The sequence below is a fragment of the Luteimonas campi genome (assembly GCF_051162505.1).
Taxonomy (GTDB): Bacteria; Pseudomonadota; Gammaproteobacteria; order Xanthomonadales; family Xanthomonadaceae; genus Luteimonas.
Genome location: NZ_JBNWEM010000001.1, coordinates 65,013 through 121,604, shown reverse-complemented (window position 1 = coordinate 121,604; position 56,592 = coordinate 65,013). Strand labels below are relative to the sequence as shown.

The following is a 56,592-nucleotide window of genomic DNA, read 5'->3' as shown; positions in this document are numbered from 1 at the left end:
ACGCCCCTGGGCAGCACGTGACGCACCAGCTCGAGCTGCTCCTGCTTGCCGGCCTTCTCGAGCTTCTGCTCGAGTTCGTAGGCCTTGTCGAAGTAATCGGCCACGGCGTGCTTGTAGCGGTTGGTCACGAACACCAGGGTGTCGCACCCCGCTTCCACCGCTTCGTCTACCGCGTACTGGATCAGCGGCCGGTCGACGATCGGCAGCATTTCCTTGGGGACGGTCTTGGTCGCGGGGAGGAACCGCGTCCCCAGTCCTGCCACCGGGAACACTGCCTTGCGAATGCGTTGACTCATATCCTGCGTGCCTGTCTAGCGGGGAATGCCACGACCGTGCCGGTGCCGTCGCGCTCTTCAGCGGCCCGCGCGGGCTGGAATTCCGGCAGGGCTTCGCGCAGCAGCCGGCCCAGCGCCTCCACGTCGAAGGCGACCGACGCTTCCCGCAGACCGGCCAGCGCCGACTGGATCTTCTCGCGCGAAACCGAGCGCGCCTCGGCCTGCAGGATCTTGGGATGCAGCGTCGGCCGATAACGCTCGTCGGCATGGAACAGCGTCTCGTGCAGTTTCTCGCCAGGCCGCAATCCGGTGTAGACGATGGCGATGTCGCGCCCCGGCTGCTTGCCGGCAAGACGGATCATCTGCTCGGCCAGCAACCGGATCGGCACCGGCTCGCCCATGTCCAGGGTGTAGACCGCTTCGCGGGAACCGATCGCCACCGACTGCATGATCAGCTGGCAGGCCTCCGGGATGGTCATGAAGTAGCGGGTCACTTCCGGATCGGTCACCGTCACCGGGCCGCCGTTGCGGATCTGCTCCCGGAACACCGGGACCACGCTGCCGGCCGAATCCAGCACATTGCCGAAGCGCACCGTCACGAAATGCGTGCCGTCAGGCTCTGCGAGGGCCTGGCAGACCATCTCGGCCAGCCGCTTGGTCGCCCCGAGCACGTTGACCGGATCGACCGCCTTGTCGGTGGAGATCAGCACGAAAGTGCCGACCTTCGCGGCTGCGGATTCCCGGGCGACCACCTCGGTGGCCAGCACGTTGTTGCGCACCGCCTCTCGCAGCTGTCCCTCCAGGACCGGGACCTGCTTGTAGGCGGCCGCATGGAACACCGCGTCCGGGTTGCACAGGCGCAGGGCGTGCCGCATCACCGCGGGGTCGCCGCAGTCGCCCAGCACTGGGATGCACTGGATCTGAGGAAAGTCCCGCCGGAGTTCGGACTCGGCCACGATCAGGGCAAGTTCGTCGATCTCGATCAAGGCGATCCGGCTGGCGCCGTGGCGGGCGCATTGCCGGCACAACTCGCCCCCGATCGAGCCGCCCGCGCCGGTCACCAGCACGCTGCGGCCGCCAAGCCAGCCGCGGATCGCCTTCCAGTCGGGGGTTACCGGCTGCCTGCCAAGCAGGTCTTCGATTGCCACTTCCTTGAGTTCGCCCGGCAGCGAGCGCCCTTCGAGCATGTCGTCCAGGCGCGGAACGGTGCGGAACGGCAGCCCGGTCTGTTCGCAGGCCGCCACCACGCGGCGCATGGTGGGCGCGTCGACCGACGGCATGGCGATGACCAGCAGCCCGGCGGCGGTTTCCGGCGCGATCCGCGCCACGTCCTCCACCTTGCCGAGCACCGGAATGCCCTGCAGGCGGCTGCCGCGCAACTTGGCCGCATCGTCCAGGAAGCCGACCGGATCGTAGGCACCGGCGCGGCGCAGGTCGCGGACCAGGGTCTCACCGGCCTGGCCCGCGCCCAGGATCAGCACCCGGATCGAAGCCTTGTCGGTACGCGCGATGCTGTGGTCCTTCCACGCCCGGTACAGCAGCCTGGGCATGCCCAGCATCGCGGTCAGCAGCAATGGATACAGCAGCAGGACCGAGCGCGGCACCTGGTCCAGCCGGTTGTAGACGAACAGGGCCAGCATGATCGCCATCAGGCCGATCACCGACGCCTTGAGGATGTTCAGCAGGTCGGGGAGGCTGGCGAAGCGCCACACGCCGCGATACAGACCCACCTGCCAGAACACGGCGCCCTGTGCCACGAGCACCAGGAACACCTCGACCGCCGTCAGGCCGGGCGCGGCGTTGAGCGGCTGCAACGCATAGCGGAACTGGTGCAATGCCAGCCAGCACAGCCACACCATGCCCAAGTCATGTGCGACCACAGCCAGTCGCGGCAGGGTGACCGCGACCCGATCCTTCATGCTGAGCATCTTCAGGGCTTCCCGTCTCCGAGGGTGTCTGGATTCCTATCCATGGAACGTACGCGCGACAGCTTCCAAGCCATCCCCCCCAGGACAAGAAACGTTGCGTAGCACACCATGATAAGCGCGACACTCGATGAACGCATGGCAAATGTTGCCAGCGAGGCTCCCGCCGCCGCACATGCATAGGACAAGGTAACGGGCACGTGGCCATGCCGTCTTGCCCAGGCCTGATAGGCGTGCTGGGTATGCGCTTCCCACCAGCGTTCGCCTCTTACAATGCGCGAAAGCAGCGTCAAGGTAGCGTCAAGCAGGAACGGAAGCAGGGGCAACAGCAGCAGCATTCTCGCCGAGGGCTCGGCCCGCAGGGACGACAGGGCCAGCAGTGCCGCCAGCGCGTAACCCAGTGCGCCGCTTCCCACATCGCCCAAGAACACTCTCGCGCGCGGAAAATTGAAGGGCAGGAAGCCGCACGCCCCTGCCGCGAGCGCCAGGCCCAACCACAGCACCGGCCCCTGCGCGGCGAACAGGCCATAGGCGATCGCTACCAGCGCCGCCTGGCTGGCTGCGATGCCGTCGATGCCATCCATGAAGTTCCAGACATTGACCAGCACAACCACGGCCAAGGCCGCGGTCGCCAGGTCGAGCGCGCCTGCGCCGGCATGCCAGAGTCCGGTGCAGAGCAGCCCGGCAGCCAATACGTGCACGGCCAGGCGCCATGTCGCCGGCAGTGGACGGTGGTCGTCGATCCATCCGATGCCCGCCACCAGCAGCAGGCCCGCCCCTGCCCAAGCCAGTTCGTTCGCACGCGCAGGCGCATGCAGCGCCAGGGCCAGCATCGCGGCCAGCAACACCAGCACGATCGAGACCCCACCGCCGCGTGGCGTGGCCTGACGGTGGCTGCGCCGTTCGCCAGGCTGGTCGATCAGCTGGCGGCGCAGCGCATAACCACGAGCGAGCCACGTGCCGAGGCCGCCCAACCCGAGTCCCGCCAGCAGCCAGATCGCAAGCCCGCCCCAGGCCACGTCAGACAACGGCGTAATTCAGCAATGGTTTGATGGTGCCCCACTCCTTGCAGCTCGGACACTGCCAGTGGTGGCTGCGCGCGCCGAAGCCGCAACGGTTGCAGCGATAGCTGGGATTGCGCACCAGCAACTGCTCGGTGATCAGGCGCAGGTCCTGCAGCGTCGCGGCAAAGCCGGTGTCCTCGGCCAGGGTCAGGTCGATCAGCGCCGCTTCGCCGCGAACCGAAGGACGATCCTTGAGCTGCTGGGCCAGGTAACTGCGCGCCGCCGGCACCCCGTCCTGCTCCTCCAGCAACCGCGCCAACGCGAGGACAGGGGCGATGCCGCGATAGTGCTCGCTCATCTCCGCCAGGAACTTGCGTGCGCCGGAGGCGTCCCCTACCCGCCCGTAGGCGGCAAGCAGGGCCGGCAGCACTTCGGGCAGGAAGTCGGTGTCGTGGCGCGCAGCACGTTCATAGGCCCGGATCGCGGCGGCATCGTTGCCTGCGTCGGTCTCCAGGCGGCCTTCGAGGATGCCGGCGCGCACCGACTTGGAATCGGCGGCATAGGCACGCACCACCGCCGCCCGCGCGCCATCGCCATCGCCGGCCAGACGCAGACGGTCGGCGAGTTCGCATTCGAAATGCGCGATCAGCTTGCCCATGGGTTCGCCGGTCGCAGCCTCGTAGCGGGTCGCGTTCTCGATGGCCTTGGCCCAGTCGCGCTCGGCCTGGTAGATCCCGATCAGGTGGCGCAGCGCCTGGGGTGCGCGCTGGTCGATCCTGGCCAGATCGGTGAACACGACCTCGGCACGGTCCAGCAGGCCCGATTTCATGTAGTCCTCGCCCAGCGCCAGCAGCGCCTGCACCTTCTGCTGGTCGCTCAGGTCCGGCCGCTGCGCCAGCCCCTGGTGGAGGCGGATCGCGCGGTCGACCTCGCCGCGACGGCGGAACAGGTGTCCGAGCGCGAGCTGGGTTTCGAAGGTCTCCTTGTCGAGCTCGGCGATATGCAGGAACAGCTCGATCGCCTTGTCCGGCTGCTCGTTGAGCAGATAGTTCAGGCCGCGGAAATACGTAGTGGAGAGCCGGCTCACCTGCGTGTCGCTGTGGCGCTCGCCGCCACGCCGGCCGATCACCCAGCCGCTGAGCGCGGCCAGGGGCAGCAGCAGGAAGAACCAGAACCACTCGGTGACGAATGCCATGGCTCAGACTCCGGTGTCATGGGGGAAAGGCGGCGCGTCGTCGCGCCCGCGCTTGCGTTCGAGGTCGCGGCGCAGCGGCACGATCACGCCCAGCGCCAGCGCCAGTCCGCCGACGATCGCGCCCAGCAGTACCGCCGAGAGCAGTGCCACCCCAAGGCCAGGGTGCAGCACCGCGACGCCGAGATCGAGGGCGACCGATTGTGGATTGAGTGCGCCAAGGACGATGCCCAGCGCGATGAAGACGGTGGCGAAGAGGATCCGGAGCAGTCGCATGCGCTGCAGACGGGCGCGACGCGCCTAGTCCTCGAGCGGCAGCGGAACCACCGCGGTGACGCGCTCGCGCAGCTCCTTGCCGGGCTTGAAATGGGGGACGTGCTTGCCGGGCAGCGCAACCGCCTCGCCCGTCTTGGGATTGCGACCGGTGCGGGGCGGGCGGAAATGCAGCGAGAAGCTGCCGAAGCCGCGGATCTCGATCCGTTCGCCGTTGGCCAGCGAGCCGGCCATCATCTCCAGCAGCGACTTCACCGCCAGGTCGACGTCGTCGGCCTTCAGGTGCGCCTGGCGCTGGGTGAGGATCTCGATCAGTTCCGATTTGGTCATCGTCGACGCACCCGTGGACACTCGGATGGATGGCCCGGCAGCGCCGGGCCATCCTTCTTTCCAGTCGCCCGGCCTCGCGGCCGGGCGACGCGGCTGACGCCGCAAGCCCGATTACTCGGACTTGTTCTCCAGCTGCTCGCGCAGCAGCGCGCCCAGCTTGGTGGTACCGCTGGAAGCCTCGGCCGCCACCTTGTTGTACTCGGCGAGGGTCTCGGCCGCTTCGGCCTCGTCCTTGGCGCGGATCGACAGCTGCAGGGTGCGGCTCTTGCGATCCTGGCCGATGTACTTGGCCTCGATCGAATCGCCCACCTTCAGGTGCTGGCTGGCGTCGTCGACGCGGACGTCGGCGACATCGCGCGCGGCGACGTAACCTTCCACGCCCTCGCCCAGGTCGATGACCGCACCCTTGGCGTCGACTTCCTTCACCGTGCCGGTGACCTTCGAGCCGCGCGGGTGGTTGGCCAGGAACTGGCCGTACGGATCCTGCTCGAGCTGCTTGACGCCCAGCGAGATGCGCTCGCGCTCCGGATCGACCGCCAGCACCACCGCCTCAAGGGTGTCGCCCTTCTTGAAGTTGCGCGCGACTTCCTCGCCGGTGGAGTTCCAGCTGATGTCCGAGAGGTGGATCAGGCCGTCGATGCCGCCGTCCAGACCGATGAAGATGCCGAAGTCGGTGATCGACTTGATCTGGCCCGACACCTTGTCGCCCTTCTTGTGGATGGCCGCGAAGGTCTCCCACGGATTGGACGTGACCTGCTTGATGCCCAGCGAGATGCGGCGACGCTCTTCGTCCACGTCCAGCACCATGACCTCGAGCTCGTCGCCGACCTGCACCACCTTGGACGGGTTGACGTTCTTGTTGGTCCAGTCCATCTCGGACACGTGCACCAGACCCTCGACGCCCGGCTCGATCTCGACGAACGCGCCGTAGTCGGTGACGTTGGAGACCTTGCCGAACACGCGGGTGTTGGACGGGTAGCGGCGGGCGATGTTGTCCCACGGATCCTCGCCCAGCTGCTTGAGGCCCAGGCTGACGCGGTTGCGCTCGCGGTCGTACTTGAGCACCCGCACGTCCAGCTCCTGGCCCACTTCAACGACTTCGGACGGATGGCGCACGCGCTTCCAGGCCATGTCGGTGATGTGCAGCAGGCCGTCGATGCCGCCCAGGTCGACGAACGCGCCGTAGTCGGTGAGGTTCTTGACCACGCCCTTGAGCACGGCGCCCTCGACCAGCTTCTCCATCAGCGCCTCGCGCTCCTCGGAGTGCTCGCTCTCGACGACGGCGCGGCGCGACACGACCACGTTGTTGCGCTTGCGGTCGAGCTTGATGAGCTTGAACTCGAGTTCCTTGCCCTCGAGGTACACCGGGTCGCGGACCGGGCGCACGTCGACCAGCGAACCCGGCAGGAACGCGCGGACGTCCTTGATGTCGACGGTGAAACCGCCCTTCACCTTGCCGCTGATGCGGCCGACGATGGTCTCGTTCTTCTCGAGCGCTTCTTCCAGCTCGTCCCAGACCATGGCGCGCTTGGCCTTCTCGCGCGACAGCACGGTCTCGCCGAAGCCGTTCTCGAGCGAGTCGAGGGCGACCTTGACGACGTCGCCCTCGGCGACGTCGATCTCGCCGGCGTCGTTACGGAACTGTTCGATCGGCACGATGCCTTCGGACTTGAGGCCGGCGTTGATGACGACCACGTCGGTGCGCACCTGCACGACGGTGCCGGTGACGATGGCGCCCGGCTTGAGCTTGGCCAGGTGCGACTGGCTGGCTTCGAACAGTTCTGCGAATGATTCGGTCATTTGAGTTACTCGGTTGATGACACAGACCGCTTGCCCGGTATGGGCATCACGGTCCACCCGTTTGTCGGCCGGCGCGGGATTGCGTGTGGCCGTGAGTGTTGTGGTGGAAGATCCGTCCGGGAACTTCCCGGACGGGCCGTTGTCTGCTGCACTGTCCCGATGCTCGCTGGCGGCGATCCCGGTTCAGGAAAACCTGCGACGGGCGGTGCCCCGGTTACGGCGCCACCACCTTGAGCACGCGTTCGACGACCTCGTCGATCCCCAACCCGGTAGTGTCGATGTGGACGGCATCGCTCGCCGGCCGCAGCGGCGCTACCGGACGGCTGGCGTCTCGGGCGTCGCGCGCGAGGATCTCGCGCAGCAGACCGTCCATTGTCACCGAAACCCCTTTGTCCTTCAACTGTTTATAGCGCCGCTCGGCGCGCTCGGAGGCGCTGGCCGTCAGGAACACCTTGAAAGGCGCCTCCGGGAAGATCACCGTCCCCATGTCGCGACCGTCGGCGACCAGGCCCGGCAGCTGCCGGAACGCGCGCTGGCGATCCTTGAGCGCTGTTCGCACCTCCGGAATCGCTGCGATGGCCGACGCCGCGGCGCCAGCGGTTTCGGTCCGCAGGTCATCGGTCGCATCGTGGCCATTGACCAGCACGCGCAGCTCGCCGTCGGCCGCTTCCTGGAAGTCGACCTGGGTGTCGAAGGTGCATCGGACCAGCGCGCCGTCGTCGTCGAGATCGATCCCGGCCCAGCCGGCCGCCACTCCCACCGCGCGGTACAACGCGCCGGAATCCAGGTAGTGCCAGCCCAGCTGGCGCGCCACCAGGCGGCTGATGGTGCCCTTGCCGGACCCGGAAGGGCCGTCGATGGTGAGGACGGGGACGGCGTCTGGCATGGCGATGGCTGCAGTATGGGGGCTTCAGATTATCCCGCAGGCCCGGCGCAGGCGCCCGGACCGCGCGCGGGCCTAGGCAACCGCTTGAACGCCCAGGGAAACAGCCGCTATAATGCGCGGCTTACTTTTTCAACCCCGCATTCCCCGAGGTTTCCCATGAAGGTCCTGTCCTCCCTGAAGTCGGCGAAGGCCCGTCACCGCGACTGCAAGGTCGTTCGTCGCCGTGGCAAGGTCTTCGTGATCTGCAAGTCCAACCCGCGTTTCAAGGCGCGCCAGCGCTGATCCGCGCGACCCGGCGGCCACGCGTCGCAACCGGGTCGGCAAGGCAGGCAGCAAGGGGCCGCAGCGATGCGGCCTTTTTGCGTGTCCGCGCACCGGGGCCGATCGCCCTGCGGCGTGTCGCCAACGCGGCATGACGCACGGCGCGGCAGGCGCGAATCTGCTAAAACGCCCGGGCCTACCCAACCGGTCCGCGCCAGAGGAAACCCGACCATGCGCACGACGTCCTGCCTTCTCCTGTCCGCCCTGCTGTGCTTCGCTGGCGGCGCATCCGCCGACACCCTGCTGGTCGATCGCGCGCAGCAGAAGGCGCAGGTGGCATTGCCCGAGCGTGGCCTGAGCACCAGCCAGGTGGAAGCGCGTTTCGGCGCGCCAAGCCGGCGGCTGGAGCCGCGCGGCGGGCAGAAGCGCCAGTGGCCGACCATCCACCGCTGGGTGTACCCCCAGTTCACCGTGTATTTCGAGCGCGAGCGCGTGATCGACGCAGTGCTCAACCAGGCGACCGCCAGCGAAACCGGCCCGAAGCCGGCGATCCGCTGAGCATCCGGAACAGACAGCCCGAGCCGAGATGACCCAACCGTCAGTGCGTTTCCCCGCGGAGTGGGAGCCCCAGTCCGCGATCCTGTTGGCATGGCCGAACGCCGACACCGACTGGGCCGACCGGCTCGCTGAGGTCGAGGACACCTACATCGCGCTGGTCGCGGCCATCACCCGCTTCCAGCCCGCGATCGTGTGCGTGGCCGATGCCGACGTGGAGGCCTATGCCCGCGCGCGGCTGTCCTCCGCCCGTGTGGACATGGAGCGGGTGCGCTTCGTCGAGGTGCCCTACGACGACACGTGGCTGCGCGACTCCGGCCCCATCACCCTGCGCGAAGGCGACGGCTTCCGGCTGCTGGATTTCCGCTTCACCGGCTGGGGCGGCAAGTTCGAGGCGCAGCAGGACGACCAGCTGGTGGAACGGCTGCACGACCTTGGAATCTTCTCCAACAGTTCCCGGCAATCGATTGATTTCGCACTGGAAGGTGGCGCCATCGAGACCGATGGCGCAGGCACGCTGCTGAGCACCTGGACCTGTCTGGGCGAGCGCCATCCTGGCGTCACGCCCGATGAACTGGGTGACCGCCTCGCCGGCTGGCTGGCCCAGGACCGGGTGCTGTGGCTGCAGCATGGCCAGCTCGAGGGCGACGACACCGACGCCCATATTGATACCCTGGCGCGCTTCGCGGCGCCCGACGCCATCGTCTACCAGGGCTGCGACGACCCGTCCGATGCCCATTACCCCGGCCTCCAGGCCATGGCTGCCGAGCTGGCCGCGCTGCGTACGACGCAGGGCCAGCCGTATCGGCTGTTCGCCCTGCCCTGGCCGGCACCGGTGCTGGACGCAGGGCGCCGGCTGGCGGCCTCCTACGCCAACTTCCTCATCGTCAACGGCGCGGTGCTGATGCCGGCCTACGGCGACGCCGCCGATGCCGCAGCGGCGGCGGTACTGCGGGAGGCATTTCCGGAGCGCGAGATCGTGCCGGTCCCCTGCCGCCCGCTGATCTGGCAGAACGGCAGCCTGCACTGCGTGACCATGCAACTGCCTGCGGGCCTGGCCGCCTGAGGGAGCGGCGCCTGCGGCGTCCGCCGCGTTCCCGCGGCGGACACGGCGCAAGGCCTACAATGCGCGCATGAACAAGCGCATTCTTCCCGTCGCCCTGGTCCAGGAACGCAATCACGGCGACGCCGACGCCAACCTCGCCGTCATCACCGAGCGCGTGGCCGAGGCCGCCCGCCGGGGCGCGCGGCTGGTCCTGCTGCAGGAACTGCACAACGGCTGCTACTTCTGCCAGCACGAGTCCGTCGACGAGTTCGACCTGGCCGAACCCATCCCCGGACCCAGCACCGAGCGCCTGGGCGCCCTCGCCCGCGAACACGGGGTGGTGCTGGTGTCGTCGCTGTTCGAGCGGCGCGCGGCCGGGCTTTATCACAACACCGCGGTTGTGTTCGAGAAGGACGGCAACATCGCGGGCAAGTACCGCAAGATGCACATCCCGGACGATCCTGGCTTCTACGAGAAGTTCTATTTCACCCCCGGAGACCTCGGCTTCCAGCCGATCGACACCTCGGTGGGGCGCCTGGGCGTGCTGGTGTGCTGGGACCAGTGGTACCCGGAAGGCGCGCGCCTGATGGCATTGGCCGGCGCGGAGCTGCTGCTCTATCCCACCGCCATCGGCTGGGACCCGACCGACACCCAGGCCGAGAAGACCCGCCAGCGCGATGCCTGGATCCTCAGCCATCGCGGCCACGCGGTCGCCAACGGCCTGCCGGTGCTGTCGTGCAACCGTGTCGGCCACGAGCCCTCGCCGCTGGCAGCCGATGGCCCCGTGGGCGCCGGCGGCATCGACTTCTGGGGCAACAGCCACGTGCTGGGGCCGCAGGGCGAGTTCCTGGCCGAGGCGGGGACGGACTCGACCATCCTCATGGCCGAGGTGGACCTGCAGCGCAGCGAGCATGTGCGGCGCATCTGGCCGTTCCTGCGCGACCGCCGGATCGACGCCTACGACGGCCTGCTCAAGCGCTACCTCGACTAACCGGGCGGTTCACATCCCGCGCCAAGGCTGGGGTACTTGCCCGAAACGAACGGTCGTGCTTTTATCGCGGCATGCGCACAGCAGCCGTCTCCAAGGGGGCCAGCACGCGTGAGGCCATCCTCGCGCGTTCGTATTCACTGGCGTGCGTGAACGGCCTCGAGGGGCTGACCATCGGCATCGTCGCCGAGCAGGTGGGCATGTCGAAGAGCGGGGTGTTCGCGCACTTCGGTTCCCGCGAGGAACTGCAGCTGGCCACTCTGGAACGGGCTGGCGAACTGTTCATCCAGTTCGTCCTGCTGCCGTCGCTGAAAGAGAGTCGGGGGCTACCTCGGCTGCGCGCCATCTTCGCCCGCTGGTCCGTGTGGGTCCGGCATGAGCATGATGGCGGCTGCCTGTTCCTGGCCGCGGCGACCGAGTACGACGACCGGCCTGGCGCGATCCGAGAAAGGCTGCTGCGGCTCGAAGCGGCTTGGCGCGAACAGCTGGCCCACGCCGTACAGCTGGCGATCGACACCGGCGAACTCGAACCCGGTACCGACCCCGCGCAGTTCGCATTCGAGATGTACGCGCTGGCCCTGGCGATCCATCACGACGCGGGGCTGACCGGCTACGACGAGGCGGCCGTGCGCGGCGAGCGCGCATTCGAACGCCTGATCCGCGGCTACCAGACTCCTTCCGTTTCCTGACCGCCCGCGAGGCCCGACATGGATTTCGTACCGCCTGAAAATAGCACGATCGTTCGTTCTGAAATCGAGGTGCCCGCACGTCGGGATACCGCCGCGGGGCCACCGGATCGACCTGCTGGCGTTCCCGAGGCCACCTGGCTCGCCCGCGATTGGCGCCTGGTGCTGCTGCGCACCGGCATGCGCGCGCTTTCGCGGCTCGCGCCCGGCCAGGCCCTCGCCCTGTTCGACCGCCTGTGGTTCACGCCGCCACGGACGCAGCCGCGTGGCGAGGGCATGCGTTGGCTCGCGCGCGGCCGCGCGCTCGATGTGCGCGTGCATGGCCACCCGCTGCAAGCCTGGTCCTGGGGCAGCGGGCCGACCGTGTTGCTGGTGCATGGCTGGGGCGGAAACGCCGGCCAGATGCGGGCGGCCGGAGAGGCATTGCTCGCGCGGGGCATGCGCGTGGTCGCCTTCGACGCACCCGCCCATGGCGTCTCGGGCCCCAGCCGGTTCGGCGGTCGCCGGGTGAGCATGATCGAGATCGCCGACGCGCTGCGCGTGGTGGCCGCGGCCGTGGGTCCGGTCGCCGGACTGGTTGCCCACTCGGGCGGCTGCACAGCCACCGCACTGGCCTTGCGCGACGGCTGGGCCGGTCCGGCGCGGATCGCGTTCCTCGCCCCGTTTGCGCTGCCGTCGATGGCGACCGGCCCGTTCGCAGGCGCGATCGGCGCCAGCGCCGCGGTGACCGCCGCCTTCCGTCTCCACGTCGAGCGCCGGCTCGGTCGCCCTTGGACGGATTTCGACATCCCCTCCCTGCCCCGCCTTCGCGCACTGCCGCCGCTGCTGCTCGTGCACGACCGCGAGGACCCGGAGGTGCCCTGGACCCACGGCGAAGCGGTGGCGCGGGCCTGGCCAGGCGCCCGCCTGGCGAGCGTGCGCGGCCTCGGACATCGACGGCTGCTGCGTGACGCGCGGGTGCTGTCGCAGGTCGCGGACTTCATTGGCGGACGGCAGGTCGCGCGGACCACTCCGGCCGCGGCGCGGGGCGAACTGGACGAGGCCTTCGCCACATGCGGACTGGACACGCCGCGCTGATCGAGGCGCGCAGCGCTTTTCCGTCCGCGCGCGAGGCTCTACCCTGTCGCACCCGACACCGTGCCGGCGCCACGAGCCCTCGTCGCGACAACGGCCCGGCCCTCCCCTTCGGACCAGTCCTTGAACGCACCCGACCATCCCGCCGCCGACTGGCGGTCGCAGCCCCACGCCTTCGTCGAACGCGACGGCGTGCGCTATACCCTGCTCGGCACCGCCCACGTGTCCCGCGCCAGCGTGGCCGCCGTGCGCGAGGCGATCGCCAGCGGCGGTTTCGATGCAGTCGCGGTCGAACTGGACGAGCAGCGCCTCGCGGCCGTCACCGATCCCGACGCGCTCGCGCGGCTGGATCTGGTCAAGGTGTTGCGCGAGGGCAAGACGCCGTTGTTCGCCGCCAACCTGGCCCTGGCCAGCTACCAGCGTCGCCTGGCCGAACAGCTCGACATCGAGCCCGGCGCCGAACTGAAGGCCGCGGTGGAGGACGCGCGCGCGCGCGGAACGCCGGTGCACCTGATCGACCGCGATGTCGGCCTGACATTCCGACGCGCCCTGCAGCGGCTGGGCTGGTGGCAGCGGGCCAAGCTGAGCGGTGGCCTGGTCGCAGGCCTGGTGGTGGACGAGGACGTCGCCGAACACGACATCGAGAAACTCAAGCAGGGCGACATGCTGCAGGCGAGCCTCAGCGAGTTCGCCGAGCAGACGCCCGAACTGTACGAGGCGCTGATCGCCGAACGCGACCGCTACATGGCCGCGCGGCTGCGCGAAACCGCGGGCGGGGCGCGCGAGGTGCTGGCCGTGGTCGGCGCCGGACACCTGGACGGCCTGGCCCGACATCTGCGCGACGAGAACGGGGCGCCGACCGACATCACCGCAGCGCTCGAAACGGTGAAGCCGAAGTCGAAGCTGCCGGTCATGGAACTGTGCATCGCCGCGTTCCTGCTCGGCGGCTTCGCCTGGGGCTTCGCCGCGGGCGGCTTCGACGTGGGGACCGACCTGCTGCTGTACTGGGTGCTGTGGACCGGCGGGCTTGGCGCGCTGGGGTGCCTGGTGGCCGGCGGCCATCCGCTCAGCATCCTCGGCGCGTTCCTCTCTTCGCCGTTCACGCCGCTGCATCCCGCACTGGCTTCGGGCACCGTCAGCGCGCTGATCGAGGCCTGGCTGCGCAAACCCACCTACGCCGATTTCATGGCCCTGCGCGAGGACGTGAACACCGTGCGCGGCTGGTGGCGCAACCGGGTGGCGCGCGTGCTGGTCAACTTCTTCCTCACCTCGCTGGGAACGGCCATCGGCGTGTGGACCGGCGGCGCACGGATGCTGGCGCGGCTGTTCGCCTGAGCCGCGCCCTCAGAACAGGGTGAACGCGCCGTTCGCGACGTTGTGCGCCAGCACCGGCAGCAGCAGACTGCCGGTCCGCGCGCGAAACCAGACCAGCAGCACGGCGGGTCCTGCGGTCAGCGCCATCGCCAGCGGATCGAACGACAGCCCGCCGTCGCGCCAGAACAGGGCGTGGCCCAGGCCGAACGCAACGCTGGTCAGCAGCCCGCCCCAGCCGATCCCGGCGAAGCGCGCGCGCGGCCCTTCGCCCAGTGCCTCGTTGAGCGCCAGCAGCAGCACCCCGCGGTAGAACAGTTCCTCTTCGATCCCGGGCATGGTCCACTGGAACGCGATCGTGTCGAGGTCAGCCGGGCCTTCGCCGTAGGCGTAGGCCATCGCGAAGATCGCGACCGCTAGCACGGCAAACACGATCCAGGCCGGCCGGGAACCCGGCGCCTGCGCCAGGCGCAACCCACAGCGTCGCAGCCCCAACCAGGGCAGCGCCGCGACCGCCAGCAGACCGGCCGTGGCGAGCAGCTTGCCGGTCCAGGCCCAGCTGCCCGGCAGCAGGTTGGGCACCAGCCCATAACCGCGCAGCACCAGCGCGTCTCGCAGCAGCATCAGCAGCAGCGCGCCCATGAGCCAGGCGGGGCGCAGCCTCACGCCAGGCGCCAGCGAGACCAGACCAGCCAGGAGCGCGACCACCGCCATGTGCACCGAAATCTCGACCAGCGCTGCCTGCATGTTCTCGTTCCACCAGGTTTTGGGAGGTGCCGTGCGGCACGACGACGCGACGGCCGGCGCTGCCCGTGACCGCCGCGCGTTGTGGGCGGCCTACGGCGCAACAGAGCCATCCGCGAAGGCGCCCGGCCCGGCGTCGCCCAGTCCTGCCCGTTCCGATCCGCGAAGCCGGCACGCAGGCCGGCCTCGCATCCAGTCGCGCCGTCCTACCCGGCGCCGCGTTGCGATTACATGTCCGTCGCCAGCGCCGCCGTCGCGCTGTCCGTCCTGCGCCCGCGCGCACGCCGCACCAGGCGCGATGTGCCATTGCGCAGATCGTCGAGCAGCGCATAGATCGTGGGCAGGAATAGCAGGCTGACCACGGTGGAGAACGCCAGGCCACCCGCGATCGCCCGTGCCATGGGGTGGTAGGGCGGCATGCCCTCGGCGGTGTCGGTGTTGAGCGCGATGGGGATCATCGCCAGGATCGCCGTGCCCATCGTCATCATGATCGGGCGCAGGCGCTCGCGGCTGCCTTCGACCAGCGCATCGGTGCGCGCCACGCCACGCCGGCGCAGATTGTTGATGTGCTCGATCATGACGATGCCGTTGTTCACCACCACGCCCATGAGCACCAGGATGCCGATCACCGCCATGATGTTCATCTCGGTGCCGGTGATCCAGAACAGCCAGTACACCCCGAAGATCGAGAACAGCACGCAGGACATGATCGCGGTCGGGAACAGCAGCGATTCGAACACCGCGGCCATGATCACCAGCATCAGCACCAGGGCGATCACGATCGCCTGCACCATCTGCTGCATGCCGTCGAAGTTGATGTTGAATCCCATGCCGGTGAAGGTGTAGCCGTAGCCAGGCGGGAACTGCATCCCGTCGAGCGTCGTCTCGATCGCCTTGCGCCCATCCTCCATGGACACGTCCTTCGCAAGCCCGGCCTCGATCCGCAGCATGGTCTGGCGGTTCATCCGCTGGATCGCCGTCGAGGCGGGATTGACCGCCACGTCGACCATCGCCAGCAGCGGCACCTCGGTGCCCCCGGGCGCGCGCACCATGAAGGTGGCCAAGTCCTCGAAGCCGTAGTTCTCGGAGCCCGCGAAGCGCACGTTGACCGGAATCTCGACGTCGTCGCGGTGGAAATCGCGCAGCGACGACCCGCGCAGCGCCATGCTGACGAACTGGGCCACCTCCTGCGCACTGAAGCCGTAGGCCGCGGCCCGCTCGCGGTCCACCCGCACCGACAGCTCTGTGTTGGCATCGCCGGTGTCCACCCGCACGTCGCGCAAGGCGGGGTTGCGGTTGAGCATCGGGACGATGTCGTCGGCCAGCTCCTCGAGCGCCTCGGTGGAATCGCCGACCAGGCTGAAGCGGATCCCCTGCCCTTCGCTGCCCATGCCTCCGGGCCAGCCGATACCGATGGTCGCCCGCGCGGACTTGGGCAGGCCTTCGCGCACCTGTTCCTCGATCTGCTTGGTCAGCTCGCGATCGTTGATATCCAGGAACAGCCGCGTGAACGCCCAGCCCTGTTCGCTGTAGCGGCTGTAGACCTTGTCGATCCGGAAGCGTTCGCGGTTGGCGTTGACGAAGTCCTCGACGCGCGCCACTTCCCGCCCCATCTCCTCCTTGGAATAGGCGCCCTTCCACTGGTAGTAGATGTTGATGGAGCTGTCGTCGCCGTCGTCGCCGCCGCCCTTGGTGTTCATCATCGGGTAGGTACTGACCAGCGAAATGGCGAGGATGCCCGCCACGCTCCAGCCCCGGTGATCGAGGGTCCAGCGCAGCAGCCGCGCATAGCGCTGCTGCATGCCGTTAATGAAGGGCGAGCGCAGCGCCGGCGGCGTCTTCATGCGCGCCGACAGCATGGGAATCAGGCTCACCGCCACCAGCCACGAGGCCAGCAGCGAGACCGAGATGGTCACCGCCAGCTGCGACAGGTAGATGGTGATGATGTTGTTCTCGCCGAACAGCATCGGCAGGAACACCACGCAGTGGCACAGCGTGCCGGCCGACAGGGCGATCGCGACATGACGAGTGCCGATGATCGAGGCCAGCGCGGGCTTGTCGGGGTACTTCTCGCGCTCCTGGTAGATGCTTTCCACCACGACCACCGCGTTGTCCACCAGCATGCCCACCGCCAGCAGCAGGCCCATCATCGAGATGATGTTGAGCGTGATCCCGGCGAAGTACATGAAACCCAGGGTCATGATGAAGCAGATCGGGATGGCGGCGGTCACCATCAGGGTCGATGGCCAATGCCGCAGGAACGCGTACAGCACGATCACCGACAGCGCCAGGCCGATGGCGCCCGCCTCGGCCAGGGCCAGCAGCGAACCGGTCACCGCCTCGCCCTGGTCGTCGGTGATCTCGAAGCCGATGCCGCGCATGGCCGGATCCTGCTCGAGGACGGCGACCTCTGCCCGCACCGCGCGCGATAGGTCCACGAGGTTGGCGGCGCGCTCCTTGTACACGTCCACCGCGACGCTGGGCTTGCCTTCCAGCTGGCGCACGTAGTTCATGCGCTGCGGCTGCAGGCTGACTTCGGCCACGTCCGACAGCCGGGTGCCGCGATTGCCGATGGGCAGATCGCGCAGGGCCTGCAGCTCCTGCAGTTCGCCGCGCGGCTGCACGCGCAGTCGCTGTCCGTCCTGGGTGATCTGTCCGGCCGACACCGAGAAGTTGGCCGCCTGCAGACGCTGCACCAGCTCGTTGAGCGCCACGCCGTGCGCGCTGAGCCGGTCCTTGTCGAGTGCGACCAGTACTTCCTGACGGGCCACGCCCTCCACCTCCACCCGCGCCACGCCGGGCAGCCGCTCCAGGCGCTGCTTGACGCTGCGTTCGATCAGGTCCGCGCGCGCGGTGAGGTCGTCGTCGCTGGTCAACCGCACGCTCATCGCCTCGCGGTCGCTGGTCGTCCAGCGCTGCACGAAGTAGCGACGGAAATCGTCGGGCAGCTGGTCGCGCACCGCGTCGATGCGCTCGCGCGCCTCCGAAGCCGCGATGGCGATATCGCGGTTCCAGTCGCTGAACTCGACCTGGATCTGGCCGCCCTCGGCGTTGGCGCGGGAGTTCATCGACTTGATGCCCGGCATCGTCGCCAGCGCCTCCTCCACCGGCCGCAGGATGTTGCGCTCGACCTCCTCGGGCGTGGACCCCGGATACGGCAGCGAGACGAAGAAGAACGGGATCGTCGCCTCCGGCTCCGCTTCCAGCGGCAACCGGAACGAGGCGATCAGGCCGATCGCCACCATCGAGACGAACAGCATGATGGTGGTGACCGGGCGGCGGATGGACAGCTCGGTGATGTTCATCGGCTCAGCTCCGCACGCCCGAGCCGTCGAGCGCGTCCTGCTCGTTGGCCAGCACCTGCGCCACCTGCCTGGCCGTGGCCTGGGCGCGGCGGCCGCGCTCGGCGTAGTACTCGTCGGGCTTGCGGTCGAGCAGGTCGTAGACCACGGGGATCACCACCAGGGTGAGCAAGGTGGAGACCAGCAGGCCGCCGATCACCGTGACCGCCATCGGCGAGCGCACTTCGGCGCCTTCGCCGAAGGCCAGCGCCAGCGGCATGAAGCCGAACACCGCGGTGAGCATGGTCATCATGATCGGTCGCAGGCGCGAGCGCGCGCCTTCCACCAGCGCATCGCGCTTGGCCATGCCGGCCTCGCGCAACTGGTTGACCTTGTCGATCAGGATGATCGCGTTCTTGACCACCAGGCCCACCAGCAGGATCAGGCCGATGAACACCACCACCGAGATCGGCGAACCGGTCAGCAGCAGCGCCGCGATCGCGCCGACCATCGCCAGCGGGATGGTGAACAGGATCACGAACGGGTGCAGCAGCGACTCGAACTGCGAGGCCATCACCAGGTACACCAGGAACACCGCCAGCGCGAAGGCGAACACCAGCGAGCGCACCGACTCGCCCAGTTCCTGTCCCTGGCCGCCAATGCGCATGTCGACATCCGGTCCCAGCGGATTGGCCGCCACCATCTGCTGCACCTCGGTGATCGCCGCACCCAGGTCGATGTCGCGCAGGTTGGCCGAGACCAGGGCCACGCGGCGCTGGTCGGCGCGATGGATCTCGCTGGGTCCGGTGGTCGACACCACGTCGGCGACCGAGCCGAGCTCGACCGGCGCGCCAGTGCCGGGATTGACGATCAGGCGCCGGATGTCGTCCACCGAAGAACGCTCCGATTCGCGCACCCGCACCAGCACGTCGATCTTGCGGTCGCGGAAGCTGTAGCGGGTGGCGACGTTGCCGCGCACCTTGTTGACCACCGCGTCGGCGATCTGCCGCGAGGTCAGGCCCAGCGCCGCGGCGCGGTCGTGGTCGAACACGATCTGGATCTCGGGATAGCCCTGCTCCACGGTCGACTTGACGTCGGCGTAGTGCGGGTTCTCGCGCAGCAAGCCGGCCAGGCGCACGCCGGCGACGCGGATCGCCTCCAGATCGCTGCCCTCGATCTCGATCTCCAGCGGTGGCGAAAGCGCGAACAGTTCGGGCCGGGCGAAGTCCACCTGCGCGGCGGGATGCTCGGCCATGGTGGCGCGCAGGCGGTCGGTCAGGGCCTGTTCGCGCGAGGTGTCGTCCATCACGACCGACAGCTTGCCGATGTTCTCGCCGCTCTCGGTGGGGCTGGCGTCCAGCCGCGTGCCGGTACCGGATACGCCGTACAGCAGACGCACGCCGTCCTCGTCGGCATGCTTGCGCTGGACGTCGCGGATCAATGCGTCGGTCTGCGCCAGGGGCGTGCCCGGCGGCAGCTTGGCGGTCATCTCGAACCGGTCCTGGGCCAGCTGCGGGATCAGGTCCATGCCCATGAACGGCAGCACCGCCATGGTGAGCGCGAAGGCGAGGACCGAGCCGGCCAGCACCGGCCATGGCCGCACCAGCGCACGCGGCAGCAGCCGCAGATAGGCGGCCTCCGCACGGTTGTAGGGCGCCATGGCGATGTCGCTGGCCTTGCCCATCACCGGCGACACCACCGCCACCAGTACCCGCCAGGCGCGGACCACCAGCCAGATCGCGCCGAAGGCCAGGCCGCGCACGGTCGCGCCGATGCCGCGGCCGGTCGCCGCCACGGGCTTCTTCCAGCGGCTGTCCGGCCGCCACTGCGGATGCGGCTCCTCCTCCGGGAACGCCAGCGGCGCGCGACCCTTGAGCGAACTCAGCATCGGGATCAGGGTCATCGACACCAGCAGCGACACCGCGATCGCGATCGAGACCGTCAGCGCCTGGTCGCGGAACAGCTGGCCGGCGATGCCCTCGACGAACACCAGCGGCAGGAACACCGCGATCGTGGTCAGGGTGGAGGCCACCACCGCCATGAACACCTCGCGCGTGCCCGAGATCGCGGCCTCCAGGATGCCCAGGCCGCGCTCGCGCGCCTTGGCCACCGATTCGAGCACCACGATCGAGTCGTCCACCACCAGGCCGGTCGCCAGGGCCAGGCCGCCGAGCGACATCAGGTTGAGGCTCAGCCCGAGCTGGCCCATGAAGAAGAAGGTGGCGATGATCGAGATCGGCAGGGACAGCGAGATGACGAAGGTGCTCCAGCCATCGCGCAGGAACAGGAAGATCAGCAGTACCGCCAGCAGGCCGCCCAGCACCGCGTCGAACTTGAGGTCGCTGATCGCGTGGCGGATGAAGACCGACTGGTCTTCGACCACGGTGAGTTCGATATCGCCGGGAAGCTCCTCGCGCACCTGCTTCAGGCGCGCCTCCAGTGCGTCGGCGGTGGACACGGTATTGGCGTCGCCTTCTTTGTAGACCGCCAGTTCGACCGCTTCGTTGCCGGCCGCGCGGATCACCGCCTCGCGCTCGCTGTAGCCCTGGCGCACCACGGCCACGTCCTTCAGCCGGACGGGCGACGCCCCGCCGCCGCCCGCATCGCTGCGCAGGGCGGCGATCACGTTGGGATCGCGACTGCCGAGGATGGCGGTCATCAGCTGCCGGTTCTCGCCGGTCGACGTCGCCCCCGCTCCATTGCCGCCCGCGGGATTGAGCAGCATCTCGCCCATCTGTTCGACGGTGGCGAACTGGTTGACGGTGCGCACCAGGTAGCGCTGCGAACCCTCTTCCAGGCGCCCGCCCGACAGGTTCACGTTCTCCTGCTGCAGCCGCTGGATCACCGTGTCGAGCGGGATGCCCAGCTGCGCCAGGCGGCGCTGGTCGATCTCGACCTGGATCTCGTCCTCGAGTCCGCCCCCGACCTTGACCGCCGCCACTCCGGACACCGGTTCGAGCTTGCGCTTCAGGTCGTCGTCGGCGTAGCGACGCAGTTCCATGAGGCTGCGCACGGCGTCGGCTTCGCTACCCGCCTCCTGCTTCGAGGACAGGGCCAGGCGCATGATGGGCTGGGTCGACGGATTGAAGCGCAGCAGCACCGGCGGCTTGGCCTCCAGCGGCAGCTGCAGCGTCTCCATCTTGTCGCGCACATCCAGGCCCGCCTGCTCCATGTCGGTGCCCCAGGCGAACTCGAGTACCACGTCGCTCTGCCCGGTGCGCGAGATCGACTTGAGCTTGCGCAGTCCCTTGACCACGCCCAGTGCTTCTTCGGCCGGTTGCGAGATCAGGGTCTCGACCTCGGTCGGTGCCGCGCCTTCGTAGTCGGTGCGCACGGTGAGCGTGGGGTAGCTCAGGTCCGGCAGCAGTTCGACCTTCAGGCCCGAGAGCGAAATCAGGCCGAACAGCACCAGGGTCAGCGTCATCATCGCGACCGTGACGCGACGCCGGGTCGAGAATTCGACGATGTCGAAGCCGCCAGCGCCGGGCGGCGGATCGTGGGGAGCCATCAGTCGGCTGCCTGCTTGGCGGCGTCACCGGCGTCCGCGGTCGCGGACTTGGCCCCGGCGTCAGCAGTCGCGGACTTGGCCGCCGCCGCATCTCCGAGCACCTGCACCGCCGTGCCTTCGCGCAGCGCCGCCTTGCCCGCGACCACCACCGCATCGCCTTCGGCCAGGCCCTTGCGCACCTCGACCCAACCGCCGTCGGAGTAGCCCAGCTGCAGCGGCACCCGCGTCGCCTTGCCCTCGCGCACCGCATACACCGCCGGTTCGCCACCATCCTCGAGCAGTGCGCGGCGCGGCACCACGAGCGCATCCTCGCGCTGGTCGTAGCGGATCGCCAGGCGGCTGAACATGCCCGCCTGCAGCTCGCCGCCGCCGGCGAAGCCGGCCACGACGCGGAACGTGCCGCTGCCGGTGTCGACCACCGGCGCCACGCGGTCCACCGTGCCGGTAAAGCGCTTGCCGGGCAGCGCATCCACGGTCAGCTCCACCGCCTGTCCGGCGCGCAGCTTGGCGATCTCGCGCTCGGGGACGTTGAGCGTGGCCTCCAGGCGCGCGGTGTCGACGATGCGGAAGATCGGCGAGTTGATCTGCACGAAATTGCCCGGCTTGATGTCGCGCGAGGCGATCACGCCGGAGATCGGCGCCACCACGTTGGCGTAGGACAGCTCGAGGTTGGCCAGCCGGTTCACCGCGCGGGCGTTCTCGAGGTCGTAGCGCAGCTGGTCGAGGTCGTTGGCGCTGACCATCTGCTGCGCCTCCAGTTGCTGTGCGCGCTTGAAGTTGGCTTCGAGCTTGCGCATCTGCGCTGCGCTCTGCGCGGCCTGCAGGCGCGAGCGATCCGGATCCAGGCGCACCAGCACCTGGCCGGCGCGGACCGTCTGTCCCTCCTCGACCAGGACCTCGAGCGCAACGCCGGAGGTCTTGGCTACCACCTGCGATTCGGCCCGCGGCTCCAGCGTGGCGGTGTTGCCGTAGCTCGCGGCGATCGCGCGCCGGGACACCTTTTCCACCTCCACCGGGATCGCATCCGGGCCCTTGTCTTCGGCCGGCTTGGCCTGCGCGTCGCCCCCGCCCTTGCAGCCTGCGAGCGTCAGGCAAGCGGTCAGGGCGGCGATTGCCAATGTGGGGCGCAGCCCCGGAAACGCGTGGTTCGTGGACATGGACGGACGTGACCCCTATGGTGTTGTAGCAAGGTATATCACCCGGGTAGCGGGCAGCATCCGCCGAAGGTCATGGTGACTCCCGGCGGCAACGCGGACTGGACGCTCGCAGGGATGCGGAAGTGACCGCCGCGGTTGCACGCGACCCTGGCTTTCGAGCGCGCGCGCATGCGGCGCTTCGGAACGTCGGCGCGGGCCACGCGTTAACAGCCCGTTGAGCGCAAGCTATACTGCGGCGATTGCGCGACGGCCGAGCCGTTGCCATCCGGTCCACCCAGCCATCAGCCACAGGATTGCGGAACCACTCCATGACGCGACCGTTGACGATCGCCGCCAGCCTCGCCGCCGTGCTCGTGCTGGCCTCGCTGCCGCACAGCGCCCAGGCGCAGGAAGCCACCTCCACCGCAGAGCAGGCCGCGCCTGCCGATGCCGCCCCCCCGACCCAGGCGGCTGCCGCGCCGGCGCAGCCGGCGGCTCCGACGACGCCGGCCGCACTGGCGGGAAATGCCGAGAGCGGGCGCATGCTGACCTATACCTGCCTGGGCTGCCACGGCATCGTCGGCTACCGCAACGTGTACCCGACCTACCACGTGCCCAAGATCGGCGGCCAGTCGGCGGTCTACCTCACCAACGCGCTGACCGAGTACCGGAAGGGCACCCGCAAGCACCCGACCATGGAGGCGCAGGCGCAGAGCTTTTCCGACCAGGACATCGCCGACATCGCCGCCTTCCTGTCGGAGCTGAAGCCATGAGTCTCGCGCGTATCGCCGGCCACGCCGGCCGCATCACCCTGCCTGTCCTGATCGCCCTGGCGCTGGTCGCCTGCGGTGGCGGTGGCGACGACGACGGCCTGGGCAGCCAGATGTCCTCCTCGGCCGGCCTGCCTGAAGGCCGCATCGCCGAGGGCGAGGCGCAGGCCAACGTGAAGGGCCAGGCCACCGGCCAGTCCTGCATCGATTGCCACGGCGCCGACGGCAACCAGCCGCTGGACGAGACCTATCCCAAGCTCGGCGGCCAGTATTACGACTACATCGAGCATGCGCTGGTCCAGTATCGCGACGGCCGTCGCGAGCACGCACTGATGTCGCAGCAGGCGGTCAACCTGACCGACCAGCAGATCGCGGACCTGTCGGCCTACTTCGCTTCGCGGCCGTCCGAGCTGCGCGACCTGCACGGCGCCCACTGATCCAGGCCGCAGGCCAGTGAACAAGCCCGCCGCGTGCGGGCTTTTTCATGTCTCTTTTCCGAAGTGGAGATTGGATGCAGGGGACAGCCTGTCTTCCCGTGTGAGCTGGCCACCTGCGCCTGTCGCGGCGTCGCTTTCCGCCCGGTCAGGACTCCTGTGCAGCTGTGTAAGCAGTCCGGGGCATTCGCGCGGACATGCGCCTGTGCCGCGCAAGACATCCATGCCTTGCCCGACCGCCCGCCGGCCGCCGGGACGCGGCCCGTCGTTGCCCGGACGGTGGGCCGTCCCGTACCCGTGTCAGCCAGGCGGCCAACCCCGGTGCAGCGAACCGGCCGCGGCTCACGCCGGCGACCGCGGCATTCGCGGCTCGCCTGGGCATCGCTGCACGCGTGACGCGAGGCCTCCGGCGACGGACGAGGATTGCACACCCCCGCCCCCTCGCACGCATCAGCTGCCCGGCGGCGGGCGCAGGCTGTCCTGGTCCTGCTGCAACTCGGGCTTGAAGGGCACGTCCGGCGGCTTGCGCGCCTCGGCTTCGATGTCGAGCATGTTCGGATCGGTGATACCGCAGGCGCCGCCGAGCATCAGCATCGCCACCGCGCACTTGATGCGCTTGCCCGTGCCCGGGATCGGAATCAGCACTTCCTTGATGCTGCGTCGGACCCATTCCTGGAGCAGGGTCTCGTGCGGCACCCAGAAGCGGTCGAACGCGGTCGGCTCGTAACCGATCGGCGGCCGCTTGAGCCAGGTGCCCATGCGGTCGATCTTCTCGTAGTCCTCGGTGATCGTGCCCGGGGGCAGGCCTCCGCCGACGGCGCCGGTATTGCCGGCCAGGCGCGGGCTGCCGTCCGCATTGAACAGCCCCGAGCCACTCCCGGCCTGCCCGCCAGGCACATTGCGATCGGAATCGCCCCAGTCGTCGCCGCGGCGCGGCGAGGGCAGCGCGCCCGGCGGCGCACGCGGCGCCGCGCCCGAACCGGTGGTGGACGCAGTGGTCGATGCGCCCTGCCCCGCCTCGCGGGTGCCGCCAGCGGCGGCCTGGCCCGCCGGCGTCTGTCCGCTGGCCGGGGCCGGGGAGGCGCTGCCACGTTCGGCCGTGGCCTCGGCGCTGGCCGTGCCCTGTGCAGGCGCGCGCAACTCGATCTCGCGCTGGGCGAGCGCGGGCCCGTCGCGACGCAGTTCCGGTGCGACGGGCGTCGGTTGCGGCCTGCGCAGCCGGACCTCGGCGACCGGCGCCGGCACGGCACGCTCGACGATCTCCACCTCGGGCTGGCGCACGTCGGGCACATCGATATCGCGCCGCGCGAGCGGCTGCACCTGCGGCGGCACCGCTTCAAGCGGGATCTCGGCTACCCGTACCTCCGGCGCCGGCGCATCCAGCTGCGGCGTCGCGGACGGCGTGGGCAAGGCGTCGAGACGCGGCGGCACCAGGACGAATTCGCTGTCGGGCTCGGCGGTTTCGGTGACCTCGAGCGGCTGCTCGGCCACCGGCGGCGGCACGACCTCGGGCGGGACCTCGGTCTCGGCCACCGAGGGTGGCGGCAGCGCCGGCGCGGCCTGAGGTGCGCTTGCGGCGGCAGCCGGTGCGGCAGCTGCGGGGGCGGCCGCCACCTGCGGCACCGGCACCTCCGCCTGCTGCGCACCGCCCCCCTCTTCCTCCGGCGTGCCTTCGCCGATGAATTCCACCTGGGTCACGTTCTCGCCCAGACGCTCGGCGTCCTCGCCCGGCGGGTTGGCCACCATCAGCAACAGCATCAGCTGCAGCCACAGCACGTGCAGCAGCAGGGACAGCGACATCGATGCCACGCGGGTGCGGCGGTCCGGCAGGGGCTGTTCGCGCCAGTCGTAGCGCCACAGCCGCAGAAAGGCCTGGAAACCGTTGAGCCGGCGGTAGCCACGGCGATATACCGGCGTGCGGACCAGCAGCACGGCCAGCACCGCGTCGACGGCGCGCGCGCTCTTGCGCGGCTGCGCGGGATCTTCGGTGAACCACTCCTTCCATCCCGGCGGAAACTCCCCGGCCGCCCTTGGCGGCCGGATCGAGCGTCCCTTGCGCAACTGGCGCTGGATCGCCTCGAGCAGTTCGCTGGAAGAGAACACCCGCGGCGCGTTCCGTTAGCCGTCGCCGCGCGGCATGTACGGCGCCGTGCCGGTCTCGTGGTCGGTGGCGTCGCGCACTGCGGTGACGCCCGGCACCTTGTCCATCAGGCTGCGCTCGATGCCGTTCTTCAGCGTCACATCCACCATGCCGCAGCCGTGGCAGCCGCCGCCGAAGCGCAGCACGACCACGCCGTCGGCAGTCACCTCCTGCAGCGAGACGTGCCCGCGATGGGACGCCAGCTGCGGATTGATCTCCGATTCGATCAGCCAGCGCACCTGTTCGACCATCGAGGCCGATTCCGGCGGCGCCTGGCCCTTGATCTTCGGCGCGCGGATCTGCAGCTGCCCGCCCGTGGCGCGGGTCTCGTAGTCGATGCGTGCGCCGTCCAGGAACGGGGCGCTGCCCGCGTCCAGCCACAGCGTGAAGCCTTCGCAGTCGATCGCCCACTCGTCGCCGCGCAGGTCGCCCGGTTCGGCGAATTCCAGCTGCACGTCGGCCTTGGACGTGCCTGCGTGCACGGCCGCAAGCCGCACGCCGAGCCCAGGCAGCGCCTCGCGTTCGATCAGCCTGCGGAAATGCGTCTGGGCGGTATCGGTGATCTCGATCATGGTCCTGTCCGTCTTTGCACGTATTCTAGGACAGCCCGGCGTTCCACCCGTTCATCGCGCCGCGGGAAGGGACTTTCGAACAAGGTCCGTTCATCCCGCGCCGCCCCGTCCCAGGAGATCCCGCCATGTCGGACCTCGTTCCGCTCGTCCAGGCCCACTGTATTCCGCGCCGCGGCGTCGGGCACCGCCTCGGGGAGGCCCGGGTGCGCGAGCTGCTGCCGGAGGTTCCCGGCTGGGAGCTGGCCGAGGAAGGCCGTGCGCTGACCCGCACCTTCCGGTTCGACGACTACTACCGGACGATGGCCTTCGTGAACGCGCTGGCCCATATCGCGCACCGTGAAGACCATCACCCCGACCTCGGCGTGCACTACGACCGCTGCGTGGTGCGTTTTTCCACCCACGACGTGGGCGGGCTGAGCGAGAACGACTTCATCTGCGCCGCCAAGGCCGACGCCCTGGCCGCGTGACGCCGCCGCCGACGCCGCGCGCCCGCGCGTCGATCAGCCGTGGAGGTTGCGGGTCTGGCCCTCTCCCCGGACCACGAAACGCTCGATCGTGAGCGCCTCCAGGCCCATCGGCCCATAGGCATGCAGGCGCGTGGTCGAAATGCCGATCTCGGCGCCGAGGCCGAGTTCGCCGCCGTCGCTGAAGCGCGACGAGGCATTGACCATCACCACCGCAGACCGCAGCTGCTCGACGAAGCGGCGCGCATTGGCCTCGTCGCGGGTGGCGATGACCTCGGTGTGGTCGGAACCGTGACGGCGGATATGGTCGATGGCCATCTCGATCGACTCGACCACGCGCAGGTTGATCGCCAGGTCGAGGTGTTCGGTGTCGAAATCCGCCTCCGAGGCCGCGGCCACGCCCTGGGCCAGGGCGCGTGAGGCGGCGTCGCCGCGCAGTTCCACGCCGCGCGCGCGCAGCGCCTCGACCGCCCGGGGCAGGAACGCGTCGGCCACGGCCGCATGGACCAGCAGCGTCTCGAGGGCGTTGCAGGCGCTCGGGCGCGATACCTTGCCGTCGACCAGCAGGCGCAGCGCGAGGTCCTGGTCCACGTCCGAATCCACGTAGAGATGGCAGACGCCCTTGTAGTGCTTGATCACCGGCACCCGGGCGTGCTCGGCCACGAAGCGGATCAGGCCTTCTCCACCGCGCGGGATGGCGAGGTCGACGATGTCGTTGAGCTGCAGCAGCGCGACCATGGTCTCGCGGCGCAGGTCCTGCACCAGGGTCAGGGCGGCGGCGGGTACTCGAGCCGCCTCGAGCGCGCGATGCAGGCTGGCCGCGATCGCGGTGTTGCAGCGGATCGCCTCGCTGCCGCCGCGCAGGATCACGCCGTTGCCGGCCTTCAGGCACAGCGCCGCGGCGTCGGCCGTCACGTTGGGACGGGCTTCGTAGATCATCGCCACCACGCCCAGCGGCATGCGCACGCGCTCGACCGAGATGCCGTTGGGCCGCGAGTCGCGTCGCGTGACCTGGCCCACCGGATCGGGCAGCGCGGCCACCTCGCGCAAGGCCTGCGCGATACCGGTCACCCGCGCCGGGTCCAGGCGCAGCCGGTCGAGCATCGCCCCGCCGACGCCCTTCGCGGATGCGGCTTCGAGGTCCTGCGCATTGGCCGCGAGGATCGCGTCGCGGTCGGCTTCCAGCGCGTCGGCCATCGCCCGCAGCATCGCGTCCTTGGCCGCGGTCGGCAGTGTCGCGAGTACCTGCGCGGCGTCTCGACACTGGAGGGCGAGCTGGCGGATGTCGATCATGGGGCGGGCTGCCGGGAGTGGGACGTTCGAGCCACGATGTTAATGCAGCGCCGCTGCATCGCGACCGACGGTTGCCGCCGCAACGGAGCGCGTCACACCAGCATCAGGTCGTCGCGATGGATGACCGTGCCGCCGTAGCTGTAGCCCAGCACCGATTCGATCTCGCGCGAATGGCGGCGCGCGATGCGGCGGATGTCGGCGGCCGAGTACTGGCTCACGCCTCGCGCCACGCGCTGCGTGCCGTCGCCGGTACGCAGCCGCACCTCGACCATGTCGCCGCGGCGGAAATCGCCGTCCGCCGTCAACACGCCGCCGGGCAGCAGCGAAGCTCCCTTTTCGACCAGGGCATTGGCCGCACCCTCGTCGATGACGATGCCGCCGGCTTCGGCCGGCGCGTTCTGCAGCCAGTGCTTGCGCACCGCCACGCGGCTGCGTAGCGCGTGGATGCGGGTACCGCGCAGGGTGTCGCGCGCCAGGCCTTCCAGCACCTCGGCGCGTGTGCCGTTGAACAGCACCGTGGACACGCCCGCGGCCGAAGCGCGCTGCGCAGCCTCGAGCTTGGTGCGCATGCCGCCGGTGCCGACCGCGCTGCCCGAACCGCCAGCTGCCGCCAGTAGCGCCGGCGTCATCTGGGACACCACTTCCACCGGCTGCGCATCGGGGTTGCGGCGCGGATCGGCGTCGTAGAGCCCGTCGATGTCGGTGGCGATGAACAGCACGTCGGCATCGACCAACGCAGCGACGATGGCGGCGAGGTTGTCGTTGTCGCCGAGCTTGAGCTCGTCGACCGAGACGGTGTCGTTCTCGTTGACCACCGGCACCGCGCGGTGGCGCAGCAGGGCCGACAGCGTGGCGCGCGCGTTGAGGTAGCGGCGGCGGTTGCGCAGGTCGTCGTGGGTCAGCAGGACCTGAGCCACCTGGCGGTCGAGCAGCCCCTGCCAGAAGCCGATCAGCCGGGCCTGGCCCAGAGCGGCCAGCGCCTGGCGTTCGGCCATTTCCGCGCCATCGTGCGGTTGTTCGCGCATGATCGCGCGCCCGGCGGCGACCGCGCCGGACGAGACCACCACCACCTGGCGGCCGGCTTGGTGGCAGGCGTTGACGAAGCCGGCGATCGCCTGCGCGTGGGCCGTCGACAGTCCTCCGCCGTTCGCCGCCAGCAGGCTGCTGCCCACCTTCAGCACGGCGCGCCGCCATGGCGGGAGGCGCTGCTCGGAGAAGACCGAGGCGCTCACGGGATCAACGCGCCAGCCATTCGTGCACGACCGCGTCGGAGGCGCCATGCACGACGAGCGGATCGCGGGCGACGATCGCCTCGGCCTCGGCCAGGCCGGCGAGCCCGCGCAGCAGGTAGGCCCCACCGCTGCGATCGGCGAAACCGCCGTTGAGTTCGAGCAGGCCCTGCGCACGCAGCTGATCGAGGAAGTCGAGGTGCGGGGCGACCAGGCGCTCGTCGAAGCCGGGCCGGCGCATCAGCACGACCAGGTGGCGCGGCGCGATCGCGTTCACAGCGCCTCCCAGCGACGCTGCAGTTCGTCCAAGCGAAGGTCCGCGGCCGCACCCGGCGAGGTGCGTGCGGCGAGGCTTCCCTCGGGCGTGCGCCCCTGGCCGGCCGTTTCGGCGCCGGCGGCGGCGGCCTTGTAGGCCTCGCGGAACGGGATCCCCGCAATCGCCGCCTCGACCGCGACATCGGTGGCGTACATGCCCGAGTCGATCGCCGCGCGCAGCCGTTCCTCGCGCCATTCGAGGTTGGCCAGCAGCGCCGGCAGCAGCTCCAGCGCCGCCAGCCCGCGGCCGAAGCCGTGGAAGATCGCGCCCTTGGAGGCCTGCAGGTCGCGCTGGTAGCCCGACGGCAGGGACAGCAGTTGCTCGATCTCGGTGCGCGCGGCCGCCACGCTGGCGTGGGTGGCGCGCATCAGCTCGATCACGTCCGGGTTGCGCTTGTTGGGCATGATCGAACTGCCGGTGGTGTACTGCGCCGGCAGCGCGACGAAGCCGAACTCGGCGCTGGTGTACAGCGACAGGTCCCAGGCGATGCGGCGCAGGTCGAGCGTGGCGCTGCCCAGGGCCTCCAGCGCGGCGAGCTCGAACTTGCCGCGCGAGAGCTGCGCGTAGACCGGCGAGACCTGCATGCGCGCGAAGCCCAGCGCGGCGGTGGTGTGTTCACGGTCGAGCGCGAGATTGACGCCATAACCGGCGGCGGTGCCGAGCGGATTGCAGTCGAGGAGTTCGAGGGTATCGGCGGCGCGAACGGCATCGTCGATGAAGGCCTCGGCCCAGCCCGCCCACCACATGCCGGCCGAGGACACCACGGCGCGCTGGATGTGGGTGTAGCCCGGCAGCGGGAGGTTCTTCTCGGCCGCGGCGCGGTCCAGCGCGACCTTCGCCGTTTCGCGCGAGAGCTGGGCCACGCGGGCCAGCTTCTCCTTCAGCCACAGCCGGGTGGCGACCAGGATCTGGTCGTTGCGGCTGCGGCCGGTGTGGATCTTGCGGCCGGCATCCCCCAGGCGCTCGGTCAGGCGCGCTTCGATCGCGGAGTGGCAGTCCTCGTAGCGCTCGTCAAGCACGAAGGCGCCGCTGCGGAAGTCCTCCGCCAGCGCGCCCAGTTCGCGCACCAGGCCTTCCAGTTCATCGGCCGACAGGATGCCGATGCGTTGCAGGCCTTCGGCATGCGCGCGGCTGGCGGCGATATCGTGGAGGAAGAACTCGCGGTCCAGGATCACGTCATCGCCGGCCAGAAAGCGCTGGATCTGGGCATCCACCGCGACGCCGGACTTCTGCCAGAGCAGCTCAGCCATGGGAAACCTCCTTGAACGCCGGGATCGAAGCAAGTTCGGGCAGCCCCAGCGCGATGTTGATGTTCTGCATCGCCTGGGTGGCCGCGCCCTTGAGCAGGTTGTCCTCGGTGGCCACCACCACCAGCCGCTTGCCGCCCGGGGCTACGGTGAAACCGCCGATCTCCACGCCATGTTCTCCCGCGATGCGGCTCACCCAGGGCGCCTGTTCCAGCACGCGCACCAGCGGCTCGCCCGCGTAGCGCTGCCGGTAGCGCGCCAGGACCCAGTCGGCCTGGACCGGCTCGCGCAGCCACAGGTTCACGGTCATGGTGATGCCGCGGAAGTGGGGCGCGACATGGGGCATGAACTCGACCGGCACGCCGAGCTGCGCCGATACCTCGCGTTCGTGCACGTGGTCGGCCAGCGCGTAGGGCATCAGGTTGTCGCGCAGCAGCTCGACGTTGTTCTTGTCCGAGGGCGTGGTGCCCGCGCCGGAATAGCCCGATACGCCGAAACACTGCGGCGGTCCGGCCAGCAGCTCGAGCATCGGCCAGATCGCCAGCTGCATCGCGGTGGCGTAGCAGCCGGGGTTGCTGATGCGCCTGTGCCCGCTGTAGTTGCCGCGCGTGATCTCCGGCAGGCCGTAGTACCAGGCCGGATCGAACCGGTGATCGGCGGACAGATCCACCACCAGCGTCCGCGGCGCGGCGGCGTCGATCGCCTGCACGAAGGGCACGCACTTGCCGTTGGGCAGCGCCATCACCACCACGTCCGCAGCCTTGGCGGCGACCGCGGCCGGGTCCAGGCTCTCGAAGCGCAGCTCGCCGCGGTAGGCATCGCTGTGGTCGGCCACGCGCTGGCCGTCCAGTTCGCGCGAGGAAACGAAGGCCAGCTCCAGTTGCGGATGCGCCGCGACCAGCCGGATCAGCTCGGCGCCGGTGTGGCCGCGCGCACCGACGATGCCGATGGAATGCTTGCTCATGGATGTGCGTCCAGTCGGAACTGCAGGTTGCGTCGAACGGCGGGCCATTCGCCGTCGAGGATGGAAAACACCACCGTGTCGCGCAGCGACCCGTCGGCGTGGCGCTTGGCGTTGCGCAGCACGCCGTCCTGCCGCGCGCCCAGGCGGGCGATCGCCGCGCGCGAAGCATGGTTGAACCAGGAGGTCTCGAAGCTGACGTTGACGCAGCCCAGGGTCTCGAAGGCGTGGCGCAGCAGCATCACTTTGGACTCGGTGTTCAGGCCGGTGCGCTGCACCCGAGGCGCGTACCAGGTGTAGCCGATCAGCAGCTTGGGGACGTCCGGCTCCAGGCCGTAGAGCCGCGTGCTGCCGACGATCTCCCCGTCTGCAGCCCGTACCGCGAACGGCATCGCCCTGCCCGCCTCCTGCGCCGCCAGCGCGGCATCGACATAGGCCGTCACCTGCCCTGGCGCGGGCACATTGGTGTACCACAGCCGTTCCAGGCCGCTGCCCTCCACCGCCGCGCACAGGCCCGGCACATGGCTGCGGGCCAGCGGTTCGAGCGCGACGTGGCGCCCGGACAACCGCGGCACCGTGCGCCAGGCGGGCGGCAGCGCGTGCGCGTCCATCAATCGAGCAGCGTCGGCGGGCGCGTGGCGCAGTGGGCCACGCAGCGCTCGATGTCGGCGAAGCCGTCCAGGCCATACCAGAACACCTTCCACTTCTCCTGCTTGAGGCAGCCGTCGGACTCGGCGTAGTAGAAGATGTTGATCTGGTTGTGGTGGCGCGAACGCCAGAACAGCCGCGGCGTTTCCTCGCGCATCACGTTCCAGACCGCGCGCCCCAGGCCTTCGCCCTGGGCGTCGTCGAGCACCGCGAACTTGTCCAGGTAGGTCTCGCCGCCGCCGTCGGTCAGGATCACGGCGGCGCGATAGTTCTCGCTGACGTAGGCACGCAGCAACGGCGTGCGCTCGAAGTAGTCGGGCACCAGGCGCCGGCCGAAGCTCGATTCGATCAGCCCGCGCAGGCGATCGAGGTCGAACTCGTCCCAGCGGGTGCCGCGCAGCACCTTCTCGCCGCGGCGGACCAGGGTGCCCGAACCCTTGTGGGTGAACAGTTCCTTGGCCAGGTCCGCCGGCCGCGTGATCGACACCGAGGACTCGAGCGGCAGGTGATCGAGCAGGTCCTTGATCTGCTCGATCTTCACCTTCATGCCGCCGTTGATCCACGGCTGCTGCATCAGGTGCTCGTACTCGCTGGTCAGGTTGATCGAATCGATCAGCTTGCCATCGGCGTCGAGCAGGCCGCCGGTGCCGGTGAGGAAGATGATCTTGTACGGCTGCAGCTCGCGCACCAGCTCGTTGGCGGCGAAATCGGCGTTGATGTTGAGGATCTGGCCGCCGGGAGTCTCGCCGAGGCTGGCGATCACCGGGATCGAGGTAGCCTGCAGGCTGGCTTCGATCGGCGCCAGGTTGACCCGCTTCACCTCGCCCACAAGGCCGTAGGTGTCGCGGTCGAGGTAGTCGGACTCGAACACGCCTCCGGTGATCGAGGTCGCGCGCACGCCGCTGCGCTGCAACGCCTCAACCAGGGCCAGGTTGGACACCTGGAACACGCGGCGCACGATCGCGAGCGCTTCGGGCGAGGTCACGCGCAGGCCGCCGACGGTTTGCTTCTCGATGCCGGCCGCGGACAGCTCCGCGTCGAGCTGCGGGCCGGCGCCGTGCAGCACGATCGGGGTCAGGCCCACTTCCTGCAGGAAGGCCAGCGACGAGGTCAGCGCGTCCAGGTCGTCGCGCAGCACGGCACCGCCCACCTTGACCACGGCGAAGCGCTTGGCGTCGATCTGCGAGAAACGCTTGAGGTACTGGCTGATCTCCTTCGCGCTGGCCATGCTCGAGAGCAGGCGCACGATGGTTTGCCGGGTCTGCCGGTTGGCTTCGATGTTCATTGGCTGAGAATGTCGCGGACGATGCCGCCGTAGCGTTCCAGTTGGTCGAGCGAAACCCACTCGTCGGCGGTATGGGCCTGGGCAATGTCGCCCGGGCCGAACACCAGTGCGGTCAGGCCGGCCTGGGAGAACAGCGAGGCCTCGGTCCAGAAGTCCACCGCGTTGCCGACGGGGAGGCCGAGTTCGTCGGCCAGGTCGCGTGCGGCGAGCCGTCGCTCCTCGGCGTGGGCGACGTCGCCGGCCGGCAGCGGCGGACCGCGGAAGGTCTCCTCATAGGCCTCCAGCGCCTCGGCCGCGGCGAAGCCGCGGAAGGCGGCATGCAGTTGTTCGATATCGTGCGAGGGCAAGGGCCGGAAACCGAACCGCACCTCGGCCGCAGGCGCGATCACATTGGCCTTGATCCCGCCCTCGACCCTGCCGATGTTGAAGCGCAGGCCGGTGAGTCCACCAAAGCGGCGATGCGCTTCGAGGTCGACGAAATCCAGTGCGCGTCCGCTCCACCGCACCGCCTGGTGCAGGGCGCTGGCTTCCATCGCCTCGGCGCCCGAGGCATGACCGGCACGGCCGCGGAACGCCATCCGCACCGCGCTGATGCCGCGATGCGCCAGCACCGCCTCGCAGCCGGTCGGCTCGCCGACCACCACATGGCGGAAGCCATGGTCGCGGGCCAGGAAGGCGGCGATGCAGCGGGCATCGTTGGCCTCCTCGTCGCTGGTGAACAGGAAGGCGGCATCGCCCTGGGTGGCCTGGGCAGCGGCGATCAGCCCGGCCGCGGCCCCCTTGATGTCGCAGGCGCCGAGCCCGACGGCGCGCTCGCCATCCACGCGCAGCACGTGCGGATCCGCCGTCCAGTGCGGCGACGATGGCACGGTGTCGAGATGCACGTTGAACAGCCGGGTCGGATCGCCCCGCGTGGCCAGCAGCGAAACCGCCCCTGCGCCGTGATCCACGACCTCGATGCGGAAGCCCGGCAGCTGGGCGCGCACGTAGTCGAAGATGCCGCCGGTGGTGATCTGTCGCGGCGGATTACGGGTGTCGAAGGACACCAGCTTCTCCAGGTGCGAGAGCGTGGAAGCGAGCAGGTCGTTCATCGTGTGCGGTCGTTGCACCTGGAAACGGCGGGGTTGGGGAACGGGCGATCGCCCGGGCGGATCAGCGGTTGACCTCGGCCCAGAGCGTGCTGCTCATGCCGAACAGCTTGATGAAGCCTTCGGCCTCCTCCACACCCCAGTCGGCCGACTGGGCGTAGGTGGCGCCCTTGGAGTGCAGCAGGTGCGGCGATTTCACCGCCACCGCGTCGACGCGGCCTCCGCGGGTCTCGAGCACCACCTCGCCGCTGACCGTCGCCTGCGACGAGGCCAGGAACGCCTCCAGGTCGGTCTTGAGCGGATCGTGGAAGAATCCCTCGTACACCAGTTCCACCCACTTGCGCGCGACCTCGGGCTTGAAGCGGTTCTGCTGCTTGGACAGCACCGCCTCCTCCAGCGCACGGTGCGCGGTCAGCAGCGCGACCAGGCCCGGCGCTTCGTACACGATGCGGCCCTTGAGGCCGATCACGGTGTCGCCGGTATACATGCCGCGACCCACGCCGTACTGCGAGAACAGCTTGTTGAGCCGCGCCAGGATCTGGTCGCCGGGCAGCGCCTTGCCGTCGAGTTCCACCGCTTCGCCGCGTTCGAACTTCAGGCTGACCGTGAGCGTCTCCGACGGCCACGCGCTGCGCGGCGCGCACCAGCCGCGGGCGCCCTCGCCAGGCGTCTCCCACAGGTCGATCTCGCCGCCGGACATGGTCACGCCGAGCAGGTTCTCGTTGATGGTGTAGGCCTTCTGCTTGGCGCGCACGCCGAAGCCGCGCTCCTCGAGGTAGGCCTGCTCGTAGGCGCGGGTCTGGGTGTGCTCCTTCTGGATCTCGCGGATCGGGGCCACGATGCGATAGCTGCCCTGGGCCTTGATCGCCAGGTCGAAGCGCACCTGGTCGTTGCCCATGCCGGTGCAGCCGTGGCCGATGGCGTTGGTCCCGAGCTCGGCCGCACGCTTGAGCGCCGCGTCGACGATCAGGTAACGGTCCGAGACCAGCAGCGGGTACTGGCCCTGGTAGCCCTCGCCGGCCCACACGAACGGCTTGACAAAGCCTTCCCAGATCGCGGGGCCGCCCTCCACGGTGACATGGCTGGCGACGCCCAGCTCGGCGGCGCGCTTCTCGATGAAGGCGCGCTCGTCGGCGTCGACGCCGCCGGTATCCGCGAACACCGTGTGCACGGTCCAGCCGCGTTCCTGCAGGTAGGGCACGCAGAAGCTGGTGTCGAGCCCGCCGGAGAAGGCGAGGACGATGTCTTTGGATTCGGAGGGGCTCATGGTCGGTTTCTCGGTCTGTGCTCCCTCTCCGGCGCTGCCGGAAAGGGTCTGGGGGGGTTGGAACGGGTCGGGGCGCGCGGCTCCGACGGGACATCCGCGCGAGGAACTGGAAGGGTTACTGTCGCGCCAGCGCCGCCATCACGGCCTTCTGCACATGCAGACGGTTCTCGGCTTCCTCGATGGCGATGCAGTTGGGCGAGTCCATCACCGCGTCGCTGGCCTTGACGTTGCGGCGCAGCGGCAGACAGTGCGAGAACACGCCGTTGTTGGTCAGCGCCATCTTGGCTTCATCGACCATGAAGTGCTGGAACCGGTCGCGGATCGGCTTCTCGGGCGCCCAGTTGCCGAAGTACGGCAACGCGCCCCAGCTCTTGGCGTAGACCACGTCGGCGCCGGCGTAGGCGCTCTCGATGTCGTGGCTGACGGTCAGCGAACCGCCGCTCTCGGCCACGTTCGCGGCAGCCCAGCCCATGTAGCGCTCGTCGAGCACGTACTCGGGCGTCGGGCACAGCAGGGTGACGTCCATGCCCAGGCGCGTGGCGATGGTCAGCGCCGAATTGGCGACGGCGGTGTTGAGCGGCTTGGGATGGTAGGTCCAGGTCAGCACGTACTTCCTGCCGCGCAGGTCGGCTGTACCGAAATGTTCCTGCAGCGCCAGCGCATGCGCCAGTTCCTGGCAGGGATGGGTGATCGTCTCCATGTTGATCACGGGAACCGGCGAATACTTCGCGAACGACTCCAGCACCACGTCCCGGCGGTCGTACTGCCAGTCCACGAACTTCGGGAACGCACGCACCCCGATCAGGTCGACATAGCGGCCAAGCACGCGCGCGACCTCGGCGATGTGCTCCTCGGTGTCGCCGTCCATCACCGTGCCGAGGTCGAACTCGATCGGCCATGCGTCCTTGCCGGGCTGCAGCACCACCGCATGGCCACCGAGCTGGAACGCCCCCAGCTCGAAGCTGGTGCGCGTGCGCATGGACGGGTTGAAGAACACCAGCGCGATCGACCGGCCCTTGAGTTCGTCGCCGAGGCGGTTGCGCTTGTACAGCGCGGCCTGCGTGAGCAGCGCATCCAGGTCGGCGCGACTCCAGTCCTGCGTATTCAGGAAATGCTTCATCGGCGGCATCCAGTAGCGGAAAAACGTTCGGTGGACGGGACAGAAACGAAAAAACCCAGCCTGCTGGCTGGGTTTCGGCATGATGGACACAACGTCCGGTCGACCCAGCTCAGGTGCAGGAATCCGGTCGACGCGCACGCGAGGTCATCCCTGCCGCCATGCGGGCGGAGGTCAGGATGTCGGCGTGGGCAAGGGCGTTTTTCACGGGGCGCATCGTCGCACGGGGCGACCGTGCACTGCAACAGAAAGCTGCGATCTCAAGGAGTTTCGCCTGCAACCACCGGGGTCACCGAAACCCGCACCTGCACCCGGTTGCCTGGGTCGACCGGCAGCCGCGAGCGGTACTTCACGCCCTTGTGCACGTAGTCGACGTCGTAACCGATGGGTCGCCGGAACTCGCGTTCCATCGGCACCATCCGGCATTCGCCGCCAGCCGAGGGCGCCACCTCCTCGACCTTGGGGTCGGGGGTCAGCGCCCCCTTGACCGCGCCGATCACGCGGGCGAAGCCGGTCTTCTCCTCCGCATCCTCGACCGGCGTGGACGCCTCGCAGCGCTCCACCATGCTGGTCGCGCGCAGGGTCTGGTACACCGGCTCGGCGCGCAGCACCTGGGCATACTCGGTGCGTACGTTCTCCTGCGGCGGCGTCAGGGATTGCTGGGCGGCAGCCGGCAGCGCGGCACACAGCAGCACGGCGCCACACAGGCGAAGACAGGCGGCAGGGAAAGATGCAGAACGGACCATCCCGGCCAGTGTAGGACGCCGTGGCCCGCCCCGGGCTGAATCCTGACCACCGTGGCCGGACCGGCACCGCTGCTCGGGCGAACGGCGCCAGCGGGGCGCGATGTGCGCCGGGGCGCGTACCACTCTAGAATTGCCTGCTTTCGCCCGCCGTGTGCCGATGTCCCTGCGCCTGTACAACAGCCTGACCCGCCGGACCGAGGACTTTGCGCCGACCGACCCGGCCTGCCCGACCATGTACCTGTGCGGGCCCACGGTCTACAACTACGTGCACATCGGCAATGCGCGCGGCCCGGTGGTGTTCGGCGTGCTGGCCGCCCTGCTCCGCCGCCGCCACGGCGCCCTGCGCTACGCACGCAACATCACCGACGTGGACGACAAGATCAACGCCGCCGCCCGCCAGGCCGGGGTGCCGATCTCGGTCATCACCGACCGCTTCGCTGCCGCGTACCGCGAGGACATGGCGGCGCTGGGCGTCGAAGGCGCATTCGCCCCGGACATCGAACCGGCCGCCACCGCGCACATCCCGCAGATGGTGGCGATGATCGAGGGCCTGATCGCGTCGGGTCACGCCTACGCCGCCGAGGGCCAGGTGCTGTTCGCGGTGGAGACCTTCGACGGCTACGGCAAGCTCTCGCGCCGCGACCCGGACGAGATGTTGGCCGGTGCCCGCGTCGAGGTGGCGCCCTACAAGCGCAGCGCGGGCGATTTCGTGCTCTGGAAGCCTTCCAGCGACGACCTGCCCGGCTGGGACTCGCCCTGGGGCCGGGGACGCCCCGGCTGGCACATCGAGTGCTCGGCCATGGCCGCCGCCCACCTGGGCGAGACCATCGACATCCATGCCGGCGGCGTGGACCTGCAGTTCCCGCACCACGAGAACGAGGTCGCCCAGAGCGAATGCGCCCATGGCGGCCGCGTGTTCGCGCGGACCTGGCTGCACAACGGCATGCTGACGCTGTCGGGCGCCAAGATGTCCAAGTCGGTCGGCAATATCGAGAAGGTCCACGACCTGGTCCGGGCGCATCCGCCCGAGGCCCTGCGCTACGCCCTGCTCTCGGCCCACTACCGCCAGCCGCTGGACTGGTCGGATGACCTGATCGAGCAGAGCGTGCGCACGCTCGACCGCCTCTACGGCACCTTGCGCGACCTGGCCGATTTGGACGCCGCGCCAGTCATCCCTGCCGGGATCGACGCCGCCCTGGACGAGGACCTCAACACCCCGGCGGCGCTGGCCGAGATCGCCCGCATCGCCGGCGACGCGCGCAAGGCGACCTCCGCCGACGAGCGCCAGCGCCTGAAGTCGGAACTGCTCGGCGCCGGCAGCGCGCTCGGGCTGCTGCAGCAGGTGCCGTCGGCCTGGTTCGCGCGCGGCACCTCCGGCGACGACGACGCCCGCATCCAGGCACTGGTCGATGAGCGCGCCGCCGCCAAGCAGGCGCGCGATTTCGCCCGCGCCGACGCCATCCGCGACCAGCTGGCCGGCGAAGGCATCCTGCTCGAGGACACGCCGCAGGGCGTGCGCTGGAAGCGGGGCTGACCGCGTTGCTCCGAATCCCACGCGCGGCAGCCGACTGGACGGGCACGGACGGAGCAAGCACATCATCGCCGCGCCCGAACCCGTCGACGGGGAGATCGCAAAGCCGGGACCCGGATCGACCTACCCGACGGGGGAGCCAATCGATTCCCCGGACTCTCCCCTTCGTGGAGAGCGCGTACAACACAGGAACCCCGTGAACGACTCCCCCTTCCCGCTCGAACCTACCGCCGCCGAGGCCCAGGCCGCGATCCGCGACGAGTTCGCATTTTTCAGCGACTGGTCCGAGCGCTACCAGTACCTGATCGACCTGGGCCGCAAGCTTCCCGCGTTTCCTGATGCACTGCGCATCGAGGAGCATCGCCTGCTCGGCTGCCAGTCGATGGTCTGGATCGTGCCCTCGGGCGATGCATCGCGCCTGGATTTCGCCGCCGCCAGCGATTCGGCCATCGTCTCGGGGCTGATCTTCCTCGCACTGCGCGTGTACTCCGGACGCAGCGCGCGCGAGATCCTCGACACCGACGCCAGCTACATTGCCGACATCGGGCTGGCCAGGCACCTCTCGCCGACGCGCAGCAACGGCCTGGCCTCGCTGCTGGCCTTCATCCGCGAGGCTGCGCAGCGCGCCCTGGCGTGAGCACGCGCGCGGAGGCTCCATCCCCCGACAGCCGCGCCGCGCCGCTGCGCAACCGCGACTTCCGGCTGCTGATGGGGTTCCGGATCTTCACGATCCTGTCCTACCAGGTGGTCGCGGTCACGGTCGGCTGGCACGTCTACGAACTCACCCGCGATCCCTGGATGCTGGGTCTGATCGGCCTGGCCGAGGTGCTGCCCTACTTTTGCGTGGCGCCGTTCGCAGGCTATCTGGTGGATGTGCTGCCGCGGCGGCGCCTCGGTGCGTTCGCCGCTGCCTGCCTGGCGATCACGCCCCTGCTGCTGGTCGCGATCGCCGCGGGCTGGTGGACGTCGGCCGGCACCGCCGCGATCTACGCCGCCATCGCTCTCACCGGCTGCGTGCGCGCCTTCCTCGGTCCGGTCTACAACGCGCTGTTCGCGCGCGTGCTGCCGCGCGAACAGTACGTGCGCGGCGCCAGCCTGGGCAGCATCGTGTTCCAGGGAGGTCTGGTCACCGGCCCGGCGATCGGCGGCCTCCTGGTCGGCTGGGCCGGCAAGCCCGTGGCCTATGCCGTGGCGGCCGGGTTCGCCGTCTGCGCCGCCCTGGCCATGCTCCGCCTGCGCGTGAGCGAGCCGGCGCCGCAGCTGCAGCGTGCGCCGATCTTCGCCAGCATCGCCGAGGGCGCGCGCTTCGTGTTCGGCCACCAGGTGCTGCTGGGCGCACTGGCCCTGGACATGTTCGCGGTGATGTTCGGCGGCGCGATCTCGCTGGCGCCGGCTTTCATCGCCGAGATCCTGCACTACGGGCCGGAAGGGCTGGGCATCCTCCGCGCGGCGCCGGCCCTGGGCGCGGTGGCCGTGGGCGTCTGGCTGGCGCGACATCCGCTCGACCGCAATGCCGGGCGGATCCTGCTCTGCGCGGTGGTCGGCTTCGGCCTGTGCATGGTCGGCTTCGGCCTGTCCACCGCCTTCTGGCTGTCGGCCTGCTTCCTGCTGCTGTCCGGTGTCTGCGACGGGGTCTCGGTGGTCACGCGTTCGACCATCATGCAGGTGGCGACGCCGGATCACATGCGTGGGCGGGTGTCGTCGATCAACGGCCTGTTCGTCGGATCCTCCAACGAGATCGGCGCCTTCTATGCAGGCTCGATGGCGCGCGTACTGGGGCTGGTGCCGGCGGTGGTGCTGGGCGGCTGCGTGACCATGGGCGTGGCCGCGGTCACGGCATGGCGGGCGCCCAGGCTCAGGCGCCTCCATCTCGGCGAACTGAAGTGAGCGCCGGGCGTAACGGCGAGGTATCCCTTGGTGGCGATCCGTCGGGGGCGTACCCCCGGCTCCCGCCTCGTCGATCAGCTTCCGGGATGACCTTGACCCATGAAAAACCCCGCCGAAGCGGGGTATTTCATGATCGTCAGTCGCCCATCTGCTTCTGCAGGTGTTCCCAGCGTTCCTGGGCATCGATGGTGCGCTCGGCCTGTGGGCGCGCCTCGAGGCGATCGAGGCCGATCTCCTCGCCGGTGTCCACGCAGTAACCGTAGTCGCCCTCGTCCACCCTGCGGATGATGCTCTCGATCTTGTTGATCAGCTTGCGATAGCGGTCGCGCGTGCGCAGCTCGAGGGCGTTCTCGGTCTCGCGGCTGGCGCGTTCGGCCTCGTCGCCGACATCGCGGACTTCATCCTTGAGGTTCTCGATCGTCTGGCGCGATTCCTCGACCAGTTCCTCGCGGCGCGTGAGCAGCTTCTGCCGGAAGTACTCCAGCTGCAGCGGGTTCATGTACTCCTCGTCCGCGGCGGGCTTGTAGCCCTGCGGCAGGATCGGGCGGCCGCTCTCCGGGTCGGTCTCGTACGGCACGACCTTCACCTTGGCCTTGGGTGCGGGCGCGGAGGAGCGCGTGGTCACCGCCACGGCCACCTTGCCCTGCACGCGCGGGCCATTGCTGACGCGGGCCGGAGACGCCTTGACGGGCTGGGTCGCCGCTGCCGGCGCCTTGGCCTTCTTCACTTCCGCACTCTTCGCCACCGGCGCGGCCGGAGCCACGGCCTTCTTCGGCGCAGGCTTGGCCGGCGCGGTCTTCACCGCAGGCGCCGCCGCCTTCTTGGCGACCGGCTTGGCCACCTTCTTCGCCGGGGCGGGGGCGGCCTTGGCCGCCGGCTTCTTCACCGGAGCGGGCTTGGCCGGCGCGCGCGTCGCCGCGGCCTTCTTCGCCGGAGCCTTCTTCGCCACTGCCTTCTTCACGGTGGTCTTGGCGACCGCCTTCTTCGCCGGGGCCTTCTTCACTGCCTTGGCAGCGGGCTTGGCCGCCTTGCTGGCGGTGGTCTTGGCCGTTTTCGCGGGCTTCGCGGGCTTTTTCGCCGACTTCTTGACTGCCACTTGATGCAATCCCTCTGAATTCCCTTGGACGGGAAAAGCGGGGTGTTATACCCTGCCCCGGCGGCAGCGGCAACCGCGCCGGAGTTTTCCACCCACGCCGTGATCGCCCGCCTCCTCATCGCCCTGCTGCGCGTCTACAAGCGCTTCATCAGCCCCATGCTCGGCCCGCGCTGCCGCTTCGCGCCCAGCTGCTCGGAGTATGCGATGCAGGCGATCGGGCGCTTCGGCGCGCTGCGCGGAGGCTGGCTGGCGACCCGCCGGATCGGCCGCTGCCACCCCTTCCACCCGGGCGGCCTCGACCCCGTGCCGCCCAAGAACGACGGAAACGGCTGAATGTCCGACACCCTGATCGTCAACGCCCGCCTGGTCAACGAGGGCCGGGAGTTCGAGGGCGACCTGCGCGTTGCCGGCGGGAGGATCGCCGCCATCGGCAGCGGCCTGGCCACACGGCCTGGCGAGACCGTGGTCGACGCCGCCGGCCGACGGCTGCTGCCCGGCATGATCGACGACCAGGTGCATTTCCGCGAGCCGGGTCTGGAGCACAAGGCCGACATCGCCAGCGAGTCGGCCGCGGCCGTCGCCGGCGGCCTGACCAGCTTCATGGACATGCCCAACACCAGCCCGCCGACCCTGAACGCCGCGGCGCTGGAGGACAAGTACGCGCGCGCCGCCGGCCGCGCCCACGCCAACTATGGCTTCTACTTCGGCGCCAGCAACGACAACCTCCAGGACGTGCGCGGCATCGACCCGAAGGCGACCCCGGGCCTGAAGGTGTTCATGGGCGCCTCCACCGGCAACATGCTGGTCGACGACCCCGAGACCCTGGACGCGATCTTCCGCGACACGCCGGTGCCGATCATCACGCACTGCGAGGACACGCCGACCATCGACGCGATCCTGGCCGAGTACCGGGCGAAATACGGCGACGACATCCCCGCCGCCTGCCATCCCGACATCCGCTCGCGCGAGGCCTGCATCAAGTCCACGCGCCTGGCGCTGGAACTGGCGCGGCGCCACGACACCCGCCTGCACGTGCTGCACATCTCCACCGCCGACGAACTGGCGCTGTTCGAGCGCGGGCCGATGATCCGCGCCGACGGCAGCCGCAAGCGCATCACCGCCGAGACCTGCATCCATTTCCTGCGCTTCGACCGTGCCGACTACGCGCGCCTGGGCCACCAGATCAAATGCAACCCGGCGATCAAGGACGCCTCCGACCGCGCGGCGCTGCTGGCCGCGCTGGCCGACGACGTGATCGACGTGCTGGCCACCGACCACGCGCCGCACACCTGGGAGGAGAAGCAGAATCCCTACGTGCGCGCGCCCAGCGGCCTGCCGCTGGTGCAGTTCGCGCTGGTCGCCGCGCTCGAATGCGTGCACGAGGGCCATTTCGACACCGCGCGCGTGGTGCAGAAGTTCGCGCACGCGCCGGCGCAGCTGTTCGACGTGAAGGAACGCGGCTTCCTGCGCGAAGGCTATTTCGCCGACCTGGTGCTGGTCGAGGACACGCCGTTCACCGTGCGCCGCGAGGACGTGCTGTCCAAATGCGGCTGGTCGCCGTTCGAGGGCACCCGCTTCCGCTCGCGGATCGCCTCGACCTGGGTCAATGGCGCGCTGGCCTGGGATGGCGCGCGGCTGGCCGGCGCGCCCGCCGGCAGGCGTCTGGAGTTCGCGCGTTGAGGTGGAGCCGACGCCCGCTGTCGCGGGCGCTGGTGGCCGCCGCCCTGCTGCTGTCGGCCTGGGCCTGCCCGGCATCCAACGAGCCGGCGCAGGGTGCAGGCGTCGACTCCGATCAGCGCGTGGTGTTTCCGGCCAGCGTGCCCCAGGGTGCGATGGTGATCGGCAAGGTGCCGCCCGGCAGCCGGGTCGATTACGCCGGCCGCAGCCTGCGCACGACCGGCTACGGCACGGTGGTGTTCGGGGTCGGCCGCGACACCGCAGGGCCGCTGACGGTGCAGGTCACCCGCCCCGACGGCAGCAGCGAGCAGGCCCGCATCGCGGTCGCGCCCCGCGACTGGCCCCTCCAGCGCGTGGACGGGGTGCCGCCCAGGACGGTCGATCCGCCGCCGGCGACCGCCGAACGCATCCGCCGCGAGCAGGCGCGCGTGGCCGAGGCCCGGCTGCGCGACGACGCCCGCGCGGATTTCGCCCGCCCCTTCCTCCAGCCGGTCGAAGGCCGCATCAGCGGGCGCTTCGGCCGCGCGCGCGTGTACAACGGCAAGCCCGGAGCGCCGCATTCGGGCATGGATATCGCCGCGGCCAGCGGCACTCCGGTGCGGGCGCCGGCCGCCGGCATCGTGACCTTTGCCGAAGCGGACCTCTACCTCACCGGCGGCACCCTGCTGATCGACCATGGCCACGGCATCAGCAGCAATTTCCTGCACCTGTCGCGCATCGATGTGCGGGTGGGCGACCGGGTCGAACAGGGACAGGTGGTCGCAGCGGTGGGGTCGACGGGCCGGTCGACGGGGCCGCATCTGCATTGGGGAATGAGCTGGTTCGACGTCCGGATCGATCCGCAGCTGGTGCTGGAACGCGGCAACTGAAGCCCCGGCGCAAGCTGTTCGGCTAGTGCCGCGTGGCGACGCGTTCCGTCGTCGCCGCCCTGTCGTGTCCGACGCGACCTCAATCCGCTCCGCGCTGCATCAGCCGGCCCAGCCACCGCAGGCTCGGCGAGGCCCTGAGGTCCTGTGGCGAGACCAGCCGCGGGTTGGGATCCGGAATCACCGTGCCATCGCCGTCCAGCGCCTGCAGCGCCGCGTCGGAAGCCGTCGCCGCACGCAGGGCGCCCTGGCCCAGCACCGCCTGGCGTGCGGCTTCCAGCTCGGCATCGCTGATCCCGGGCAGCGCGTCCGCATCGGCGTGCAGCGCCTGCAGTTCGCCGCTGCGCAGCGCATTCAGGCGCAGTCGCGCGGGCTGCAGCCGCACCTGCCCCTCGGGATGGAGCAGCGGCCAGATCTCGTCGAACAGCGCCTTCCAGTCGATCTCCGGGAACGGGGTGGTGCCGCGCGGCCCGACCACGATCACGGGCGTCAGGCGGCCTGGAGGCAGCACCGCGCACTCTGCGTAGGCGCGGTACACCACTTCGCTGCAGACCATGCGACCGGTCTGCTCCGGCAAGGCATGGTCGAAGGCCACACGCACGAGCAGGCGCCCCCAGGGATGCTCCGGCCACTTGCCGCGTACCGCCATGATCGCGCCGAACAGCGCCAGCTGGTCGACCGGGTATGGCGTACCGAGCATGCCCAGCGCCCTGGCCAGGACGGCGGCACCATCCGCCTGGTCCAGCGCCCCGTCGGGGCCCTCCATGCGCAGCGCGTCGATGAAGTGGTAATGCGCCTGGTCGGCCAGGCGGGTCGCCAGCGGATAGCGGCGCACGCCGACCGTGGAGGCTTCGACCAGATCGCCGGCATCGGCCACCAGCGCGGCGTGGCTGTAGATGCTGTCGCTGGCCCATGCGATCAGGTCCGACAGGGGACCCTCCCCCATCATCAGCAGCACATCGCCGGTACGGAGTTCGGCCACCGGCAGCAGCGCCGCGGCGGCCGGAACGGCAGGCATGTCCATCTCGCGTTTCCTTCTGTCAGGTGGTCCAGAGTCCGTCCGGAGGGTTCGCGCCGGTCGCACGGTCGCGTCCGGCCGACTTGCTGGCGTACAGCGCGGTGTCGGCCCGTTCGAACAGGCTGGCCATGGATTCTCCAGCCGTCAGTTCGGCCACCCCGATGCTCAGCGTGACGCGGATGCTGGTCTCGGGCATCGACAGCGGCCGGCAGTTGACCGAGACCCGCATGCGCTCGGCGATCCGCAGCGCCGAGTGCGCATCCTGCCCGGGCAGCACCACCAGGAATTCATCGCCGCCGTAGCGGCCGAGACCGTCCTGGCGACGCAGCTGGTTGCGCAGGCGCCAGGACACGATCCGCAGGCACTGGTCGCCGACGCTGTGGCCATGGCGGTCGTTGATGCCCTTGAAGCGGTCCACGTCGACGAAGGCGATCGACAGCGGCTCGGCGCGCGCCCGGGCGCGCTCGACGGCCTGGAACAGGCGCTCTTCGATACCGTGCCGGTTGAGGGTCTTGGTGACCGGGTCGATGGTCGCCTGCAGACTGGCGTGGTCGCGGTCGCGCCGCAACTGCAGCAGCTTGTCCGACAGTCCAAGCGCCAGGAGCAGGCTGGCGAGCACGAAACTGCCGGCCAGCCCCTGCCCCAGCCAGGTCGGACCGACCCACAGCCCCACCATCTGCGCCGCCGACAGCACGCAGAACAGCATCAGCGCGCTCCAGGACACCAGCACCACGCGCGCCACGCGTTCGCCGCGGAGCGACAGCCAGGCGCTGGCCACCAGCAGCACCGCCGCCGAGTAGAGCAGCGCGAAATTGCCCGTGATGTGCGTCAGCTTCGTGGCCCCGAACAAAGACAGCGCGGCCGTGATCGCCGCGATGCCGGTGCCAACGTGCAGCAACCGGCCGAACCGGGGCGCCTTGCGCCGCAGGCCCAGATAGCTGCCCTGGAACAGGTTGCTGAAGACCACGCCGAGGCAGGCGATGACGCGGTTGGCCTCGGCGCCACGACCGAAAAGCGCGTCCAGGCCGGGGACCCAGCGGAAGTCTCCACTCACGGCGGACAGGTAGCCGATGGCGCAGACCAGCATGGCGCTGAAGTAGCCATAGCTGCGCTCGCCGGTCCCGCCCCAGAACGCCAGGCCCAGGATCGCCAGCACCGCCAGGCTGGTGATGACAAAGCTGCGCCAGGCCACGAACACCAGATCCTCGCGATGGACCTGGTCGAGCGGTTCGACCGAGAGCGGCGACACGATGCTGGAAAGATGCTCCACGCGCAGCCACACCGCCTGCCCTGCCAGAATGCCGTCGGGCAGCGCGATCACCAGCGCGCGGTGCGAATAGCGGTCATCTACATGCGCGCCGTAGAGCGAGTGACGCGTCGGCGCGCGGGCGCCCGGCGGCCACGCCTCCACCCGGTACAGGAAGGGCGAGCGCATCACCAGCTGGGGTGCCGGGCCGGCAGAGACCGGTCCGCTGGCCTCGATCCGCCACCACTGCGCCTTGCGTTCGAACTGGCGGATGTAAGGCCGATCCTGGGGCGCGGCCAGACGGGCGTCGTGCAGGCCGGCCAGGACCTCGGCGGCCGGCGGATCGTCGCGCAGTTCGCGGACGATCAGCTCCGTTGCGCCCGCCAGCGACGGGCACAGCAGCAGCAGGCACAGCAGCCAGCTGCACCAGCCCCGATGATGCCGAGGATCCCCCATAGCGCGATGCTAGCCCAACGCCGCGACGTTGGGCATCGATTTTTCGCCGGATCAGCCCGCCGAACTGACGCGCGCCACCGCGTCGTGGGCATGCAGGCTTTCGAAGTGCGAGACGGTCGCCTCGAAGCGTTCGATCCGGGCGTCCGCCTGCAATGCGGCCGCCACCCGGCGCGCTGCGTCCTCGCAGAACATGAGGTTGGCCGCATTGAGCGCAGCGAAGGCCTGCTCGTCCTCGCGCTTGACCGCGGTCTGGACCGGGGTGCCCAGCGCAGCCTCGATCGCGTCGACCAGCTCGGCCAGCGGCAGACCGTCGAAGGCCGGACGCAGGGTGACGCGGATATCGGCGCGGCTGCGCTGCGCGTGCGGGGTGCCCGCCAACCCGCGCGGAGACGCCAGCCAGTCGTGCACGGCCGTGCCCGACAGCGGCGCCGCGCCCGCGAAATCCTCGGCGAAGCGCTCCGCGTTCAACTGCCGCGACAGCGCCGCGGACGCCGGGCAGGTGCTCGAGTACTCGACCGAGAACCCGAGTTCGAGCGTCAGGTGGCCGCCGCCCAGTTCCGCCGCCAGCTCGACCGGATAGGTCTTCCAGCCGCTGTAGCCGCTGGCCAGCGCGGGCCGGCGCAACAGGTGCCCGTAACGGATCAGCAGCCGCGCGCGGGACGACAGGCCCTGCTGCGAATCGATGCAGTCCTGCAACACCCGCCGCAGCATGGCGTGCCCCGGCTGCTCGCTGGCGAGCGCATCCTGCAGGCGCAGGTACAGCCGCGACATGTGGATGCCGCGCGCGTCGGGGTTGCGCAGATCGACGGCGACGTCCACCGAGGCCGGCACCATGATCGGCGTCCCGCCCTCGCCCGCGATGCACACCGGCAGCGCGATGCGGTCCATGCCGACCCAGTCGAGCGCGCGCGCCGCACGGGCGGCGTCGCCGGCGACATCGGGCAGGGAGCGGGCAGGAATCAGGGTCACGGCAACGTCCAACAGCGGGAAAGGCGACAGTTTACCGGCGCCGCGCCGCCCACCCGCGCAACGCTGCGTTGTGGCTAGCCGCGGCGGGCCGCACGCCAGCCGGACAGCAGCAGGCCGAACGTCGCGGGACGCGCCTGAGACTGTCCTGCCGCCTGGCGCCGCAGATGCGCCCGCAACGCCACCTGGTGCAGGCACCGGGGCCTGGTCAGCCCGGCCGCCGGTCCGGGGGCCGGACCACGACCGGTCGCGCCGCCCTGCGTCAGCGCACGCAGGGCATCGAGATCGTCGTCCACCGCGGCCAGTGCCGCGGCGGCCTGGCCGGAGCCGCCGAACAGGGCCGCCTCGCAGGCCAGCACGGCCGCGGCGAACGCCTTTAGCGCGCCGGCGTCCGCGTCCGCAGCCGAGCGGGTCTGCGGCAGCGACGCCAGCGCGCGGCCCAGGGTGTCCCAGGGCGCCGCCAGGCGCTGCAGCGCCTGGCCGAGCGGATGCCTGCGCGCGCCCCGCTGCCAGCCGAGCAGCTCTTCCTGCCACCAGGCGAGCTTGGCCAGGCCGGGGGTGGGGTCGGTCCCTGCCCAGGCGGCATCGCCCAGCTCGTCGAGCAACGCGTACCAGGCGGCGACGGTGCCGCGCTGGGGCGCGGGCACGAACACCGAGAGCAGCTCCCATTCGGGCCAGCGGGCGCGCCACTTGCCGAGAAAACTGTCGAGCGAGTCCGGATCGTTCATCGAGTCATTGTAGGAGGGCGCCGCGCCGGCACGCCGCCGGAGCGGCCTGCCGCAGGCTAAGGCTGGGCGGGCCAGGCCGCCGGATCGAGCAGATCCACCGGCGCCCGCACCATCGCATCGCCCTGCCAGGTCGCCGGATCGTCGTCGTCGAGCCGGTACCCCCATAGCGCCACCACCGAGGCCATGCCGGCGGCGCGCGCGGCGTCGATATCGCGGCGATCGTCGCCAACGTAGGCGCAGGCCGACGGCGCAACGCCGATCGCCTGAGCCGCGTGCAGCAGCGGCAGCGGGTGCGGCTTGCGCTCGGCCAGCGAGTCGCCCCCCACCAGCACGCCGCTGCGGCGGTCCCAGCCCAGCATCGGCAGCAGGTCCCGCGCCAGCCCCTCGGGCTTGTTGGTGACGATCCCCCAGCGCACCCCGTCGCCCTCGAGCGCCGACAGCATCGCCTCGATGCCGTCGAACGGACGGCCATGGCGGCCCAGCTCCTCGCGATAGACCGCCAGGAACTCCGGCACCAGCTCGGGCACGCGATCGGCCGGCACATCCGGGAACGCGGCCGCGGCCATCGCCCGCGCGCCGCGCGAGACATGCGGCCGGAGCGCCTCGAGCACCATCGGCGCCCTGCCCCGCGCCTGCCGCATGCGGTTGACGGTGGCGAGCATGTCGGGCGCGCTGTCGAGCAGGGTGCCGTCCAGGTCGAACAGGACGCCGCGCGGAAAACGACGCGGCTGGCAGGCAGCGGACATCCCGCGCCCTACGGCTTCAGCGCGCAGGCGAGGTAGTTGACATCCGTGCGCGAGATCACCCGCGCCGAGTTCCGCCAGGGTTCGTACATCAGGCCGCTGACATCCTCGAGCTCCAACCCGGCGGCACGCAGCCAGGACGCGAGTTCGGACGGGCGGATGAATTCGCTGTAGCGGTGGGTACCAGTGGGCAGCAGGCGCGCGACGTACTCGGCGCCCACGATCGCCAGCGCGAAGGCGGCGGGCGTGCGGTTGATGGTGGACACGAACAGGCGGCCGCCCGGGCGCAGCAGGGCCGCGCAGGCGGCGAGGATGGCGGCCGGATCGGGCACGTGCTCGAGCATTTCCATGCAGGTGACCGTGTCGAAGCTCCCCGGCTCGGCGCTGGCCAGCTGTTCCACGGGCTGGACCCGGTAATCGACCTCCACGCCGGACTCGAGCGCGTGCAGACGCGCCACCTTCACCAGCTCGGGCGCCAGGTCCAGCGCGGTGACCTTCGCGCCCGCCTTCGCCATCGCCTCGCTGAGCAGGCCGCCGCCGCAACCCACGTCCAGCACCCGCGCACCGGCCAGCGGCGCACGCGCGGCCACATAGCCCAGGCGCGCGGGGTTGAGCGCATGCAGCGGCTTCTGCGGGCCGTCCGGATCCCACCAGCGGTTGGCGAGCGCGGCGAACCGGTCCAGTTCGGCCTGGTGGAAGTTGGAAGCGGCGGAAGCGGAATTCATGGCATCGATCTCTAGGTTGCGTCGTGCCGGCAGGGCCGGCGCTGCGATTGGAGTGGGCGCGGGGCGAATTCAGCCGACCCGGATGCCGGCGATCCGCTCCCGCCACTGCCGGGCATTGGCGACGATGGCATCGGCGTCCATGTCCACCAGCGCGCGGCCACGCAGCTTCGCGCGGCCAGCGATCCAGACATCGTCCACCTGGTGGCGGCCGGTGGCGTAGACCAGCTGCGACACCACGTGGTGCAGCGGCTGGGTTTCCAGCGCCGAGAGGTCCACGCAGGCCAGATCGGCCTGCTTGCCCGGCTCGATCGACCCCACCAGATGGTCGAAGCCGATCGCCTTCGCGCCGCCCAGGGTGGCCGCGCGCAGCGCGGTGAAGGCGTCGAGTGCGGCCGCGTCGCCCGCGACCGCCTTGGCGAGGATCGCGGCGGTGCGGGTCTCGCCGAACATGTCCAGGTCGTTGTTGCTGGCCACGCCGTCGGTGCCGATCGCCAGGGTCACGCCCGCACGCTCCAGCGCGCAGGCCGGGCAGAAGCCCGAGGCGAGCTTGAGGTTGGATTCGGGGCAGTGCACGACGCCCACGCCGCGCTCCGCGCAGAGGTGGATCTCGGCCTCGGTCAGCTGGGTCATGTGCACCGCGATCAGGCGATCGTTGATCAGGCCCAGCCGATCCAGGCGCGCGATCGGGCGCTGGCCGTACTCCTTCAGCGACTGCTCCACCTCCTGCGCGGTTTCGTGCAGGTGCAGGTGCACGGGCACATCGAGCTGGTCGGCCAGCATGCGCACCCGCTCGAAATTGGCGTCGTTGACGGTGTACGGCGCGTGCGGCGCGAATGCAGTCGCCACCAGTGGATCGTCGCGCCACTGGTCATGGACGGCGCCGGCCTTGTCGAAGTACTCGTCGTCGCTGGCCGCCCAGGCGGTGGAGAAATCGATCACCGGCAGGCCGACGCGTGCGCGGAAGCCGTGCTTGCGGTAGGTCGCAGCCTGCACGTCGGGGAAGAAATAGTTCTCGTTGACGCAGGTGACGCCGCCGCGCAGCAGCTCGGCGATCGCCAGGGTCACGCCGTCCTCGACGAAGGCCGGGCTCATCACCGCGCCCTCGATCGGCCAGATGTGCTGCTGCAGCCAGACCTTCAGAGGCAGGTCGTCGGCGATCCCGCGCAGCAGGGTCATCGGGTTGTGGGTATGCGCGTTGACCAGGCCGGGAATCAGCGCACCATCAGGGCGCGACACCGTCTCGCGCGCGGTGAAGCGGGAGCGGGCCTCTGCGATCGGCAGCACCGCGACGATGACGCCATCGCATATCGCCACCGCATGGTCTTCGAGCACCACCCCGTGCGGTTCGACGGGGACCACGTATCCGGCTTCGATCAGCAGGTCGCAGCTCTGGGGAACGGACAGATCGGTCATGCCCGACATTCTGACAGGTCGCATCCGACAGCGCGTTGACAGTGCAACGGAGCAGACGCGTCAGAGCTGTGGCTCACGCATCGCCGGGCTGCGGCCCGGACGCACGCCGCGCCGCCCGTCAGGGCCCTGCCGCCTGCGGAGCTCGACACCGGCGCCGCCGCGCTCCGGCAACGGAATCCGGATGGATTGCGAACCCATGCGCGAGGATCCTGGCGCGCGCGGCGGCCGCGGGAGGCAATGGCGACCGGCGCGGGCAAGGCGACGCCCTTCGCCTCCGGCGGCGACGGCCGCCCGTTCGCGGCCCGGCAACCGCCATGGCCGCGCGCGGAGGCGCGCGGCCATGGCATCACTTGACGCGGCTGACGTACTCGCCCGAGCGGGTGTCGACCTTGATCACTTCCTCCTGCCCGACGAACAGCGGCACGCGCACCACCGCGCCGGTTTCCAGGGTGGCCGGCTTGCCGCCGCCGCCCGAGGTGTCGCCGCGCACGCCCGGGTCGGTCTCGGTGATCTTGAGTTCGACGAAGTTCGGCGGCGTCACCATGATCGGGCTGCCGTTCCACAGGGTGACCACGCAGGTCTCCTCGCCCTTGAGCCACTTCTCCGCGCCGCCCATGCCGGCCTGGTCGGCCTGCACCTGCTCGAAGCTCTCCGGGTTCATGAAGTGCCAGTACTCGCCGTCGCTGTAGAGGTACTGCATGTCGGTATCGACCACGTCGGCCGCCTCGACCGAATCGGTCGACTTCATGGTGATTTCCTGCACGCGACCGGTCTTGATCAGGCGGTAGCGGACGCGGGTGAAGGCCTGGCCCTTGCCGGGCTTGACGTAGTCGGTCTCGGTGATGATCGCCGGTTCGTTGTGGACCAGGATCTTCTGGCCGTTCTTCACGTCGTTCATGCCCAAAGTGGCCATGGAGTCTCCTGCTTGGCCGCGCACGGGCGGCTAGAATGATGGATCGGACACCCGGCAGCGCCGGGCAAGGAATAGCGACCCCTCATGATAACTGCTGCCCCCACCCGGCTGCAGCCGCAGGGCTGGCAGCAGGCCTGGCGCGAGGCCATCCGCGACCCGCGCGAGCTGCTGGCGGTCCTTGGCCTGGAGGGCCGGGTGGCCGTCTCGGAAGCCGCGGCCGCCCAGTTCGCGCTGCGCGTGCCGCGCGCGTTCGCCGCGCGCATGCGGCCTGGCGATCCGAAGGATCCGCTGCTGCGCCAGGTGCTGCCGCTGGATGAGGAGCTGCGTCCCGTGCCCGGCTTCGGGCTGGATGCGGTGGGCGATGCCGCCGCCGGTGCCGGCCAGGGCGTGATCCGGAAGTACACGGGCCGCGCCCTGCTGGTGGCCACCGGCAGCTGCGCGGTGAACTGCCGCTACTGCTTCCGCCGCCACTTCCCCTACGCCGAGCAGAGCGCAGCGGCGGGCAGTTGGCGCAGCGCGGTCGAGACGATCGCGGCCGACGATTCGCTGCACGAGGTGATCCTCTCGGGTGGCGATCCGCTGTCGCTGGCCACCCCCAAGCTGGCCGACCTGACCGCTGCGGTGGCCGGCATCGCGCACGTGCGCCGCCTGCGCATCCACACGCGGCTGCCGGTGGTGCTGCCTGAACGGGTGGACGAGGCACTCGAGACCTGGCTGGCCGCCCTGCCCTGGCCGGTGGCGGTGGTGGTGCACGCCAACCACGCGCAGGAGTTCGATGCCGGGGTCGACGCCGCGTTGGGCCGGCTGCGCGCGGCCGGCGCCGTGCTGCTCAACCAGGCGGTCCTGCTGCGCGGAGTGAACGACAGCCTCGACGCGCAGGCCGCGCTGCATGAACGCAGCTTCGCCGCGGGTGTATTGCCCTACTACCTGCACCAGCTCGACCGGGTCGCGGGCGCCGCCCATTTCGAGGTTCCGGACGAGGTCGCGCTCGCCCTGCATGCGGCCATGCGCGACCGTCTGCCGGGCTATCTGCTGCCGCGGCTTGTGCGCGAAGTGGCGGGCGATGCCGCCAAGCGGCCGCTGTGGCCGACGACGATGGACGCAGGCGGGCGCCCATGGCATAACGCGAGCCACGGGGGAGAGAACGCATGTCGATGAAGCCTGACAACGCCTTGCGCCTGCTGATCGTGGACGATCGGGTCGAGGACGCCGAGGCGCTGGTCAGCAGCCTGCGCAACGCAGGGATCGCGGTCCGCCCGGTACGGGCTGCCAGCACCGAAGAACTCGCGGCCGCCCTGACCGGGCCTGCCGACCTGGTGCTGGCCGCACTCTCCTCGCAGTCGCTGCCCTTCGCCGAAGCGGTCCAGCTGGTCACCGGCTGCGGCAAGGACCTGCCGGTCATCGCCATCGCCGACGAGCTGGACGAGGCCCGCTACGACGCCGCGCTGGGCACCGGCGCGCGCACGGTCGTGGTCCGGCACCGCCCGCAGCAGGTGTTGTCGCAGGTACGCAATGAATGGGCCGATCTCGATGCCCGTCGCGCGCAGCGCCGGCTCGAGGCACGCGTGCGCGAAACCGAACGTCGCTGCGACGCGCTGATCGAGTCCTCGCGCGACCCCATCGCCTACATCCACGAAGGCATGCACATCCGCGCCAATGCCGCCTACCTGGAGATGTTCGGCTACGAGGATTTCGAGGACATCGAAGGCATGTCACTGCTGGACATGATCGCGCCCCAGCACGTGGAAGGCTTCAAGCAGCTGCTCAAGTCGATGGCCAAGGGCGAGGCGCCGCCGCCGCGCTACGAGCTGGAAGCGCGCGACCTGGAAGGCAACGCCTTTCCCGCCTCGATGGATTTCACCCAGGCCCAGTACGAAGGCGAGGCCTGCCTGCAGGTGGTGTTCCGCCGCCAGGAGTTCGACCCGGAACTGGCCCAGGAACTCGAGGAACTGCGCCAGCGCGACCAGGTGACCGGCCTGCTCAACCGGCCGACCTTCCTGCGCTCACTGGAGGATGCGGTCGACGACGCAGGCCAGAACAACGGCCAGCACGGCCTGTTGATGATCGAGCCCGACCATTACCACCGCCTGCTGCAGGAAATCGGCCTGGAGTCGGCCGACGCACTGCTGGCCTCGATCGGGCAGCGGCTGCAGGCCCTGCTGCAGCAGGGCGACCTCGGCGGCCGGGCGATCGCCGCGCGCTTCTCCGAGCACACCCTGGCCGTGCTGCTGCGCGGCAGCGACTATGCCGGCACCTGCGCGCTCGCCGACCGGATCCTGGCGGCGTTCTCGGCCGACGTGTTCCAGATCGGCGCGCGCTCCAGCGTGATCACGCCCAGCATCGGCGGCGTGCAGATCGGCGAGAAGATCGCCAGCGTCTCGCAGGTGCTGGCCAAGGCCACCCAGGGCGTGGAATCGTCCAGCGGCGTGGGCGGCAACCGCTACGAGATCTTCGACCCGGCGGCGGTGGACCGCGCCGAGGAAGAGCATGTACGCGCCTGGGTGGCGCGCCTGCGCGAGGCCCTGGACAACCAGCGCTTCGTGCTCCACTACCAGCCCATCATCAACCTGCAGGGCGACACCGGCGCCACCTACGAGGCGCTGATGCGCCTGGATCCGGGCGACGGCCAGCTCATCGCCCCCACCAACTTCCTGCAGATCGCCGAGGAACACGCCCTGCTCGGCGAGATCGACCGCGCGGTGCTGGGCCAGGCGATTGCCGCGATCGGCCAGCGCATCGCCGCGAACCGGCCCACCACCCTGCTGGTCAAGGTCAGCCAGGCGGCCCTCGACGATCCGGAGCTGGCGGAATTCATCGGCCAGCAGCTGCAGGCCCACGGCGTGCCGGGCGAGTACCTGGTGCTGCAGCTGCCCGAGGCCAAGGTGTTCACCCACCTCAAGGCGACCCAGGCCTTCGCCGACGCGATCGGGCGCTTCGACTGCCGGCTGTCGCTGGAGCAGTTCGGGATGGGCCTGGATTCGTTCCAACTGCTGGCCCACCTCAAGCCGAACCTGCTCAAGATCGACCGCAGCTTCATCGAGGACCTGCCGCGCAGCGCCGACAGCCAGACCCGGGTGCGCGAGATCGCCAACCGCGCGCGCGAACTGGGCATCCGCACCATCGCCGAGCACGTGCAGGACGCAGCCAGCATGTCGATCCTGTTCTCGTCGGGAGTCGACTACGTGCAGGGCTACTTCCTGGCCACGCCCGGCCCGACGATGAACTACGACTTCGAGTAGCCGCGGGCGCGGGTCCGGACGAAGAAAAGGCGCCGGTCTCCCGGCGCCTTTCTTCCGATCGCCAACGGTAGCCGGCGCGTCAGACCGCGATGCCCTCGCGCAGCGTCTCCGGCGGCGCGTTGCGCAGGGCGGCGATACGCTCCTCCAGCGGCGGATGGCTGAGCAGCAGGCGACGCAGGCCGAACCCCATGGCGCCACTGATGCCGAAGGCGGCGATCTGCTTGGGCAGGGTGTTGG

At 69.9% G+C, this 56,592-nt stretch carries 52 protein-coding genes and 1 pseudogene (2 of these 53 running past the window's edge); 18 read left to right on the top strand and 35 right to left on the bottom strand.

Annotated elements, in window-relative coordinates; all coding sequences use genetic code 11:
- The 8 genes from galU to cmk all read right to left on the bottom strand — a co-directional run.
- Positions 1–296: the beginning of a UTP--glucose-1-phosphate uridylyltransferase GalU gene (gene galU, locus ACQYVW_RS00550; RefSeq protein WP_434945685.1), read on the bottom strand. It extends 607 nt beyond the left edge of the window; the window shows 296 of its 903 coding nt (coding positions 1–296); the start codon lies at positions 294–296; its stop codon lies off the left edge, out of view.
- Positions 293–2,203, bottom strand: a complete 1,911-nt coding sequence (locus ACQYVW_RS00545; RefSeq protein ID WP_434945684.1) for a polysaccharide biosynthesis protein — start codon at positions 2,201–2,203, stop codon at positions 293–295. The genes galU and ACQYVW_RS00545 overlap by 4 nt, the downstream gene beginning before the upstream one ends.
- Positions 2,204–2,205: 2 nt before the next feature.
- A complete protein-coding gene (locus ACQYVW_RS00540; protein WP_434933110.1) occupies positions 2,206–3,219 on the bottom strand; it encodes an MraY family glycosyltransferase in 1,014 nt (337 codons plus the stop codon).
- Position 3,220: 1 nt separating this feature from the next.
- Positions 3,221–4,399: a lipopolysaccharide assembly protein LapB gene (gene lapB / locus ACQYVW_RS00535; protein WP_434933086.1), complete on the bottom strand. Its 1,179-nt coding sequence runs from the start codon at positions 4,397–4,399 to the stop codon at positions 3,221–3,223.
- Between the two features lie 3 nt (positions 4,400–4,402).
- Entirely contained in the window at positions 4,403–4,672 is a 270-nt protein-coding gene (locus ACQYVW_RS00530) for a LapA family protein (protein WP_434945683.1), read from the bottom strand.
- A 24-nt stretch (positions 4,673–4,696) separates the two neighbouring features.
- Positions 4,697–4,999 carry an integration host factor subunit beta gene (locus ACQYVW_RS00525; RefSeq protein WP_434933084.1) on the bottom strand — a complete coding sequence of 101 codons (303 nt, stop codon included), beginning with the start codon at positions 4,997–4,999 and terminating at the stop codon, positions 4,697–4,699.
- 111 nt (positions 5,000–5,110) lie between these two features.
- The gene (gene rpsA, locus ACQYVW_RS00520) at positions 5,111–6,799 is read right to left on the bottom strand and encodes a 30S ribosomal protein S1 (protein WP_434945682.1); all 1,689 of its coding nucleotides are present in this window, start codon (positions 6,797–6,799) and stop codon (positions 5,111–5,113) included.
- 214 nt (positions 6,800–7,013) lie between these two features.
- Positions 7,014–7,685: a (d)CMP kinase gene (gene cmk, locus ACQYVW_RS00515; protein ID WP_434945681.1), complete on the bottom strand. Its 672-nt coding sequence runs from the start codon at positions 7,683–7,685 to the stop codon at positions 7,014–7,016.
- A gap of 156 nt (positions 7,686–7,841) precedes the next feature.
- On the opposite strand from cmk, the gene ykgO reads away from it, so the two are divergent.
- The 7 genes from ykgO to ACQYVW_RS00480 all read left to right on the top strand — a co-directional run bounded on the left by ykgO (position 7,842) and on the right by ACQYVW_RS00480 (position 13,629).
- Positions 7,842–7,967 carry a type B 50S ribosomal protein L36 gene (gene ykgO, locus ACQYVW_RS00510; protein ID WP_010342887.1) on the top strand — a complete coding sequence of 42 codons (126 nt, stop codon included), beginning with the start codon at positions 7,842–7,844 and terminating at the stop codon, positions 7,965–7,967.
- Positions 7,968–8,177: 210 nt separating this feature from the next.
- A complete protein-coding gene (locus ACQYVW_RS00505; RefSeq protein ID WP_434945680.1) occupies positions 8,178–8,504 on the top strand; it encodes a hypothetical protein in 327 nt (108 codons plus the stop codon).
- 28 nt (positions 8,505–8,532) lie between these two features.
- Complete coding sequence (locus tag ACQYVW_RS00500) at positions 8,533–9,567, top strand: agmatine deiminase family protein (RefSeq protein ID WP_434933079.1); 1,035 nt, start codon at positions 8,533–8,535, stop codon at positions 9,565–9,567.
- 67 nt (positions 9,568–9,634) lie between these two features.
- Entirely contained in the window at positions 9,635–10,537 is a 903-nt protein-coding gene (locus ACQYVW_RS00495; protein ID WP_434945679.1) for a carbon-nitrogen hydrolase, read from the top strand.
- A 71-nt stretch (positions 10,538–10,608) separates the two neighbouring features.
- Positions 10,609–11,223, top strand: coding sequence for a TetR/AcrR family transcriptional regulator (locus tag ACQYVW_RS00490; protein ID WP_434933077.1), 615 nt, complete (start codon positions 10,609–10,611; stop codon positions 11,221–11,223).
- Positions 11,224–11,382: 159 nt separating this feature from the next.
- Entirely contained in the window at positions 11,383–12,297 is a 915-nt protein-coding gene (locus ACQYVW_RS00485) for an alpha/beta fold hydrolase (RefSeq protein ID WP_434945678.1), read from the top strand.
- 120 nt (positions 12,298–12,417) lie between these two features.
- Complete coding sequence (locus ACQYVW_RS00480; protein ID WP_434945677.1) at positions 12,418–13,629, top strand: TraB/GumN family protein; 1,212 nt, start codon at positions 12,418–12,420, stop codon at positions 13,627–13,629.
- Positions 13,630–13,638: 9 nt separating this feature from the next.
- On the opposite strand, the gene ACQYVW_RS00475 is transcribed toward ACQYVW_RS00480, so the two are convergent.
- The 4 genes from ACQYVW_RS00475 to ACQYVW_RS00460 form a co-directional block, all read right to left on the bottom strand.
- On the bottom strand, positions 13,639–14,352 hold the full coding sequence (locus tag ACQYVW_RS00475; RefSeq protein WP_434933074.1) for a CPBP family intramembrane glutamic endopeptidase, BDIM_20840 family: 714 nt from the start codon (positions 14,350–14,352) through the stop codon (positions 13,639–13,641).
- Positions 14,353–14,576: 224 nt separating this feature from the next.
- A complete protein-coding gene (locus ACQYVW_RS00470; protein WP_434945676.1) occupies positions 14,577–17,654 on the bottom strand; it encodes an efflux RND transporter permease subunit in 3,078 nt (1,025 codons plus the stop codon).
- Positions 17,655–17,658: 4 nt separating this feature from the next.
- On the bottom strand, positions 17,659–21,138 hold the full coding sequence (locus ACQYVW_RS00465) for an efflux RND transporter permease subunit (RefSeq protein WP_434945675.1): 3,480 nt from the start codon (positions 21,136–21,138) through the stop codon (positions 17,659–17,661).
- Positions 21,138–22,295, bottom strand: a complete 1,158-nt coding sequence (locus tag ACQYVW_RS00460) for an efflux RND transporter periplasmic adaptor subunit (protein WP_434945674.1) — start codon at positions 22,293–22,295, stop codon at positions 21,138–21,140. Before ACQYVW_RS00460 ends, ACQYVW_RS00465 begins: the two co-directional genes overlap by 1 nt.
- A 308-nt stretch (positions 22,296–22,603) precedes the next feature.
- Between ACQYVW_RS00460 and ACQYVW_RS00455 the strand changes: the two genes are divergently transcribed.
- Both ACQYVW_RS00455 and ACQYVW_RS00450 read left to right on the top strand, forming a co-directional pair.
- Positions 22,604–23,047 carry a c-type cytochrome gene (locus tag ACQYVW_RS00455; protein WP_434945673.1) on the top strand — a complete coding sequence of 148 codons (444 nt, stop codon included), beginning with the start codon at positions 22,604–22,606 and terminating at the stop codon, positions 23,045–23,047.
- Positions 23,044–23,481, top strand: coding sequence for a c-type cytochrome (locus tag ACQYVW_RS00450; RefSeq protein WP_434945672.1), 438 nt, complete (start codon positions 23,044–23,046; stop codon positions 23,479–23,481). The genes ACQYVW_RS00455 and ACQYVW_RS00450 overlap by 4 nt, the downstream gene beginning before the upstream one ends.
- Positions 23,482–23,928: 447 nt before the next feature.
- Here the strand turns inward: ACQYVW_RS00450 and ACQYVW_RS00445 are convergent, their stop codons facing one another.
- Together ACQYVW_RS00445 and ACQYVW_RS00440 are read right to left on the bottom strand one after the other, a co-directional pair.
- Positions 23,929–25,581, bottom strand: a complete 1,653-nt coding sequence (locus tag ACQYVW_RS00445; RefSeq protein ID WP_434945671.1) for a hypothetical protein — start codon at positions 25,579–25,581, stop codon at positions 23,929–23,931.
- Positions 25,582–25,596: 15 nt separating this feature from the next.
- The gene (locus ACQYVW_RS00440; protein WP_434934288.1) at positions 25,597–26,190 is read right to left on the bottom strand and encodes an NfuA family Fe-S biogenesis protein; all 594 of its coding nucleotides are present in this window, start codon (positions 26,188–26,190) and stop codon (positions 25,597–25,599) included.
- Between the two features lie 125 nt (positions 26,191–26,315).
- On the opposite strand from ACQYVW_RS00440, the gene ACQYVW_RS00435 reads away from it, so the two are divergent.
- The gene (locus ACQYVW_RS00435; RefSeq protein ID WP_434934289.1) at positions 26,316–26,657 is read left to right on the top strand and encodes a 4a-hydroxytetrahydrobiopterin dehydratase; all 342 of its coding nucleotides are present in this window, start codon (positions 26,316–26,318) and stop codon (positions 26,655–26,657) included.
- A gap of 33 nt (positions 26,658–26,690) precedes the next feature.
- Here the strand turns inward: ACQYVW_RS00435 and ACQYVW_RS00430 are convergent, their stop codons facing one another.
- The 11 genes from ACQYVW_RS00430 to ACQYVW_RS00380 form a co-directional block, all read right to left on the bottom strand.
- Complete coding sequence (locus ACQYVW_RS00430) at positions 26,691–27,944, bottom strand: glutamate-5-semialdehyde dehydrogenase (RefSeq protein ID WP_434946241.1); 1,254 nt, start codon at positions 27,942–27,944, stop codon at positions 26,691–26,693.
- Between the two features lie 95 nt (positions 27,945–28,039).
- Positions 28,040–29,227, bottom strand: coding sequence for a glutamate 5-kinase (gene proB, locus ACQYVW_RS00425; RefSeq protein WP_434945670.1), 1,188 nt, complete (start codon positions 29,225–29,227; stop codon positions 28,040–28,042).
- Positions 29,184–29,417, bottom strand: a complete 234-nt coding sequence (locus ACQYVW_RS00420) for a YciI family protein (protein ID WP_434946240.1) — start codon at positions 29,415–29,417, stop codon at positions 29,184–29,186. The genes proB and ACQYVW_RS00420 overlap by 44 nt, the downstream gene beginning before the upstream one ends.
- A 32-nt stretch (positions 29,418–29,449) precedes the next feature.
- The gene (argH, locus tag ACQYVW_RS00415; protein ID WP_434945669.1) at positions 29,450–30,742 is read right to left on the bottom strand and encodes an argininosuccinate lyase; all 1,293 of its coding nucleotides are present in this window, start codon (positions 30,740–30,742) and stop codon (positions 29,450–29,452) included.
- Positions 30,735–31,703 carry an N-acetyl-gamma-glutamyl-phosphate reductase gene (argC, locus tag ACQYVW_RS00410; protein WP_434934293.1) on the bottom strand — a complete coding sequence of 323 codons (969 nt, stop codon included), beginning with the start codon at positions 31,701–31,703 and terminating at the stop codon, positions 30,735–30,737. The genes argH and argC overlap by 8 nt, the downstream gene beginning before the upstream one ends.
- Positions 31,700–32,311, bottom strand: a complete 612-nt coding sequence (locus ACQYVW_RS00405; protein WP_434945668.1) for a GNAT family N-acetyltransferase — start codon at positions 32,309–32,311, stop codon at positions 31,700–31,702. The genes argC and ACQYVW_RS00405 overlap by 4 nt, the downstream gene beginning before the upstream one ends.
- Positions 32,311–33,633 (bottom strand): acetylglutamate kinase, encoded by a 1,323-nt coding sequence (locus ACQYVW_RS00400; RefSeq protein WP_434945667.1) that lies wholly within the window; start codon positions 33,631–33,633, stop codon positions 32,311–32,313. The genes ACQYVW_RS00405 and ACQYVW_RS00400 overlap by 1 nt, the downstream gene beginning before the upstream one ends.
- Entirely contained in the window at positions 33,630–34,724 is a 1,095-nt protein-coding gene (locus ACQYVW_RS00395; RefSeq protein WP_434945666.1) for an acetylornithine deacetylase, read from the bottom strand. Before ACQYVW_RS00395 ends, ACQYVW_RS00400 begins: the two co-directional genes overlap by 4 nt.
- A gap of 61 nt (positions 34,725–34,785) precedes the next feature.
- A complete protein-coding gene (locus tag ACQYVW_RS00390) occupies positions 34,786–35,988 on the bottom strand; it encodes an argininosuccinate synthase (protein ID WP_434945665.1) in 1,203 nt (400 codons plus the stop codon).
- A 115-nt stretch (positions 35,989–36,103) separates the two neighbouring features.
- On the bottom strand, positions 36,104–37,108 hold the full coding sequence (locus tag ACQYVW_RS00385; RefSeq protein WP_434934298.1) for an N-acetylornithine carbamoyltransferase: 1,005 nt from the start codon (positions 37,106–37,108) through the stop codon (positions 36,104–36,106).
- Positions 37,109–37,365: 257 nt separating this feature from the next.
- A complete protein-coding gene (locus tag ACQYVW_RS00380) occupies positions 37,366–37,851 on the bottom strand; it encodes a hypothetical protein (protein ID WP_434945664.1) in 486 nt (161 codons plus the stop codon).
- Positions 37,852–38,008: 157 nt separating this feature from the next.
- On the opposite strand from ACQYVW_RS00380, the gene cysS reads away from it, so the two are divergent.
- The 3 genes from cysS to ACQYVW_RS00365 all read left to right on the top strand — a co-directional run bounded on the left by cysS (position 38,009) and on the right by ACQYVW_RS00365 (position 41,269).
- The gene (gene cysS / locus ACQYVW_RS00375; protein WP_434945663.1) at positions 38,009–39,385 is read left to right on the top strand and encodes a cysteine--tRNA ligase; all 1,377 of its coding nucleotides are present in this window, start codon (positions 38,009–38,011) and stop codon (positions 39,383–39,385) included.
- Positions 39,386–39,578: 193 nt separating this feature from the next.
- Complete coding sequence (locus ACQYVW_RS00370) at positions 39,579–40,019, top strand: SufE family protein (protein WP_434934301.1); 441 nt, start codon at positions 39,579–39,581, stop codon at positions 40,017–40,019.
- Between the two features lie 71 nt (positions 40,020–40,090).
- A complete protein-coding gene (locus tag ACQYVW_RS00365) occupies positions 40,091–41,269 on the top strand; it encodes an MFS transporter (protein WP_434934309.1) in 1,179 nt (392 codons plus the stop codon).
- 136 nt (positions 41,270–41,405) lie between these two features.
- Here the strand turns inward: ACQYVW_RS00365 and dksA are convergent, their stop codons facing one another.
- Positions 41,406–42,365: an RNA polymerase-binding protein DksA gene (gene dksA / locus ACQYVW_RS00360; RefSeq protein WP_434945662.1), complete on the bottom strand. Its 960-nt coding sequence runs from the start codon at positions 42,363–42,365 to the stop codon at positions 41,406–41,408.
- A gap of 156 nt (positions 42,366–42,521) precedes the next feature.
- On the opposite strand from dksA, the gene yidD reads away from it, so the two are divergent.
- The 3 genes from yidD to ACQYVW_RS00345 are packed head-to-tail and all read left to right on the top strand — an operon-like array spanning position 42,522 to position 44,911.
- A complete protein-coding gene (yidD, locus tag ACQYVW_RS00355) occupies positions 42,522–42,698 on the top strand; it encodes a membrane protein insertion efficiency factor YidD (RefSeq protein ID WP_434934310.1) in 177 nt (58 codons plus the stop codon).
- Positions 42,699–44,045, top strand: coding sequence for a dihydroorotase (locus ACQYVW_RS00350; RefSeq protein ID WP_434945661.1), 1,347 nt, complete (start codon positions 42,699–42,701; stop codon positions 44,043–44,045).
- A gap of 17 nt (positions 44,046–44,062) precedes the next feature.
- Positions 44,063–44,911: a M23 family metallopeptidase gene (locus ACQYVW_RS00345; protein ID WP_434934311.1), complete on the top strand. Its 849-nt coding sequence runs from the start codon at positions 44,063–44,065 to the stop codon at positions 44,909–44,911.
- A 79-nt stretch (positions 44,912–44,990) separates the two neighbouring features.
- Here ACQYVW_RS00345 and ACQYVW_RS00340 read toward each other — a convergent pair whose 3' ends face one another.
- The 8 genes from ACQYVW_RS00340 to efp form a co-directional block, all read right to left on the bottom strand.
- The gene (locus ACQYVW_RS00340) at positions 44,991–45,932 is read right to left on the bottom strand and encodes a hypothetical protein (protein WP_434945660.1); all 942 of its coding nucleotides are present in this window, start codon (positions 45,930–45,932) and stop codon (positions 44,991–44,993) included.
- 16 nt (positions 45,933–45,948) lie between these two features.
- Complete coding sequence (locus tag ACQYVW_RS00335) at positions 45,949–47,628, bottom strand: sensor domain-containing diguanylate cyclase (RefSeq protein ID WP_434945659.1); 1,680 nt, start codon at positions 47,626–47,628, stop codon at positions 45,949–45,951.
- Positions 47,629–47,679: 51 nt separating this feature from the next.
- A complete protein-coding gene (gene folE2 / locus ACQYVW_RS00330; protein ID WP_434945658.1) occupies positions 47,680–48,597 on the bottom strand; it encodes a GTP cyclohydrolase FolE2 in 918 nt (305 codons plus the stop codon).
- 74 nt (positions 48,598–48,671) lie between these two features.
- Positions 48,672–49,322 carry a squalene/phytoene synthase family protein gene (locus ACQYVW_RS00325; RefSeq protein ID WP_434945657.1) on the bottom strand — a complete coding sequence of 217 codons (651 nt, stop codon included), beginning with the start codon at positions 49,320–49,322 and terminating at the stop codon, positions 48,672–48,674.
- 56 nt (positions 49,323–49,378) lie between these two features.
- Complete coding sequence (gene gph / locus ACQYVW_RS00320) at positions 49,379–50,068, bottom strand: phosphoglycolate phosphatase (protein WP_434936760.1); 690 nt, start codon at positions 50,066–50,068, stop codon at positions 49,379–49,381.
- Positions 50,069–50,076: 8 nt separating this feature from the next.
- Complete coding sequence (gene ubiG / locus ACQYVW_RS00315) at positions 50,077–50,790, bottom strand: bifunctional 2-polyprenyl-6-hydroxyphenol methylase/3-demethylubiquinol 3-O-methyltransferase UbiG (protein WP_434936758.1); 714 nt, start codon at positions 50,788–50,790, stop codon at positions 50,077–50,079.
- 69 nt (positions 50,791–50,859) lie between these two features.
- On the bottom strand, positions 50,860–52,203 hold the full coding sequence (locus ACQYVW_RS00310) for a TRZ/ATZ family hydrolase (RefSeq protein WP_434945656.1): 1,344 nt from the start codon (positions 52,201–52,203) through the stop codon (positions 50,860–50,862).
- A gap of 346 nt (positions 52,204–52,549) precedes the next feature.
- On the bottom strand, positions 52,550–53,116 hold the full coding sequence (efp, locus tag ACQYVW_RS00305; RefSeq protein ID WP_434934841.1) for an elongation factor P: 567 nt from the start codon (positions 53,114–53,116) through the stop codon (positions 52,550–52,552).
- A gap of 84 nt (positions 53,117–53,200) precedes the next feature.
- Between efp and epmB the strand changes: the two are divergent.
- Positions 53,201–54,199, top strand: a pseudogene (gene epmB / locus ACQYVW_RS00300) (EF-P beta-lysylation protein EpmB); the annotation flags it as partial.
- 65 nt (positions 54,200–54,264) lie between these two features.
- Entirely contained in the window at positions 54,265–56,355 is a 2,091-nt protein-coding gene (locus ACQYVW_RS00295) for a GGDEF/EAL domain-containing response regulator (protein ID WP_434945655.1), read from the top strand.
- Between the two features lie 79 nt (positions 56,356–56,434).
- On the opposite strand, the gene htpX is transcribed toward ACQYVW_RS00295, so the two are convergent.
- On the bottom strand, positions 56,435–56,592 hold the final stretch of the coding sequence (gene htpX / locus ACQYVW_RS00290; protein WP_434945654.1) for a protease HtpX. It continues 742 nt past the right edge of the window; only the last 158 of its 900 coding nucleotides appear in the window; the start codon falls outside the window, past its right edge — the gene reads right to left on this strand; its stop codon occupies positions 56,435–56,437.

Coding starts and splice junctions, on each gene's coding strand:
- ACQYVW_RS00545 (WP_434945684.1), bottom strand. CDS start 2,203: ATGCTCAGCATGAAGGATCGGGTCGCGGTCACCCTGCCGCGACTGGCT.
- lapB (WP_434933086.1), bottom strand. CDS start 4,399: ATGGCATTCGTCACCGAGTGGTTCTGGTTCTTCCTGCTGCTGCCCCTG.
- ACQYVW_RS00530 (WP_434945683.1), bottom strand. CDS start 4,672: ATGCGACTGCTCCGGATCCTCTTCGCCACCGTCTTCATCGCGCTGGGC.
- ACQYVW_RS00525 (WP_434933084.1), bottom strand. CDS start 4,999: ATGACCAAATCGGAACTGATCGAGATCCTCACCCAGCGCCAGGCGCAC.
- rpsA (WP_434945682.1), bottom strand. CDS start 6,799: ATGACCGAATCATTCGCAGAACTGTTCGAAGCCAGCCAGTCGCACCTG.
- cmk (WP_434945681.1), bottom strand. CDS start 7,685: ATGCCAGACGCCGTCCCCGTCCTCACCATCGACGGCCCTTCCGGGTCC.
- ykgO (WP_010342887.1), top strand. CDS start 7,842: ATGAAGGTCCTGTCCTCCCTGAAGTCGGCGAAGGCCCGTCACCGCGAC.
- ACQYVW_RS00505 (WP_434945680.1), top strand. CDS start 8,178: ATGCGCACGACGTCCTGCCTTCTCCTGTCCGCCCTGCTGTGCTTCGCT.
- ACQYVW_RS00500 (WP_434933079.1), top strand. CDS start 8,533: ATGACCCAACCGTCAGTGCGTTTCCCCGCGGAGTGGGAGCCCCAGTCC.
- ACQYVW_RS00495 (WP_434945679.1), top strand. CDS start 9,635: ATGAACAAGCGCATTCTTCCCGTCGCCCTGGTCCAGGAACGCAATCAC.
- ACQYVW_RS00490 (WP_434933077.1), top strand. CDS start 10,609: ATGCGCACAGCAGCCGTCTCCAAGGGGGCCAGCACGCGTGAGGCCATC.
- ACQYVW_RS00475 (WP_434933074.1), bottom strand. CDS start 14,352: ATGCAGGCAGCGCTGGTCGAGATTTCGGTGCACATGGCGGTGGTCGCG.
- ACQYVW_RS00470 (WP_434945676.1), bottom strand. CDS start 17,654: ATGAACATCACCGAGCTGTCCATCCGCCGCCCGGTCACCACCATCATG.
- ACQYVW_RS00465 (WP_434945675.1), bottom strand. CDS start 21,138: ATGGCTCCCCACGATCCGCCGCCCGGCGCTGGCGGCTTCGACATCGTC.
- ACQYVW_RS00460 (WP_434945674.1), bottom strand. CDS start 22,295: ATGTCCACGAACCACGCGTTTCCGGGGCTGCGCCCCACATTGGCAATC.
- ACQYVW_RS00455 (WP_434945673.1), top strand. CDS start 22,604: ATGACGCGACCGTTGACGATCGCCGCCAGCCTCGCCGCCGTGCTCGTG.
- ACQYVW_RS00450 (WP_434945672.1), top strand. CDS start 23,044: ATGAGTCTCGCGCGTATCGCCGGCCACGCCGGCCGCATCACCCTGCCT.
- ACQYVW_RS00440 (WP_434934288.1), bottom strand. CDS start 26,190: ATGATCGAGATCACCGATACCGCCCAGACGCATTTCCGCAGGCTGATC.
- ACQYVW_RS00435 (WP_434934289.1), top strand. CDS start 26,316: ATGTCGGACCTCGTTCCGCTCGTCCAGGCCCACTGTATTCCGCGCCGC.
- proB (WP_434945670.1), bottom strand. CDS start 29,227: ATGGCGCCTCCGACGCGGTCGTGCACGAATGGCTGGCGCGTTGATCCC.
- ACQYVW_RS00420 (WP_434946240.1), bottom strand. CDS start 29,417: ATGCGCCGGCCCGGCTTCGACGAGCGCCTGGTCGCCCCGCACCTCGAC.
- argH (WP_434945669.1), bottom strand. CDS start 30,742: ATGGCTGAGCTGCTCTGGCAGAAGTCCGGCGTCGCGGTGGATGCCCAG.
- argC (WP_434934293.1), bottom strand. CDS start 31,703: ATGAGCAAGCATTCCATCGGCATCGTCGGTGCGCGCGGCCACACCGGC.
- ACQYVW_RS00405 (WP_434945668.1), bottom strand. CDS start 32,311: ATGGACGCGCACGCGCTGCCGCCCGCCTGGCGCACGGTGCCGCGGTTG.
- ACQYVW_RS00400 (WP_434945667.1), bottom strand. CDS start 33,633: ATGAACATCGAAGCCAACCGGCAGACCCGGCAAACCATCGTGCGCCTG.
- ACQYVW_RS00395 (WP_434945666.1), bottom strand. CDS start 34,724: ATGAACGACCTGCTCGCTTCCACGCTCTCGCACCTGGAGAAGCTGGTG.
- ACQYVW_RS00390 (WP_434945665.1), bottom strand. CDS start 35,988: ATGAGCCCCTCCGAATCCAAAGACATCGTCCTCGCCTTCTCCGGCGGG.
- ACQYVW_RS00385 (WP_434934298.1), bottom strand. CDS start 37,108: ATGAAGCATTTCCTGAATACGCAGGACTGGAGTCGCGCCGACCTGGAT.
- ACQYVW_RS00380 (WP_434945664.1), bottom strand. CDS start 37,851: ATGGTCCGTTCTGCATCTTTCCCTGCCGCCTGTCTTCGCCTGTGTGGC.
- cysS (WP_434945663.1), top strand. CDS start 38,009: ATGTCCCTGCGCCTGTACAACAGCCTGACCCGCCGGACCGAGGACTTT.
- ACQYVW_RS00365 (WP_434934309.1), top strand. CDS start 40,091: ATGGGGTTCCGGATCTTCACGATCCTGTCCTACCAGGTGGTCGCGGTC.
- yidD (WP_434934310.1), top strand. CDS start 42,522: ATGCTCGGCCCGCGCTGCCGCTTCGCGCCCAGCTGCTCGGAGTATGCG.
- ACQYVW_RS00350 (WP_434945661.1), top strand. CDS start 42,699: ATGTCCGACACCCTGATCGTCAACGCCCGCCTGGTCAACGAGGGCCGG.
- ACQYVW_RS00340 (WP_434945660.1), bottom strand. CDS start 45,932: ATGGACATGCCTGCCGTTCCGGCCGCCGCGGCGCTGCTGCCGGTGGCC.
- ACQYVW_RS00335 (WP_434945659.1), bottom strand. CDS start 47,628: ATGGGGGATCCTCGGCATCATCGGGGCTGGTGCAGCTGGCTGCTGTGC.
- ACQYVW_RS00325 (WP_434945657.1), bottom strand. CDS start 49,322: ATGAACGATCCGGACTCGCTCGACAGTTTTCTCGGCAAGTGGCGCGCC.
- gph (WP_434936760.1), bottom strand. CDS start 50,068: ATGTCCGCTGCCTGCCAGCCGCGTCGTTTTCCGCGCGGCGTCCTGTTC.
- ubiG (WP_434936758.1), bottom strand. CDS start 50,790: ATGAATTCCGCTTCCGCCGCTTCCAACTTCCACCAGGCCGAACTGGAC.
- ACQYVW_RS00310 (WP_434945656.1), bottom strand. CDS start 52,203: ATGACCGATCTGTCCGTTCCCCAGAGCTGCGACCTGCTGATCGAAGCC.
- efp (WP_434934841.1), bottom strand. CDS start 53,116: ATGGCCACTTTGGGCATGAACGACGTGAAGAACGGCCAGAAGATCCTG.
- ACQYVW_RS00295 (WP_434945655.1), top strand. CDS start 54,265: ATGTCGATGAAGCCTGACAACGCCTTGCGCCTGCTGATCGTGGACGAT.